This window comes from Antrihabitans spumae (genome assembly GCF_043944905.1).
Taxonomy (GTDB): domain Bacteria; phylum Actinomycetota; class Actinomycetes; order Mycobacteriales; family Mycobacteriaceae; genus Antrihabitans; species Antrihabitans spumae.
Genome location: NZ_JBIMSN010000126.1, coordinates 52,612 through 110,098, shown reverse-complemented (window position 1 = coordinate 110,098; position 57,487 = coordinate 52,612). Strand labels below are relative to the sequence as shown.

Sequence of the window (57,487 nt, the reverse complement as noted above, 5' to 3'; positions counted from 1 at the left end):
TCCGAGATTTTCCCGGTATTCAGCCGAAAGCCGATCTTCGGCTACACGACCCTGGTCTACGCGACGCTCGGTATCGCTGCGTTGTCCATCGCCGTGTGGGCGCACCACATGTACGCGACCGGCGCCGTGCTGCTGCCGTTCTTCTCCTTCATGACGTTCTTGATCGCCGTTCCTACGGGCGTCAAGTTCTTCAACTGGATCGGAACAATGTGGCGAGGGCAATTGACCTTCGAGTCACCGATGCTGTTCTCTGTCGGTTTCCTCGTGACCTTCCTCTTCGGTGGTCTGTCGGGCGTCATCCTCGCGAGCCCGCCGCTCGACTTCCACGTCACGGACTCGTACTTCGTGATCGCGCACTTCCACTACGTGCTCTTCGGCACCATCGTGTTCGCCACCTTCGCCGGAATCTACTTCTGGTTCCCGAAGATGACCGGTCGCATGATGGACGAACGCCTGGCCAAGTGGCACTTCTGGTTGACGATGGTCGGTTTCCATGCCACCTTCCTCGTGCAGCACTGGGTCGGTAACGAGGGCATGCCCCGCCGCTACGCCGACTACCTGCCGGGCGACGGTTTCACGTTCCTCAATACGTTCTCCACCGTCGGATCCTTCATCCTCGGCGCATCGACATTGCCGTTCGTCTGGAACGTCTTCAAGAGTTTCCGCTACGGCGAAGTTGTCACCGTCGACGACCCGTGGGGCTACGGCAACTCGCTCGAATGGGCAACGACCTGCCCGCCGCCGCGGCACAACTTCTACGAGTTGCCACGCATCCGGTCGGAGCGTCCGGCATTCGAGCTGCACTACCCGCACATGGTCGATCGAATGCGAGCTGAAGCTCATGTCGGCTGGGGCGCCGGTGGTCACGCCACCGAGGTCCAAGAGAAGAAACCTTCGCTGACCAAGTAGTCGCAACGCCGAGTCCCCGCCGGTTTCACCGGCGGGGACTTTGCTGTTGTGCCCAACCTCTGCTTTCTCGGGCTGCGCAACCACGGTCGGCGCACCATTGACACAATGGGTCCCGACTGGCTGCTAGCCCGGCCGCTTCGCGACGAACGGAGTTCATTCGGTGGGTTCATCCGTCACCACTGTGCTAATCACCGTGACCGGCCAGGACAAGCCTGGTGTCACATCGGTACTGCTAGCGGCGCTCTCGCGCCACGATGTGAGCCTCCTCGACGTCGAACAGGTCGTGATTCGCGGCCGCCTGACGCTTGGGGTTCTCGTCTCGTGTCCCAACGACCCCGAGGCACTGCAGGACGAGCTGGAAGAAGCGATGAACACGGTCGGCGTCGAAGTCGACGTGTCGATCGGCGCAGACCCCATCGGTCGAGCGGGTTTGTCGACCCATGCGGTCGTCGTGCTCGGCAGTCCGGTCACGGCCCGGGCGTTCAGTGAAATTTCGCGCAACCTCGCGAAACAAGGCACCAACATCGATTCCATTCGGGGAATTGCCGACTACCCGGTGACGGGCCTGGAACTGCTGGTGACGACGGTGGACACGGGTGCCGACGCCGACGCCAGGCTGCGGACCGGGTTGGCCGAGGTCGCGGTTCGCGAGAACGTCGACGTCGCGGTCGAGCGGGCCGGTCTCGCGCGGCGCAACAAGCGCCTGATCGTCTTCGATGTCGACTCCACTCTCATCCAGGGTGAAGTCATCGAGATGTTGGCTGCGCGCGCGGGTGTCGAGGACGAGGTTCGCGCGGTCACCGAGGCAGCGATGCGTGGCGAGATCGACTTCGGGGAATCGCTGCACCAGCGCGTTGCGACCTTGGCAGGGCTTGATGCAAGCGTCATCGACGAGGTCGGTGAGTCCATTCAGCTGACCCCGGGCGCACGCACCACCATCCGCACGCTGCGCAGGCTCGGGTTCCACTGTGGCGTCGTCTCGGGTGGCTTCCGTCAGGTGATCGACGGCTTGGCGCACGAACTCGAACTCGACTTCGTCGAGGCGAACACCCTGGAGATCATCGACGGCAAGCTGACCGGCCGGGTCGTCGGTGAGGTCATCGACCGCAAGGCGAAGGCGGTCGCGCTGCGAAAGTTCGCTGCCCAGGTCGGGGTCCCGATGGAGCAGACCGTCGCCGTCGGTGACGGCGCGAACGACATCGACATGCTCAACGCAGCCGGTCTCGGCGTCGCGTTCAACGCGAAGCCCGCGCTACGTGAAGTTGCCGACGCAGCGCTGTCGCATCCGTTCCTCGACGCGGTGCTCTTCATCCTCGGTGTCACGCGCCACGAGGTCGAGGCTGCCGACGCGTTCGATGGGTTGGTACGACGCGTTCCGCTCGGACCAGCGGTGTAGCGAGTGCGGAGATGAGCGATTTCGCGGCTCGCCACGCGGTCCTTGCGGCTGGCTACGGCGCACGCGACGAGCCGGACGATCCCGCGCTGATCCAGGCGATGCCGATCGTTCTGCACCTGCCGAAGCAGGATCCACCCAAGCGTTCGGCGGTGCTGGAAGCAGCTGCGGCGTCGGTTGTCGCGCTGTGCCTCGACGAGCGAGTCGGTGTGGACGGACCGTGGGAGACCGCATTTCGTAACTGGGTCGACGTGCGTATCCGCAAGGTTGCCCGACGCGCACGGGGAGCGCATTGGCTTGCAGCGCAAGAGATCGACGGGATCACCGTCGACATCGATGGTGCGCAAGCACGTGCGCTGGTGCCAGGTCCGGTCGGCGAGCTGGACCCTCGGATCAAGCGCCTGCAGGTGGGCGGCACTGATCTCGAACACGACGATCCCGCCGAACGCACCGGTGTCCCGGTGCTCTGGGTCAATTCCGCCCTCGACATGACACTCGGCAAGACGGCAGCCCAGGTCGGCCACGCCTCCATGCTCCTCGCTGCGGCGATGACCACCGACGACGCGTTCGAGTGGTCGGTGCGCGGATTCGATTGTGCTGTGCGGCAGGCGGATTCGCACAGGTGGGCGAAGCTTGCGCAGGAGGTCGCCCGCGGCGCGGCTGTCGGCGTGCGCGATGCCGGTTTCACCGAGGTTGCGCCCGGATCGATGACCGTCGTCGCGATGGTCTGACGCCCGATGGATCTCGAGACAGCGCGACAGCGGTTTGCCTCCGCGCGAGTCGCACGACTGGCGACAGCGAGCGACTCGGGTCAGCCGCACTTGGTTCCCCTTGTGTTTGCCGTCCGCAACGATCTCGGGCACGGCCACACTGTGTGTTTCGCGGTGGATCACAAACCCAAGCGCTCTCGACAGCTTCGTCGCCTCGACAATATTGCGGCCAATCCGGCTGTAAGCCTGCTGGTCGACCACTACGCCGACGACTGGTCGACGTTGTGGTGGGTCCGAGTCGACGGCACAGCGACCGTTCTTGATGCCGAGAGCGACGACGGTCGGTCGGCGATCGACGCCCTGGTGGCCAAGTATCGGCAGTACGACCAGGTGCGGCCGGCCGGACCTGTCGTCGTGGTGCGAGAACTGACCTGGCACGGGTGGTCAGCGGAAGTGGCCAGCGACTAGGCAGGCCAGAATCCCGCAACTGGCTCTTTGTTGGATGGCCAGTTGCCGTCACGCTGGTGTCATGCTTCTTCGTCGACTCGGTGCTCTCTACTTCGGTCTCTGGCTCTACGGGTTCTCCATGGCCGTGATGATTCGCGCCAATTTCGGGTTGGACCCCTGGGACGTCTTCCATCAGGGCGTCACCGAGCACGTTCCGCTCAGTTTCGGCACCGTCACCGCGCTGACCGGCCTCGTTGTGCTGCTGGCCTGGATTCCGCTTCGACAGCGCCCAGGTCTCGGGACGATCAGCAACGTCGTCGTCATCGCAGTATCCGTGGATGCGGGATTGGCGACACTGCCCGACATCGACGAGGTCTGGCTGCGGGTCACCGCAATGATCGCAGCGGTGGTACTCAATGCCATAGCCACCGTGCTCTACATCGGCGCCGGAATGGGTCCCGGACCGCGCGACGGATTGATGACTGGACTGGTCGCGCGGACCGGTCTCTCGGTCCGACTGGTCCGCACGGTCCTCGAAGTGACGGTGCTCTCGACCGGGTGGTTGCTCGGCGGCAGCGTCGGCGTCGGAACGGTCGTCTACGCCTTCGGGATCGGCCCGCTCATCCAACTGTTCATCCCAGCGGTACAGCGCTACCTGCCGGGATTTGCGGTGGCCGACACCGCCGAACCTCAGCGAGACACCGATGCGGTCGTCGATACCAACCGCTCGATCAGTTCGGTGCCCAACGTCAGCGCGTCGTAGCTGCCGTACTCCTCGCCCAGCGCTTGCGCTTTCGCGCGGTAGCCGGGCTTGTCGAGTATCGCGCGGACGGCGTCGCGTACCGCCTGCGGTTTGGGTGCGGCGGTCCGCAGATTGATTCCTGCACCGGACCATTCGACTCGCATCGCAACTTCGGGTTTGTCCTCCGTCGTGCCGGCAACGATCAGCGAAACCCCGTGCGAGAGAGCGAGTTGCACACCGCCGTAGCCGCCGTTGGTCACCACAACCGAGACTTTCGGTAGCAGGTGGGCGTAGGGGATGAACTCCTCGACACGAGTGTTGGCGGGCGGATTGTCCAGACCGAGCTCGGCTGCCGGTCGACCGCCGGTCGCGACGACAACGAGGACGTCCTCGTCGGCAAGGCCGGCAAGGGCAGGGGCGAACAGTTCAGGGGTCGCGTTGGCGATCGTGCCCTGTGTGATGTGAACGACCGGGCGGCCAGCGTCGAGTTCGTGCCACCACTGCGGCGGAGTCCAGGCAGCATCCGAGGATGCCGAGATGGGCCCGATGAAATGCACCTGAGGGGCCAGGTCGCTGCGCGGATACTCGATGCCAGGAACGGACGGATTCAAATACAACGCGGCGGTATCCGTTGCGTCCATCAACCAACCAGCAGGTTGAAGACCTGCGGCGACGCGAACGGCGTTCCAGCGCTGCTGCACATCACGAAAGACAACGTGCTGGACAACCCAGTTCAACGCACGGTTGCGAAGCCGACCGAGTGCCGAGGCACTCGGCGCCATACCGAGGCCGAACGGTGCGGTGTCGCGGCTCGTGAGAACAAGCGGTACGACGTTCAGCACGGCAAGCCGTATTGCAGCTGTGCTGCGAAGGTGGACGTCGTACTCCACCGGACCTCGTGACCCCGCGCAATCAGTCTCTGTGCCAGGGGAATCAGTGGGGTTACGTGGCCGTAGATGGGGACGGTCGCGATGAGGATGCGTGCTTTGGCTGCCATTGATCTGCCGTTCGTTGGGGGCTTTCCTCATTTGTAGAGACTCGTCGGGTTCGCGGAATCGGTACCTCATGCCTAAATCTGTGCCCGGACTCCAGGTGTTGTTTTCGGGCGGAATGGGTAATCGAACCGAATAAACGGGTAATCCGTTGACAGTCGTGAGTCCGACAGGAGTTACCGGAGAGGGGCAAGCATCGTGGATGTCAACGTAGTGCTGCTGGCGATCGTCGGTCTGTGGATCGCGGCGTCTATACCTGTTGCGATCATGCTCGGTCGGATGTTCGACGCAGACAGGCGGCTCGGGATCACCTCGTACGTGGACGGGCACGGTAGGCAAGAACAGTCGGACCGGTCGTTTCGACAACGGCGTCCGACTCGATCCCAAGCTTCTCACGAGGCCGACCCAGCGAATCGGACGAATCGAAGGCAGGCTCCAGCGTTCCGTCGAACCACTCCGGAGCGCCGAGGCTGATACTGGCGGCGGGTCCGGCATGGAGAACGAGGAGCCAACTGGTCTCGTCGAGATTTACCCTGTCGTCAGTCGACCGCACGTCGGAGACGTCGATCCACGCCTGCAGGGTGCGGCGCGAATCGTCGTGCCACGCATCGTTGTCCAGCTCGCGCCCATCGATGCCGAACCACACCAGATCGGGATGTCCGGTCGGTGTGTCGCGGCCTGAGAAGAACTCGGCCTGACGTAGTGCGGGCGCCGACCGGCGCAGCGCGCCCAGACGCGAAACATATTCGGCGAGTTCGTCGTTCCCGCCCGTCCAGACGATCGGCCACGAATCCTGCAGTGGCGCATCGGCTGCGACGCAGTAGGCATTGTTGTTGCCACCTTGGGTGTGCCCGATCTCGTCGCCTGCCAACAACATCGGAGTTCCCGTCGACAACAGCAGAGTTGCGAGCAGCGCTCGCATGTGCCGACTCCGTGCCGCGACGACGTCAGGATCGTCGCTAGGTCCCTCGACGCTGTGGTTGGTGGAGAAATTGTGTTCGGTGCCGTCGCGGCCGTACTCACCGTTCGCCTCGTTGTGCTTGTTCTCGTAGGAGACGAGGTCGGCGAGAGTGAACCCGTCGTGAGCGGTGACAAAATTGACCGACGCCCATGGCCGTCTGTTTCGGCCGTACAATTTCTCCGAACCCGCAAGGCGAGAAGCCAATTCGCGAACATTCTGGTCGCCGTTCCAGAATCGCCGGACGTCGTCGCGAAACTTGTCGTTCCACTCCGACCACTGCAGCCCGAAGTTGCCTGCCTGATATCCGGCTGCCGTCGCATCCCACGGTTCGGCAATCAACTTGGCGCGCTGCAACATCGGGTCGGCGACGATCGAACTCAGCAGGGGCGCACGCGAATCGAACGGTCCGCCAGCGGTTCGGCCCAGGGCTGACGCGAGATCGAACCGGAAGCCGTCGACACCGAGCCGACCGTAGAAGTAGCGCAGACTGTCGCAGATCATCGCGACGACCGCGGGGGAGTAGGCGTCGATCGTGTTGCCGCAGCCGGTGATGTCGATGTCGCGGCCGTCGGCGTCGAGTTGGTAGTAGCCGGGCGCGTCGAGGCCACGCCAACTCACGGTCGGACCTGCAATCGACGCTTCGCACGTGTGGTTGTAGACGACATCGAGAACGACCTCGATTCCTGCGGCGTGCAGCGCGGCGGTCATGGTCGCGAACTCGTCGATCTCGCGGCCAGGCGCTGTCGCGTAGCTGGGGTGCACTGCGAAATAGCTTGCGGTGGAGTAACCCCAGTGGTTTCGCAGCCCGCGTGACCGGACGGAAGGTTCGCTGAGAAAGGCGTGCACCGGCAACAGTTCGACGGCCGTGACACCGATTCGCCGGAGATGATCGAGGATCGGTTCCGCGGCGAGTCCCAGATATCGGCCACGATGTTCCGGCGGCACGTCGGGGTGCCTAGCCGTGAACGATCCGACATGCAGTTCGTAGATCACCGTGTCGGCCCACGGCGTTTCGAGATGGTCGGTCACCGAGCCCGGCTCGACACCGACCACCGACCGCGGCATATGGGCGAACGAATTGACCAGGGACGGATCGCCGAACGGGTCGTCGCCGGCGTAGCCGAGCAACGCGGTCGCATCGCCTAGTCTGCCGTCGATCCTGCGCGCAGCAGGGTCGAGGAGAAATTTCCGAGGATTCATCCTGCGGCCTCGTCGGGGATTCCACTCGCCGTACGCCCGGTACCCGTACTGCTGGCCTGCGAAGACGCCGTCGACGGTGCCGTGCCAGATTCCGTAGGTGTGGTGTGGCAGGTCGATTCGCGTCTCCGCGCCGTCGTCGACGAGACAAACCTGAACCCGTTCGGCATCGGGCGCGTGAACGGCGAAATGGGTGCCTGAGCGTGTGAGTGTCGCTCCGAGCGGATAGGGCGACCCAGCAGGCAGCGGATCGGTTGCATAGCGCTGCACAGGGGTCGTCGAAACAGAGGGGCTGAAATCCGGTTGCCGCGACACGATGTCGATACTGCCGTGAAGGTTCGCCCGATGTGGGCAAAGATGGGGGCCGTGCCCGAACCCGATCCAGATCTCCTCATCGATTTTGCCGACGTACTCATCCGCCGTTCGGGGGTGACGCTCGTCGGCCCGGTGACGTGGCAGGTCGAGCTCGACGAGAAGTGGGTCGTTCTCGGTCCGAACGGTGCGGGTAAGACCTCGCTGCTCCGAATGGCTGCAGCCGAAGTGCACCCGACGTCGGGGCGCGCTCATCTGCTCGGTGAAGTCCTCGGCCGCGTCGACGTGCAGGAACTGCGACCGCGAATCGGACTGTCGTCGTCGGCGCTGGCGAGTCGGGTACCACCCGACGAGAAAGTCAGCGACCTCGTCATCTCCGCCGGGTACGGCGTCCTCGGCCGTTGGCGGGAGAAGTACGAGAAGGTCGACGTCACTCGTGCTGTCGATACGTTGGAGAGCCTCGGAGCGGAGCACCTCGCCGACCGGACCTACGGAACGCTGTCGGAAGGCGAGCGCAAGCGGGTTCTGATCGCGCGAGCGTTGATGACCGACCCTGAGTTGCTGCTGCTCGACGAACCTGCCGCGGGCCTCGACCTCGGTGGGCGCGAGGAACTCGTTGCCCGGCTCACCGACCTCGCCGAGGATCCGGACTCACCGGCGACCGTGCTAGTCACCCACCACGTCGAAGAGATCCCGCCCGGCTTTACCCACGGCCTGCTGCTCAAAGAGGGTGAAGTGGTGGCCCAAGGCTTGCTGGAGGACGTGCTGACCAGCGAGAACCTCAGTGCTGCGTTCAGCCAGTCCATCAGCTTGGATCGTGTCGACGGACGTTATTTCGCGCGTCGCACGCGGGTTCCGGGTCGGCACAGATCGCGGTGATTCCGCCGCCGTAGGGTGCAGGGCATGAGCGAAGAGCCTGATCTCGTCCCGACACCCAAGGACGCGTCGACCGTCATTCTCGTCCGCGACGGCGATCCCGGACTCGAACTGTTCCTGCTGCGTCGCGTCGGCGGCATGGCGTTCGCCGGCGGCATGACCGTCTTTCCGGGCGGTGGTGTCGACCTTTCCGACGCCGACGCCAGTCTCGAGTGGGCTGGCCCGCCCGTCGAGTGGTGGGCCGAGCGTTTCGGTGTCGATCCAAGCCGCGCGAAAGCACTGGTCTGCGCCGCGGTCCGGGAGACGTTCGAGGAATGTGGCGTGCTGCTTGCAGGCGCGACGCACGACACCGTCGTCGCGGATACCTCGCAGTACCGCGCGGACCGCGAACGACTCGAAAAACGAGAGCTGACGTTCGGCGAGTTCCTCACCCGCGAGAATCTCGTCATCCGAGCCGATCTGCTGCGACCGTGGGCGAACTGGATCACGCCGATCGGTGAGAAGCGCCGTTACGACACCAGGTTCTTCGTCGCGGTCGTCCCAGCGGGCCAGCAGGCCGACGGAGAGACATCGGAAGCCGCCGCGGTGTCGTGGCATACACCCGAAGCTGCGATCGCACAGTGGCGGCGCGGCGAGTCGATATTGCTGCCGCCGACCTGGACCCAACTCGAGACGCTGTCCCGGTTCACCGACACAGCGAGCGTCTTGGCGGCCGAGCCCGAGATCGAGCCGATACTGCCGCTGCTGCATACGGTCGACGGCACGCTTCGGGTCGATTTTCCCGGCATGGACGGCTACTACGAAGCAGGCCCACATCCGTGGGCGGGCCCGTCGCGCGCGTAGCGTTTCCTGACATGGCTGAATTCGTGACGCTAGAGGTCGCCGACGGCATCGGCACCATCACCATCGCGAGGCCGCCGGTCAACGCGCTCAGTTTGCAGGTCCATCGCGAACTCGTCGCCTGTGCACGGCAAGCGAATTCGAACGCCGACATTCGCGCCGTGATCGTGTACGGCGGCGAAAAGGTGTTCGCGGCCGGTGACGATGTCAAAGAGATGGCCGAACTCAGCGCGGGGGAGATGGCGTTGCTCGCCGGCGATATTCAAGCCGCGCTCGGCGCTGTCGCCACGATCACCCAGCCGACTGTGGCGGCCATCAGCGGATACGCGCTCGGTGGTGGACTCGAGGTCGCGCTCGGTGCGGACCGAAGGATCATCGGCGACAACGTGAAGCTCGGCCTCCCCGAAATTCTGCTCGGAGTGATTCCTGGCGGTGGCGGCACCCAGCGACTTGCACGGCTGATCGGACCGAGCAAAGCGAAGGATCTGATCTTCACGGGTCGATTCGTCGACGCCGACGAAGCACTTGCGATCGGACTCGTCGACGAGGTCGTGGCGCCGGACGAGGTCTACAACGCGGCTCGTGCCTGGGCGCAGCAGTTCGTCGGCGGACCCGCAAAAGCGTTGGCGGCGGCGAAGTCCGCGATCGACGACGGACTGGCGACCGATCTGGAATCGGGCCTCGCCATCGAGCGCCGCGCCTTCGCGGACCTCTTCGCGACCAAGGATGTCGGGATCGGGCTGCAATCCTTCGTGGCGAACGGGCCGGGCCGGGCGGAATTTACCGGCGAGTAGCTAGGGATACTTCCGATAACGGGCGGGTCGAGGTCGGCAGCTTGGCCTAGACGCGGAGCTTGCGGAGCGTCCATCCAACGGGCTAAGCCGGGTCGCGAAGCATGAGTGACGCGGCCTAGTAGGCTGCCCTTCATGACTGCAAGTCCCAAAGAGCCAGGCCGACGTCTCGCGGCGGTGCCGGACCTCGACCCCGCGCCCAACCCGCATGCCACCCAGGCGGAGGTGGAGGCAGCGCTGAAGGACACCAAACTCGCGCAGGTCCTCTACCACGACTGGGAAGCGGAGACCTACGACGACAAGTGGCACATCTCCTACGACGAGCGCTGCATCGACTACGCCCGTGGTCGCTTCGACGCTGTCGCGGGCGAGCAGCCGTTGCCGTACGAACGCGCACTCGAACTGGGTTGCGGTACCGGTTTCTTCCTGCTGAACCTCATGCAGGGCGGCGTCGCGAAGACGGGTTCGGTCACCGACCTCTCGCCGGGCATGGTGAAGGTTGCGCTGCGCAACGCCGAGAGTCTCGCGTTGCCTGTCGACGGTCGCGTCGCCGATGCCGAGACGATTCCGTACGAGGACAACACCTTCGACCTGGTCGTCGGCCACGCTGTGCTCCACCACATTCCGGACGTCGAGCAGGCTCTGCGCGAGGTCTTGCGGGTACTCAAGCCGGGTGGCCGCTTCGTCTTCGCGGGCGAGCCGACCACCATCGGTGACTTCTACGCACGCTGGCTCGGCCGCATCACCTGGGAAACGACGACGCGAATCACGCGACTGTCGGCGTTCGCCGACTGGCGTCGTCCGCAGGCCGAACTCGACGAGTCATCCCGCGCGGCCGCTCTGGAAGCTGTCGTCGATCTGCACACGTTCGATCCGACCGACCTCGAGAAGATCGCGACCGCAGCCGGTGCTGTCGAGGTGCACGCGCACACCGAAGAGTTCTCGGCAGCCCTGCTCGGTTGGCCGCTGCGGACCATCGAGTACGCCGTACCCGCCGAGAAGCTCGGCTGGAACTGGGCACGGTTCGGGTTGACCAGCTGGAAGACCCTGACCTGGGTGGACGAGAAGGTTCTTCGCCACGTCGTGCCGCGGGGATTCTTCTACAACGCCCTGATCACAGGTGTGAAGCCGAGCTAGTTGAGCTACGCCTTCACGGCGGCCGATGTCGAGTTTCTGATCGGTTCGGCTGGCGTCGACGCGCTCGCCGAAGCCGACGCACTCGAATTGTCGCCGCGTACGCACCTGCACGATCTGGGTGTGGCGCGGCGACTTTTCGGTTCCAACGCCGCCGCAGTGGTCGAAACCGTGCTGCTGCGTCGGCGGTCTGCCGGCAAGATCGCGGACGGTCGGCAGTGGCTCTACACCGACGATTCCCTGCAGCAGGCAACGCCGACGGTCGTCGCGAGGCACCGCGCCCGTCGCCTCGCCGGACGTGCCGTCCACGACGTCACGTGCTCGATCGGCGCGGAACTCGCGGCTCTGGTCGAGACCTGCGGTCCGGTACTCGGTAGTGATATCGATCCGATCCGGTTGCAGATGGCCCGTCACAACGTGGCGCGTGCGGTGCTGCTACGTGCCGACGCCCTGACACCGACGACGCGCGACACGGTTGTCATCGCCGACCCCGGGCGACGGTCCGGCGGCAAACGCACACACGATCCCGCTCAGCTGCAGCCACCCCTGCCCGATCTGATCGACGCTTATCGTGGCCGAGACCTCGTCGTGAAATGCGCACCCGGACTCGCGTTCGATCGGCTCGGGTGGTCAGGCGAGGTCGAAATCGTCTCACTCGACGGCGGCGTCCGCGAGGCGTGCCTGTGGTCCGAGGGCTTAGCTGCTAGCCCGACACCTGTGACCCGTCGGGCCAGCGTTCTCGCCACAGACGGGACAGGCTGGGACATCACCGACGCCGATCCGGACGACATTCCCGTGCAGCCACCGGGTCGATGGATCGTCAATCCGGACGGTGCGGTCGTTCGGTCGGGTCTGGTTCGCCACTACGCGGCGAGGCACGGGCTGTGGCAACTCGATCCACAGATCGCCTATCTGACCGGCGACGAACTTCCCGCAGACGTACGCGGGTTCCGGATCCTCGAGCAGCTCAAGTACTCGGAGAAGGCCGTTCGACAAGAGTTGACCCGACGCAATTGCGGCACGCTCGAAATTCTCGTACGCGGTGTCGACGTCGATCCGGCCGTCCTTCGGCCGCGGCTCAAGCTGCGCGGTAGCGAGTCGTTGTCGCTGGTGATCTCGCGGGTCGGGCGGTCGGCGGTGGCGTACGTGTGCGAGGCGCCACCGCCTCGCGGTTAGTCGGAGTCGGACTCGAAGACGAACAGTTCGCCGAGCAGCGTCGGTGTCAGGACTTCGCCCTTCGGCCCGATCGACGTTCCGACCGTGATGCCCTTCGCATTCGGCAGCGCGTCCTCGTCGAGCGTCTCGCCGGTTTTCGTGTCGAAGGTCAGCAATGCCAGCTCGGCGTCGGGTCCGTCGCCCTTGCGAATCACGGTGTACCCGGTCGAGCCCGCGGCCTGGGCAGGTACGCCTGCCTGAACGAGTTCGGTTCGCTCCCAAGCCAATTCGGCACGATCGCCCGCGTCGCGCAGGGCAATCAGATGTCCGCCCTGACCGCCGGAGGGGATGATCAACCCGTCGTCGGAGGTCGATTGGCTACCGAGCGGGGTGAAGCCCAAGTCGTAGGTCCACTTCGTGGCGCCGGTTGCGGCGTCGACCGCGTAGAGCATGTTCTCGTTGTCGTTCACATACACCGTCGAGCGGTCGGCGGACAGGTCGGGCGTGGTGGCGGAACCGCCGGGCAGGATGTCCGATTTCCACTCGCGGGTGATCGTCGGTTTGTCACCGCCCGTGTAGCGCAAGGCGACCAGCGAGGCGACCGGAGCTCCCGGCTGCCACACCGTCACGAAGAAGCGGCCGGTGTCGAGGTCGATCGCAGGGGTGTTCGCGACAGGGCACTCGGCGGTGCCCGCGAAGCAGGCCTGCAGGCCGAGGTCGTCGAGGGGGACAGGCAGGTCGGGATTCTGGATCGGATCGGGTTGGGTCAGCAGATCGAACGGTGCGGCGACGCGAAGCCCGGTCTGACGTTCGAGCACGTTGACCTGACCGCGTTGCGTGACGGACAGGACGTTGCCGTCGCCAGTGAACTGCGCGGAGATCGGCGTTCCGACAACCGGCGTGCGCCACCGCGGCTGACCGTGGTCGTTGAACGAGCTGACGGCTCCGTTGTCGCCGACGTATATGTTGGTCTCTCGGTCGACGATCGGAGTCGACGCGATCACTCCAGGCCCGAGGATCGAGCAGAACCGCTTGCGGCCGCTCTCCATCTCGAAGGAGAAGAGGTTGCAGCCGCCATCCATCTTGGACGTGACGAAGATCTGGCCGTTTGCGGCGATCGACGCGTACGCGGCGACAGGTCCACCGATCGGGCGCGACCAACTCAGTGACAGGCTCCGCGAACCCTCGACCGTACTGGTGTCGCTGTTGCGGGCGTCGGCGTGGATCCCGGGCCATCCGCCTGCCGCGAAGATGTCGGACGGGGTGTCGTCCGCGCCGCAGCCGACCGATACCAGCGCCGTGACTGCAGCGAGTGCAACCAACGACGACCGAGCCACCCGCATTCTCTTCTCCTAGTCCGACCCGTCATAGGACCTGCGCTACGAATCCGCACGAGACTATCGCGACCACCCGACCCCTCGGGTACCGGACAACCCGTGGGTGGTGGCCGAAGGGGCGAAAGTAGGCTGGCCGACCATGACGAATATGTGGGGCGCCCCGCTGCGTACGAGATGGCGCGGTTCGCGCCGCAGCGATCCCGATCAGGCCAAATTCCTGACGATGGAGTCGTTGCGCTGGGTCAAGGCGAACAAGGCGTACACGCCCTGGTACCTCGTCCGCTACTACCGGCTCGCGAAGTTCAAGATGGCCAATCCGCACATCGTCCTGCGTGGCATGGTCTTCCTCGGCAAGAACGTCGAGATCCACGCGACGCCCGACCTGGCCAGGATGGAGATCGGGCGCTGGGTCCACATCGGCGACGGCAACGCGATCCGGTGCCACGAGGGTTCGTTGCGGATCGGCGACAAAGCCGTGTTCGGCAAGGACAACGTTGTCAACGCCTACCTCGACATCGAGATCGGGTCGTCGACGTTGGTCGCGGACTGGTGCTACATCTGCGACTTCGACCATCGTATGGACGACGTGACCGTTCCTATCAAGGATCAGGGCATCCTCAAGGGTCCCGTTCGGATCGGGCCGGACACCTGGGTCGCGGCGAAGGTCACGGTGCTGCGCGGTACGAGGGTCGGCCGCGGTTGTGTGCTCGGTTCGCACGCCGTTGTGAAGGGTGAGATCCCGGACTACAGCATCGCGGTCGGAGCACCCGCGAAGGTCGTCAAGAACCGCAAGGACGCGTGGGAGGCCGGCGCGGCCGATCGGGCGAAATATATTGCAGCGCTGGAAGATATCGCGCGGAAAAAGGCGGCGGGACTCAACGGCGAGCTCGACGCAACATCCTGACGCCGCAGCCGGTTACAGCAGCGGTGACGCGGGATCCCGGTCGGGGAGTGGACGTTTCACAACTTCCGGCCGGGTGAGCGGATGCCTGACCCGACGCTTGGCGCTCTGATACACCTGCGTGGTCTCGGCAGCGACGACGTGCCAGTCGAAATCCGACGTGAGTCGCTCTCGGGCGGCGGTTGCTCGAAGTTGTGCTGCGGCGGGGTCGTCGAGGGTTTCCCTGACCGCTGAGGTCAAGCCTGCGACGTCGCCGGGTTCGAACGACAAACCGGTGACGCCGTCGACGACGGCTTCGCCGAGTCCGCCTGCGGTCGAGGTGACCAAAGGTGTTCCAGCAGCGGCTGCTTCGAGTGCGATGATGCCGAAGGGTTCGTAGCGGCTCGGCAGGACGATCGCGTCCGCCGCGTGCAACCAGCTGAGCAGTTCGGTGTGCCCGAGGCTGCCGAGGAACGACACCGACCTCGCGACGCGGTGGGTACGCGCAAGCTCGTAGAGCCAATCGAACTGGGTACCCTCGCCGGCGATCGCAAGTGTGGTTCCGGGGTGACTACGCCGGATTCGGGGCAGTGCCGCAATGGCGTCCTGAATGCCCTTCTCGTATTCCAGCCGCCCGACGTAGAGCAGACGTGCCGGCCCCGACCTCGGCTGCCGTGGTCGGAAGCTCCAGGTCGTGACGTCGATACCGTTGCGAATCACGGTGATCGGCCCCAGCTTGCTGCCGTAGAGCCTGCTGACCTCGTCCCGCATCGACGACGAACAGGTGATCAGCGCATCGGAATCGTTGGCAAGCCACCATTCGACCGAGTGCACCTGACGGTTGATGACGCCAGACACCCAGCCGCTGTGCCTGCCTGCCTCGGTCGCATGCAGCGTCGAGACGAGCGGCACGTCGTAGAACTCGGCCAGCGCGATCGCAGGATGAGCGACCAGCCAGTCGTGTGCGTGGACGACATCGGGTTGCCAGCCGTCGCCGACGCCGGGCTTGCCGAGTGCAATACCGGCCCGGACCATCGCGTGGCCCATTGCGAGGGTCCAGGCGAGCATGTCTTCACCGAAGTTGAAGTGCGGCGGATCCTCGGCGACAGCGACGACGAGAACGCCCTCGGCGATGTGGGAGTGCGTGGGGTGGGTTGCAGCGTCGGAACCGGTCGGTCGTCGGGACAACACGACGACCTCGTGTCCCGCTGCGGCCAACTCGGTCGCAAGATGATGGACGTGGCGACCGAGCCCGCCGACGACGACGGGTGGGTACTCCCACGACACCATCAGAATCTTCATGCGGCTCCCTGGCAACTGCCTGTGTGACGACCCCTGTTGTGACCCGTGAAGTTGCTTCGTCGTCATGGTCGGACTCTCGTTGCCGATTCTCTATTCGGCAGTCTGCGCGCGTCGAGTCCGGGAAACAATCCGTCGGCCTGCGCCCATCCTGCCGCTAAACGGTGCGCTCGCGCGAGTTGACCCGATGATGCCGCCTCGGCGATCTCTCGAACGGCGTGTGCGTGCAGGTGCGCGCGATCGCGTGCGTAGCCGGCTGCAGAGTCCTTGCTCACCATGAACGCCCAGTCGCTCGACACGGTCAGCAGCGCCTCGCGGAGCAGTTGATCGTTGACAGGGTTGCGAAGTTCCAGGCCCGTGCTGCCCGACCTGTCCTTGTCGACGGTGTCGAGTGCCGTACGAACGACCTCGTCGTTGAGCGCAACGAGGTCCTTGACCTGATCGCCCGCCCACACTCGCCAATCCTTGCCGGACCCCCATGACGAGTCGTGCAGCTGCACCGGTTCGCCGACATACCCCCGCTCGCGTGCGCTCGCCAGTGTGCCGATGTCGATGCCGGCTTCGGGCAGCGCGCGTAAGACCTGGTCGAGCCATTGCGGACCCTCGTGCCACCAATGTCCGAACAACTCGGTGTCGAACGCTGCGACGACCAACGCGGGACGACCGATACGGTCTGCTTCCGAGCGCAGACGCTTGCGGACGACCTCGACGAAGTCGTCGACGTGCCGGGCAATCGCGGCGCCCGCAAGTTCGGGGTCGTACGGCGCTTTGTCTGCCCCTTCGACGGTCCGACCCGTCACACGTGACGCTTTGAGGCCTGTGTCGTGATCGTAGGTATGGAAGTCGCGGTACGCAGCGTGGCCGGGGTAGCCCGATTTGGGGGACCACACGCGGTAGCTGACCTGCAGATCGCGTCCGAATGCGACGACGTCGGCGTCGCGGACCGGACGCCCGAGGGAGGTGTCACCACGGAATGCGGGTCCGTCGACCATGAAGTGGCCGATGCCCGCGTCGTCGTAGTCGAGTTCCATGCCCGGGGTGTAGCCGCACTCCGGTGCCCAGATTCCGGTCGGTCGCGAACCCCAGCGTTCGTTCGCGTCGGCGAGACCTTCGGAGAGCGAGAAAGCGCGCAGTCGTTGGTCGAGCAACGGCTGGAACGGATGGGCGAGCGGTCCGCCGAGCAGTTCGATCGCACCGGAGTCGATCAGGCCACGCAGAAGTGGGGAACTGCCGTGGCGCCAATTGGTCTCGAAGTCGTCGAGTGCTGCCGCCGCGAGGCGGTGCTCGCGCGCGCCGAGTTCGCGGTGCGCGGCACTGTGCATCAGTGCGGCTTCGTTGGCGCGCAATTGCCAGTTGCCGAGCCAATGATGCATGCCGGCGAGTGAGTGCGGGTCGTCGAGTTGGGCCGCGAGAACAGGGGTTACGCCGAGGCTCAACAGTCCGGTTCGGCCTTCTGCGGCAAGCCTTTTCAGAACGCCAACGACGGGTAGGTAGGACGCCGCCCAGGACTGATACAGCCATTCCTCGCCGACAGGCCACCTACCGTGATTGGCGAGCCACGGGAGGTGGGAATGCAGGACCAGGGAAAACATTCCCGGTTCGCGGCGTGCGGTCGTCACCGATCGGTCGGTTTCACTGCGATGGCAAGCAGATCGAGGCTGGCATCGATGTTCGGATCGCTGATCTCGAAGTCGTCGGTGGTGACGGCGGCAACGTCGGCGGTGAGGTCGGCGGGCCATGCCTCGCCCGCGAGTGCACGCTCGATCTGAGCGTCGATGAACGAACCGCCGTGTTTGGCGTCGAGCGCCTTCAGGCTCGGTCCGTGATGCACGCCGGTGAGGATCGACACCGTGAAGCCGGCGTCTTCGAGAAGTTCGCGCAGTTCTCCTGCGTTGAGTTCGCGGGTGTGAAACGGGTTGAGGGGAGTGTCACGTCCCGGCGAGAACGTGATCCGGTTCGGTGTACTGATCAGCAGTTCGCCGCCCGGCTTGAGCACGCGGAAGCATTCGCGCAGGAATTGCAGTTGGTCCCACAGGTGTTCGATGACCTGGAAATTCACCACGACGTCGACCGATTCGTCGTCGATCGGCAGTGCCGCGAGGTTGCCGTGCCGCATGTCGACCCGCGGGTAGCGAGCGCGGACGTGTTCGACTGCGCTCACGTCGTAGTCGACGCCGATCACCGATTTCGCGACGTCGGCAATCATGTTGGCGCCGTAGCCTTCTCCGGATCCAGCTTCGAGTACCGCGCGGTCGGTGCAGCGACCGAGCAGGTCGCGGTAGACCACCTCGTGGCGACGGAACCAGTAGTTCTCCTCGGCAATGCCGGGCACGGTCCGCTCGCCGGTCAAAGGCAGCGGGTCGAGTGCCGTCTCGTGTGCCGGGGCCCCGGCACTGGAGGCGGCCGGGTTCGCCGTAGGTGCTTCGCTCATCGGATCGACGTTAGTGCCACGGGTGTCGGTGCAGGTGACGTGGTCGTGCACACCGTGTGATTTGTGCCATGTTACCGGTGAGTAGCATAGGATGGGGTAATCTCTCGCAGAGCAATTAGGCGCCGAGCGCGAAGGTCGTCACCAGTGCCGAACGGCGCTCACCAGAGTGCCGTGAACTGATGCAGCTACTACAGGAGGTCGACGCAGACCCATGCCGAACATCGTCGTACTGATCAAGCAGGTCCCCGATACCTGGTCCGAGCGCAAGCTGACCGACGGTGACTTCACGCTGGACCGCGAGGCTGCCGATGCAGTTCTCGACGAGATCAACGAGCGTGCAGTCGAGGAAGCGCTGCTGATCAAAGAAGCCCACGGCGGCGAGGTGACCGTGCTGACCGCCGGTCCCGATCGCGCCACCGACGCAATCCGCAAGGCTCTCTCGATGGGCGCAGACAAGGCGGTGCACGTCAACGATCCCGCACTGCACGGCTCCGACGCGGTACAGACCGCGTGGACGCTTGCCGGTGCACTCGGGCAGATCGAAGGCATCGAGCTGATCATCGCGGGCAACGAAGCAACCGACGGCCGGATCGGTGCGATCCCGGCCATCATCGCCGAGTACCTCGGCATCCCGCAGCTCACGCACCTCCGCAAGCTGGCAATCGACGGTGACACCATCACCGGCGAGCGCGAGACCGACGAAGGTGTGTTCAAGCTGGAAGCAACGCTTCCGGCGATCGTGAGCGTCAACGAGAAGATCAACGAGCCGCGCTTCCCGTCCTTCAAGGGCATCATGGCCGCGAAGAAGAAGGAAGTTCGCACCCTGACCCTGGCGGACATCGGCATCGATCCGGAGACGGTCGGCGTCGCGAACGCAGGTACCGCGGTCACGGCTTCCACGCCGAAGCCGCCGCGCACCGCAGGTGAGCGCATCGCGGACGAGGGTGAAGGCGGATCGCAGATCGCCAAGTACCTCGTGTCGAACAAGATCATCTGACGCACCCCACACGTAACCGAATTCCAGGAGAAGTAGCTATGGCAGAGGTTCTCGTGCTCATCGAGCACGCCGAAGGTGCCGTCAAGAAGGTCAGCACCGAACTCATCACCGCCGCCCGTGCACTGGGCGAGCCGTCCGCGGTCGTCACCGGCCCGGTCGGCACGGCGGACGCACTCGCCGAGGCACTTGCCGCGGCCGGTGCCGAGAAGATCTACGTCGCCGAAGGCGACAACATCACCAACTTCCTCGTCACCCCGAAGGTCGACGTTCTCGCGTCGCTCGTCGAGTCGGTGTCCCCGGCCGCCGTCATCACGGCAGCCAGCGCCGAAGGCAAAGAGGTCTCCGGACGTCTTGCCGCTCGTATCGGTTCGGGTCTGCTGTCCGACGTCGTCGAGGTCAAGGCGGACGGCAGCGCTGTCCACTCGATCTTCGGTGGCGCGTACACGGTCGACGCGAAGGCAACCGGGGACGTTCCAGTCATCTCGATCCGTCCGGGTGCCGTCGAGGCTGTGCCGCAGGCCGGCGCAGGCGAGAAGGTTGTCGTCGAGGTGCCCGCACAGGAAGACGGCGTCGTGAAGATCACGTCCGTCGATCCGATCGTCGGCGGCGACCGTCCCGAGCTCACCGAGGCGACGGTTGTCGTGTCCGGTGGCCGCGGTGTCGGTAGCGCGGACAAGTTCTCCGTCATCGAGGAGCTCGCCGATTCGCTCGGTGCAGCCGTCGGCGCTTCGCGCGCAGCGGTCGACTCGGGCTACTACCCGGGTCAGTTCCAGGTCGGTCAGACCGGTAAGACCGTTTCGCCGCAGCTCTACATCGCACTCGGCATCTCAGGCGCGATCCAGCACCGCGCAGGCATGCAGACGTCGAAGACGATCGTCGCCATCAACAAGGACGAAGAAGCTCCGATCTTCGAAATTGCGGACTACGGCATCGTCGGCGATCTGTTCAACGTTGCCCCGCAGCTGACCGAGGCAGTCAAGAAGCACAAGGGATAACACACCCGCTCACCGACCCCGACCACCTCACGGTGGCCGGGGTCGTTTGCGTTCACCTCTCTTGTTCGGCAATCAGGCTAGGTTGGTTTGCAGCAGTCGAATTCGACGAAGGGTCGCCATGACGCCGTTGCAGCAGTACGTCGCAGAAGAAATCGCCGTCGATCACGCAGACGGATTGATGTCGAGGCGGGAGGCGCTGCGGCGGCTCGGATTGCTCGGCGTCGGACTCACCGCAGCGACCGCGCTGCTCGCCGCGTGCTCGTCCGACAGCGACTCGAACACCGAAGCGTCAGCGACCTCTTCGCCCGACGGCTCTGCCGACGCCGCCCCGCCGGGACTCGATACCGCGCTACCGACCGAGGCCATCACCTTCGCAGGCCCGACGGCCGAGTTGCAGGCTGCGTGGGCAGCGGCAGCCGACCCGCGCGGCGCTGTGCTCGTCGTCCACGAGAACAAAGGCCTCACCGACCACATTCGTTCCGTAGCAGGCAGATTCGCAGGCGTGGGCTACTCGGCGCTCGCGATCGACATGCTGTCCGAGGAAGGGGGAACGGCAACATTTGCCGATCCCGCTGAAGCAACCGCAGCACTGACGAAGGCAACCCCGGAGCGGTTGGTCGCCGACATGAAGGCCGCGATCGACGAACTGCAGCGCCGGGTACCAGGCAAGAAGGTCGGCGCGATCGGCTTCTGCATGGGCGGCGCGCTCGTCTGGCGGCTCCTCGGGTCGGGGGAGCAGCGCCTGTCCGCAGCGGCACCGTTCTACGGTCCGATACCCGATGGATCGGATCTGACCGGCGCGAACGCCGCCGTGCTCGCGGTCTACGCCGACCTCGACGCCAGGGTGAATGCGAGCCGCGACGCCGCGACGGCAGCACTCGACAAGGCGGGTCTGACCAACGAGGTCGTAACCGTGGCCGGAGCAGACCACGCCTTCTTCAACGACACCGGCCAGCGGTACGACCCACAGGCAGCGGCACAAATCTGGCCGAAGGTGCTCGATTGGTTCGGAAGGTATTTGTAACTCTCGACCTCGCCTTCGCTCGGTCGGGGTTGCCGGGCCTTCAGGCGCGGCCTTCCCTCGTCGGCTCGCGCTTCGCGCATCGCTCCTCAGTCCAGGCCTCGCCGGCCCCGTAACTCTCGACCTCGCCTTCGCTCGGTCGGGGTTGCCGGGCCTTCAGGCGCGGCCTTCCCTCGTCGGCTCGCGCTTCGCGCATCGCTCCTCAGTCCAGGCCTCGCCGGCCCGGCAACCGTTCGTATCCGACTCGTGGGGAGTTCTCCCCATTTCCTGTAGCCGCCGGATCTCCCACTCTTTGAAGTACTGAGAAGAGTGCGAGAGGACCGGCAGGAACATGAGCAGAGCACAACAGCGATACATCGGAGTCTCGATCGCGGCCGGCGTTGCCGCGACCTCGGTGATCTTTCTCGTCGGCCTTCAAAAGGGTTCCGTCTCGGCACAGTCGGTCGAGATGGGCCGACTGGAACCCTTCTACAGCCAGCAACTCGACTGGGCGTCGTGTGCGAACCTCGGCTACGACGGCAAACTGATCGACGAGACGATCGACAACGTCGAGTGCACGAGAGTGACTGTCCCACTGGACTACTCGAAGCCCGACGGCAAGACCGCCCAGGTCGCCTTGTCGAGAGTGCTGGCAAGCGGGGACAAGATCGGCTCGCTGGTGATGAACCCCGGCGGACCCGGGGCATCCGGTCTGGACATGGTGACACTCGGCGACGGAACGCCTCTCGCCGAAAAGTTCGACCGAGTCGGCTTCGATCCGCGCGGCACAGGTTCGTCGCTGCCGGTCGTCCAGTGCTCGACTGCGGCCGAGTTCGACGCGGCTCGTCTGGAATTCGATCCCGACGTCACGCTGGAGGCAACAAACGACAAGATTCGCAAGGATGTGGCTCGCTGCGGTGAACTGTCCGGCCTCGATCTGCTGGCCAACGTCGGCACCCGGGACGTCGTTCGAGATCTGGACATCGTCCGGGCTGTGCTCGGCGACGACAAACTGACCTACCTCGGCGAGTCGTACGGCACCTCGATCGGGTCGCAGTACGCGGAGGCGTTCCCGGACCGCGTTCGAGCCATGGTTCTCGACGGGGCGGTCGACCCAACCAAGCCACTACTCGCAGGATTCGACGAGGGCTTTTCGACCGCGTTCGACGACTACGCGGCCGCATGCGCCACAAACGCCGACTGCCCACTGGGTACCGACCCCGCTGTCGCCCGCCAGGCTCTGGACGCATTGTTCGAGCCACTGATCACGAAGCCGGCCCGGACCTCCGACGGCCGCGGGCTGAGCTACACCGACGCCCAGCAGGGCTACGGGCTGTTTCTCTACAGCTCGGAGACGTGGGACGTGCTCACGCGGGCGTTGAAGCAGATCAGCAACGGCCGCGGCGACATCATGCTCGAGGCTGCGGACTTCGTCTACGCGCGTCGTCCCGACGGGACGTACGGCAATCGTCAGGAGATCATCCTCGCCGTGCGGTGCGTCGACTCGCCACCCGCGCCTGCGGCAGCGTCCGATGCGCCGATCGATCCCTGCGCGATCTGGCCGGTACCGCCGACGGGTGCGCCACACGAGATCACGGTGAAGGGCCTGCCCGAACTCGTTGTGGTCTCGACGACGAAGGATCCGGCGACGCCGCACGAGGGTGGCATCGAACTCGCCCGTCAGCTGGATGCGTCGTTGATCACCTACGAGGCCGAACAGCACGGTGTTGCGTTGCGCTACGGCGTCGATTGTGTCGACGAACCGGTGATCGACTATCTGACCGACCTGACCGCGCCCGCAGAGAACCTCGTATGTAGGTGATGCACGGCTCGTTCGCCGGGGGCGTTCGTCGATCGTCGGTTGCTCGTCAGCCACCTCGATGAACCCCCGGTGAACACGCGTACCTACTGCGACCTGCGTTAACCCAAGCTGCACCGACACGACACTCGAAAGATGCCGCGACGCATTTCTAGCTCGTTAGACATCGGGCATGACAACTTTGTCGGTTCTATCGCCACCCAGCCGGACCATCGGCGACACGACGTTGCGCCCGAGGTACTCCTTGGTCGTCACGTCGGATCGCGAGCATCGCTTGGCTGCGCAGCGATTGCGCTACGAGGTCTTCGCGACCGAACCCGGATTCAACATCCCCGACAATGCATTGGGCGTCGACGCCGATCGCTTCGACGAGCACTGCGATCATCTCCTCGTCCGCGACGAGATCTCCGGTGAGTTCGTCGGTTGCTACCGGATGTTGCCACCCGACGCCGCCAAGGCCGCAGGCGGTTATTACACGGCCACCGAGTTCGACCTGTCCGCGCTCGCGCCGCTGCGCCCGCAGGTCGTCGAGATGGGTCGCGCCTGCGTGCGTCCCGAACACCGCAACGGATCGGTGCTCAGCCTCATGTGGGCGGGCATCCTGCACTACATCCAGCTCACCGGTTACGAGTGGGTGATGGGCTGCGTCTCGGTCCCGATGCAGGAATCGGCAGACGAACCCGTAGGAGCCAATGTTCGCGGAGTGCGCGACATCCTGCTGAGCAAGCATGCGTCGCCGCACGTGGTACGTCCGTACAACCCGGTGATCGTCGACGGCCGGACGCTGGACGAGATCGCGGCGCCTGCCAAGACGAAGCTGCCGCCGCTGCTCAAGGGCTACCTGCGGCTCGGCGCGTCGGTCTGCGGCGAACCTGCCCACGACCCCGACTTCGCAGTTGCCGACTTCGTCGCACTCCTCGGGCTTCATCAGGTGAACCGCCGCTACCTCGATCGGCTGCAGCAGGCGGCTGCCAACCTCGAAGGTGGAGCTGGATGACCGTCGTCGAAGAATTGGCATTCGTCGAAACGCCGGAGACGACACAGCCGCAGCATTTCGCCCACGCATGGATGCCGGGCAGCCCGTGTGACGCGGCGTGCGTCGACACCGATTCGGTCGTCGTCGGTGACCTCGAGTTCGCAACGCGACTTGCAGGCGTCGCAACGGTGCTGCTGAGCTTCCCCGTCGTCAGCGTTGTGACGCCGACGGCGTTGAAGTCGACGATGCAACGGCGCTACGCACACGCACTGCTGCGCTGCTGCGGTATGCGGCTGCGGGTAATCGACGAGCGTGGAGACGCGTCGCCTGGCCGCATCTACGCGAGGCCCGACGAGGGTGTGCTGATCGTCAGCGGACACGTCGGGTGGACGGACATCATCGCCATTGCCGCCGTACAGCCCGTCAGCTTCGTCGCACGGGCAGATCTGATCGACTGGCCCGTTCTCGGCCTGCTTGCCAGGAAGATGCGCGTCGTCCCGATCGACCGGGCCAGGCTGCGGACCCTGCCCGACGTGATCCGGCAGATCGCCGACAGGATCACCGCTGGTGAACGCATCACCGCATTTCCGGAAGGCACCACCTGGTGCGGCCGCGCCTATGGCACGCTGCGGCCCGCGTTGTTCCAAGCCGCAATCGACACGAACACCGCTGTTCAACCGATCCGCCTGCAGTACCGCAACGAGGACGGGTCGTTGTCGACTACGCCGTCCTTCATCGGCGACGACTCGATGGTCGCGTCACTTCTACGCATGCTGCGTTCGCGCGGTATCACCGCCGAGATCGTCCTTGCACCTGTCGAGCACCCCGGAACGGATCGCCGTGATCTTGCGGCCCGGTGCGAGCGTGCGGTGCGAGGGCAGGTCGAACTCGATTTCGCCGCTCATGGAGTGCTCGAATCAGAAGAAGCACGCAACACGCACAAGACGCCTGTTCCGGCAGTCGAAACGGTCGCTGCAACGGCGCAGCCGGTCGCTCGTATCGCCTGAACGGGGCCGGGCGCCGGACGAGGTCAAACCGTCCGGCCGTCCGAGCTATCCTTGTTGGGTTATGAGTTCGGTCAGCAATGGCGTTGCCAGCGGCGCGTCCACCCCTGTTTACCTCGACCACGCGGCTACGACGCCGATGCTCCGTGTCGCGATCGAGGCGATGACCGCTGTCTTCCACACGTTCGGCAACGCGTCGTCGCTGCACGGTTCCGGTCGCGCGGCGCGCCGCCGGGTCGAAGAGGCACGCGAATCGATTGCGGCCAGCCTCGGCGCGCGGCCGTCGGAAGTCATCTTCACCTCGGGTGGCACCGAGAGCGACAACCTCGCGATCAAGGGCATCTTCTGGGCCCGCCGTGATGCCGATCCGCGTCGCGTCAGAATCTTTGCCAGCGCAGTCGAGCATCATGCGGTACTCGACGCAGTCGAATGGCTGGAGCAGCACGAGGGTGCTGTCGTGACCTGGCTGCCGGTCGACGAGAAGGGTTCGGTCGCCCCGGACACGCTACGTGCCGCTCTTGCCCTGCACGCGGACGAAGCCGCCTTGGTTTCGATCATGTGGGCAAACAACGAGGTCGGCACGATCATGCCGATCGAAGAGCTCGCGGCCATCGCGCGCGAGTTCGACGTGCCGATGCACAGCGACGCGATACAGGCTGCCGCACAGTTGCCGATCGACTTCGCCGCGAGCGGTCTGTCGGCCGCGAGCATCGCCGCGCACAAGTTCGGCGGACCGATGGGCGCGGGGGCACTGCTACTCGGACGTCAGGTGCCGTGTGTTCCGCTACTGCACGGCGGCGGTCACGAGCGCGATGTGCGCGCAGGTACACCCGACACGGCTGCGGTTGTGGGAATGGCCGCCGCGCTGCGAGAGACGGTCACCGACATCGATTCCCGCGCGGCCGAACTACGCGCGCTGCGCGACTATCTGGTCGACGAAATCCGGAGCATCGCACCCGATTCCGTGCTCAACGGTCCGATCGGCACCGACCGCCTGCCTGGCAACGCGCACTTCACCTTCCCAGGTTGTGAAGGTGATTCGCTGTTGATGCTGCTCGACGCCGCCGGGATCGAATGCTCGACCGGGTCGGCGTGTACGGCGGGCGTCGCCCGACCGAGCCATGTACTCATCGCAATGGGCGTCGACGCGGCGGATGCGCGCGGTTCGTTGCGATTCTCGCTTGGCCACAATTCGACTCGCGCCGACGTCGCCGCGCTGATTGCCGCACTGCCACAGATCGTGGAGCGCGCGAAAGCAGCCGGCCTTGCAGGTGCGGGTGCAAAGGGAGGGATTCGCTGATGCGAGTGCTCGCCGCCATGAGTGGTGGCGTCGATTCGGCAGTCGCGGCCGCACGTGCGGTCGCCGCCGGACACGACGTCGTCGGAGTACATCTAGCGTTGTCCGAGGCGCCGGGAACCCTGCGTACCGGATCCCGCGGATGCTGCTCGAAAGAGGACGCCGGTGACGCGCGTCGCGCCGCCGATGTGCTCGGAATTCCTTTCTACGTCTGGGATTTCGCCGAGCGCTTCAAGGACGACGTGATCGACGACTTCGTCGAGTCCTATGCCGCAGGTGAAACGCCCAACCCGTGCCTGCGCTGCAACGAGAAGATCAAGTTCTCCGCGCTTGCCGACCGGGCGATGGCGCTCGGCTTCGATGCCGTCGCCACCGGTCATTACGCCCGGCTGGAAGACGGTGTGCTTCGTCGAGCGGTCGACGCCGACAAGGATCAGTCCTACGTCCTTGCAGTCCTTACCGCAGAACAGCTTTCGCGAGCGATGTTCCCCATCGGTGACACCCCGAAGCCGCAGATCCGTGCCGAAGCCGCCGAACGTGGCCTAGCCGTTGCCGAAAAGCCCGACAGCCACGACATCTGCTTCATTCCGTCGGGCAACACCCGTGCGTTCCTCGGTGCGCGAATCGGGATCCGCCCCGGCAAGGTCGTCGATGCAGACTCCGGTGAGGTCCTCGCGGATCACGAAGGTGTGCACGGCTTCACGATCGGTCAGCGCAAGGGTCTCGGTGTGCAGGGACCGGCGGCCGACGGTCAGCCGCGGTACGTGACGTCCATCGAGCCCGATACCGGGACAGTGAAAGTCGGGTCCGCCGAGCGCCTACAGGTGTGGTCGATCGAGGCAAGCCGCGCAATTTGGACGTCCGGCGTCGCCCCCGAGGGTCCGATCGAGTGCGTCGTGCAGGTTCGTGCGCACGGTGGTTTGGCGGAGGCTGTCGCAGAAGCGGTTGGAGACTGCATCGAGGTACGTCTGCGCGAGCCGTTGACAGGTGTTGCGCGGGGTCAGGCGCTTGTGATGTACCGGCCCGACGCCGCTGGTGATCAGGTGTTGGGCAGCGGCACGATCTCGCGAACCAGCAACCAGCAGTGACGGATTCGTCCGGATCCGTGCCGTTGGGAGGCATTGCCACCGGTATCGGCTCGTGGCCGGGCACGGACCCACGCGAGGCCGCAACGATCGTCGTCGGCGAACTCGGCGATCTGCCGCACATCGTCGAACTGCCTGCGCGAGGTGTAGGCGCGGACATGATCGGCCGTGCGGGTGCGCTGTTGATCGATCTGCATTTCGACACGACGACCCGCGGCTACCGGCTGACCCCGCGGCAAGGTAACGCAGCGCGGCGGTCGTCGGTGTTTCTGCGTGACGACCTCGACGCGCTCGAAGAGGCATGGGGCACAGCTGGTTTCAATGGCCTCGGCAAGACGGTCAAGGTGCAGACGTGTGGACCACTGACGCTCGCCGCCGAGGTCGAGCTTGCCAACGGGCATCGCGTCATCACCGATTCCGGTGCGCTACGTGACTTTTCGGAATCCCTCGCCGAGGGACTGTCCCAACATGTCGCCGAAGTCGCGCGCCGGCTGGACGCGAAGGTGCTCGTGCAGATCGACGAGCCGCTGCTGTCGGACGTTCTCAACGGTTCGCTGCGCGGTGTGACGAGCATGGACAGTATCGGAGCGATGCCAGCACCCGATGCGCTGAACTTCCTCGACACGGTGATCGATGCGGCGAACGCGCCTGTGCTCGTGCACAACTGCGCGAGTTCGCCGCCGCTCGAACTGTTGCGACGTAGTCACGCGTCCTATGTCGGAATCGATGTGGCGCAGCTCGAACCTGCCGATCTGGACGGTATCGGTGAGTTGCTGGAGGCGGGCAAGGGCGTCGCGCTCGGTCTCGTTCCGTCGACGGATGCTCCTGCGGTTCGCAAGTGGCGCGACCTCGCCGAACCCGCGTTGCAACTCGTCGACCGGTTGGGTTTCCCGCGAGCGACGTTGGGATCGAAGGTCATCGTCACCCCTTCGTGCGGGTTGGCCGGTGCGTCCGATGCGTGGGCACGAAAAGCGTTGCGGTTGAGCACGGAAGTTGCGCGGGCATTCGCCGAGGAGCCGGAATCTTTGTAAGCGGGCGAGTTGTAGCAGAGGAGTAGTCGTGGACCGTGGCGATATCGAACAGCGGTTGGCGCCCTGGGAGGATGCTCTGGGCCCTGATCGAGCGGCGTACACGAATCACGTTCTGCGCGTGCTGGAATTCTGCGATGCACTCCATCTTCATGGTGGCGGGTCCGTAGAGACCAGGCCAAGCGACCGTGAGGAGTTCGTCGTTGCAGCGGTGTTCCACGATCTGGGAATCTGGAGTGACGGTACCTTCGACTACCTCGCACCGTCGATCGAGCGGGCGCGCGCCGACCTCGCTGCCACAGGGCACAAGAGCATCGAGCCGATGGTGAGCGAGATGATCGACGAGCACCACAAAGTGCGTGCCGCGGGGGAGGCGAGTTCTCCGGTCGAGATTTTCAGGCGCGCCGACACCATCGACGTGACGTTCGGTCTTCGTCGGTTCGGCTTGCCGCGTAGCGAGTATCGAAGGATCGCCGAGCAATACCCCGACGCGGGCTTCCATCTGCGCTTGGTCCAACTGTCCGGGAGAAGGCTGGTGACCAAACCGTTGTCACCCCTGCCGATGTTCAAATGGTGACGATGCGGCTCCGCCGCTCGTGATGCTCCTATGATTCGTCAACCCCGTTTTTGGGGTTGAGGACTTGGTAGATTTCGCGGGCGACGTAGCGTTTGAGGCAGCGCATGATCTCCTTTTTCGACTTGTTTTCCGCGGATCTGCGTTCGACATAGGCCTTGGTGCGAGGGTCGTGTTTGAGACGGCTGAGCACGATGGTGTGCAGTGCCCGGTTGCCTTGGCGATCCCCACCACGGTTGAGTCGATGCCGTTTGGTTTTGCCCGAGGACGCCAACATCGGGGCAACACCGCACAACCGCGCCAGGCTGGTTTCGGCGTGGATCCGGTCCCGGTTTTCGCCGACGGTGACCAGTAGTTGCGATGCAGTTTCGACCCCGACCCCGACCAACGCCAGCAGCTCCGGTGCCGCACGGCGAGTCAGCATCTTCAGATCGCGTTCGTGCTCTTTGATCTCGGCGGTGAGATCGACGATGCGTTTCGCGGTCCGACGCAGCGTTGTTTTGTTGGCGGCCAGCACACCGCCGGTGGTGATCGGGTCGGGCCGAAACCCGACGCAGGTACGGATCAGTTTCGCTTTGGTCAGGCCGCGGAGCTGGGTGCGCAACAAGTCCGGGCAGGTGACGATGACGGATTTGAGTTGCGTCATCGCCTCGGCACGGGACTTCACTGCACTGGCACGGGCGTTGTGCAGCAACCGAATTGACTCGACATCGCCGTCGCGGTCTTTCGGGATCGTCGTCGCCCGACCTGAATGCACCGCTGCGGCGGCGGCGTAGGCATCGAGGGGGTCGGACTTACCGAGACGGCGCCGGGATTGGCGGTCGGGGTGATCGACCTCCACAACGGTGACCCCGGCCTGGTGCAGATGCCGGGTCAGGCCGGCGCCGTAGCCGCCGGTGCCTTCGACACCGGCTGCGGTGACGACGCCGTGGCGGGCAGCCCAGGCGAGTAACTCGGTGCAGCCGGCGGCGTCGGTGCCGAACTCGTGATCGGTGAGGCGGCGCCCGTGCACGTCGACGAGTGCGGCGTGGTGGGTGTCTTTGTGGGTGTCGACGCCGAGGAACAGCGCGAGGCTGACATCGGCGGGAATTTCGGTCATGCTGGTCATCGGTCAACCCTTCGATCGGTGGGCCACGCACCGGCCGGAAGGACGGACAACTCAGTGACGGGACTTGGTTGCGTCAGGCTCCTATTAGGTCACTACCGTCCGACCGGTCGCGTGTGAAAATTTGTCGCCGATACGAGGTCGACACATCACGAGCAAGACAATCCACGGATGTCAGAGTCCTTTAGGGTCAGGCCCCGCATCGACGACCCATCAAGTATCACTGAGTCCTTTTGGTGGTCAGGCCCTCCGAAAAGACTCACGAGCGGCGTAGCCGCCTATGTCCTGCGATAACCTGCGTCGGTGACCGAGAACGTCGACGACGCCACTCCCGATTCGCCTCCCGCTGGTGACGCAACCGCGCCCGCGGCCGCCTCCGCGCAGGAGCGCGAGGAATGGCAGACGTTGGCCGACGAGGTCGCGAGCATCAGTTTCGGTACTACGTACGCGACTCGCCGATCGTCACCGATGGTGAGTTCGACGTACTCCTCAACAAGCTGATCGCACTCGAGGACGCCCGTCCCGACCTTCGGACGCCCGATTCGCCGACCCAGCTGGTCGGCGGCGGGTTCGCGACCGAATTCACCGCGGTAGACCATCTCGAACGAATGTTGAGTCTCGACAACGTATTCGACGAAGACTCGATGCGGACCTGGGTCAGGAAGGTCGAAGCTGATGCCGGAACCGATCTGCACTACCTGTGCGAGGTCAAGATCGACGGCGTTGCTCTGAATCTGGTCTACGAGCAGGGCAAGCTCGTCCGCGCGGCGACCCGCGGTGACGGTCGGACCGGCGAGGACGTGACCCTGAATGCGCGGACGATCAAGGAGATCCCGCATCAGCTCACGGGCACCGACGACTATCCGGTCCCAAGGCTGCTCGAAGTGCGTGGCGAGGTCTACTTCCGGGTCGAGGATTTCGACGAGCTCAACGCATCGATCGTCGCCGAAGGTAAACCGCCGTACGCGAATCCACGAAATACCGCTGCCGGGTCGTTGCGTCAGAAGAACCCTGCGGTAACAGCCAAACGCAAGTTGGGCATGATCTGCCACGGCCTCGGCCGATCCGAAGGTTTCTCGCCGACATCCCTGTACGACGCCTATGTCGCGCTCGCAGGCTGGGGTCTGCCTGTGTCGACTCACACGACGCGGGTCCAGGGTGCCGACGCCGTCGTCGACAAGGTCGCGTACTGGGGCGAGCATCGTCACGACGTCGAGCACGAGATCGACGGGCTCGTCGTCAAGGTCGACGAGGTCGCGTTGCAACGCCGCCTCGGAACCACGTCGCGGGCCCCGAGATGGGCGATCGCCTACAAGTACCCGCCCGAGGAAGTAACGACGAGGCTTCTCGATATCCTCGTCGGTGTCGGCCGGACCGGACGTGTGACGCCTTATGCGGCAGTCGAACCCGTCACGGTGGCTGGATCGACGGTGTCACGCGCGACGCTCCACAACGGGTCGGAGGTCAAGCGAAAAGGCGTGCTCATCGGAGACACGATCACCATCCGCAAGGCCGGTGACGTCATCCCCGAGGTTCTCGGACCTGTCGTCGATATGCGTACCGGCGACGAACGTGAATTCGTCATGCCGACCGAATGTCCCGAGTGCGGAACCACACTCGCGTTCGAGAAGGAAGGCGACGCCGACATTCGTTGCCCCAACGCGCAGACCTGCCCCGCGCAACTACGCGAGCGTGTCTTCCATGTAGCCGGCCGCGGCGCGTTCGACATCGAAGCGCTCGGCTACGAAGCCGCGGTCGATCTGCTCGAGAGCGACGTGATCGTCGACGAAGGTGATCTGTTCACGCTGACCGCCGACGACCTACTCCGGACGACGCTGTTCACCACGAAAGCGGGCGAGCTGTCCGCGAACGGCAAACGGTTGCTCGACAACCTGGACGCAGCCAAGGATCGACCGCTGTGGCGGGTTCTCGTCGCCTTGTCGATTCGCCACGTCGGACCGACTGCCGCGCGGGCATTGGCAGCGCACTTCGGCAGTCTCGAGCGGATCATGTCGGCTTCGACCGAAGAACTCGCCGCGGCCGAGGGGGTCGGTCCGACCATCGCGGTGTCGGCCACCGAATGGTTCACCGTCGACTGGCACCGCGACATCGTCGAAAAATGGAAAGCCGCTGGCGTGCGCATGGAAGACGAACGCGACGCCTCGATCGAGCGGAATCTCGAAGGTATGTCGATCGTCGTCACCGGGTCGCTGGAAAGCTTCTCCCGCGACGAAGCAAAAGAGGCGATCCTCGTTCGCGGTGGCAAGGCCGCTGGTTCGGTGTCGAAGAAGACCTCCTACGTTGTCGTCGGCGATTCCCCCGGCTCGAAAGCGGACAAGGCCGAATCCCTCGGAGTGCAGGTGCTCGACGAAGACGGCTTCCGGAAGTTGCTCGAAGGCGGTCCAGCCGCGCTAGCGCCGCCCGATTCCGATTGACTGCTTGACCTCAACAGCGCTTCAGGTTTCACGATGGACCTTGTTACCGAAACAAGGGAGATTCGATGTCGGAAACCAAGATTGCGCTCGTAACGGGCGCATCCGCAGGATTGGGTAGGGCGCTCACCGAAGCACTGGTCGTCGACGGCTGGGATGTCATCGCGACGGCGCGCGGAAGTGATCGGCTGGACCGACTGCGGCAGGAACTGGGTCCTGCCGTGCAACCGGTCCACGGTGACGTGTCCGATCCGGAACATCGCACGCGCATTGCCGACGTGCTGAAGACACGCGCCCGCCTCGACCTCATGGTCAACAATGCAAGCGAACTCGGGCCCTCGCCGCTGCCGAGGCTGCGGCGCTATCCACTCGACGAACTTGCTCGCATCTTCGCGACCAATGTGATTGCCCCACTGGCGATTCTGCAGACAGCGCTGCCCTATCTGCGCGCGTCGAACGGTGTCGCGATCAATATCAGCTCCGACGCGGCGGTCGCCGCCTACGAGGGGTGGGGCGGTTACGGATCGTCGAAGGCCGCCCTAGATCACGTAACGGCGATCCTCGCAGTCGAGAACTCCGACCTGAGGATCTACGCATTCGATCCCGGCGACATGCGAACGCAGATGCACCAAGCCGCGTTTCCTGGCGAAGATATTTCGGATCGGCCGGAGCCGGCCACGGTCGTCCCGGCGCTGCTTCGGCTCGTCGCCGAACGACCGTCGAGCGGCCGCTACACAACCGCCGAGTGGCTGGCGGGTGCGGCTCGATGACAGTCACCGTGCACGAACCGACGTTTGCGCTACCGCCGGACCGTGAGGCGAGCGGACCACCCGAATCGCGCGGCTTGGCGCGAGACGACGTCGCGCTGCTCGTTTCCGATCGAAACACGATCACCCACGCGCGCTTTCACGAGCTGGGAACATTCCTGGTGCCCGGAGACCTTGTCGTCGTCAACAATTCGGCGACGCTCTCTGCGGCGGTCGACGCACGACTCGGCACCCGGGACGTGGTCCTACACTTTTCGACCTGGCTGGACGACAATGATTCCCCTCGCTCCGCTCGACCGGCTATCGATTCCCCTCGCTCCGCTCGACCGGACCGCAGTTGGGTCGTCGAAATCCGTTCACCGGATCGAACTCCGGCGAGCGGCACCGATATCGGATCGGGCGCCCGCCTGCTCGGTCCCGGTGGCTTGGTCGTCACGCTCCGCAGACCATGGCTCGACGGTTCCGACCGACTCTGGGTCGCCGACATAGCCGGCACCGATTCCGTCGTCGACTATCTGGCGCGCTGGGGCAGGCCGATCACCTACGCGTACCTGCGTGACCGCTGGTCGGCGTCTTACTACCGGACCGCGTTCGGCCTCTTTCCTGGCAGCGCCGAGATGCCAAGCGCTGCAAGACCGTTCACCGACCGACTGGTCACCGAGCTTGCCTCGTCGGGTATTTCTTTCGCGCCCATCACATTGCATACCGGCGTCTCGTCACCCGAGGCAGGAGAGCCGCCGAGCCCGGAGCGGTTTGCCGTCTCTGCTGCGACCGCGCGCATTGTGAACGAGACTCGCGCGTCCGGCGGTCGGGTCGTTGCTGTTGGCACGACGGTGACGCGAGCACTGGAAAGCGTCGTCGATTCCGACGGCCGTGCGAATGCGGCCGCGGGATGGACCGATCTTGTTCTGGCACAGGATCGGCCGACCCGGCTGGTGGACGGCCTCATCACCGGATGGCATGCGCCGGGTGCGTCGCATCTGAATTTGCTCGAGGCCGTGGTCGGTGTCGAATCGGTACGGCGAGCCTATGATTCGGCGCTGGCAGGGGACTACCTGTGGCACGAATTCGGCGACAGCGCGTTACTGCTGCGAAGCTGAACGGCCGTCCTACTTCTTGACTCGCTGCGCGGCTGGATGCCAGTCGTGGGTCGCGTCGAAGACATCGAGCGCCATCGTGCCGAATGCAAGTACCAGGATCGGTACTGCGCCCAGTGCGACTGTCATGTAGCCGATCATTGTTCTTCCCTTGTCTCGAAGTCTTGTATGCAGTGCATCGCTCGCCGAGACGATTTCGTAACGCTTTATCCGATTCGATTTCGAACAACGTCGGATAGTTGTTGGGCAACGTCGTGTAGGGGAGTGACGTCGCGGGTGGCGCGATCGGGCAACTGTCCGCCCAGCCGCTCGCCTCGAGCACCGCACCTGCGAGCGTGCCCCATGCAGCTGTCATATTGTCGAGCCGACGAAGGGCAGAGATGAAGCGTCTACTTCTCGAAGGAACAGCGCATGTGACGTGGGAAGACGTCGCCGAGCCGCAGCTCGGCGGTCCGCAGACGGCGCTTGTGCGTCCGATTGCGGTCGCGACCTGCGACCTCGACGTCTTTGTGCTCAGAGGTGCCTACCCGCTCCCCGGGCCGTACCCGTTCGGCCACGAGGCCGTGGCAGAGGTCGTCGCCGTCGGCGACGAGGTCACCGCTGTATCGCCGGGTGATCGAGTGATCGTGCCGTTCCAAATATCGTGCGGAACCTGCGGGCCGTGCCTGCGCGGGCGAACTGGTAACTGCCGCAGTCATCCACGCATGTCGACCTACGGCCTCGGCACGATGGGCGGACTCGAATGGGGTGGCCTGCTCACCGATCTCGCTCTGGTTCCACACGCCGACGCGATGCTTGTGCCGTTGCCGCCAGGAATCGATCCGGCGATGGTGGCGAGTGCAAGTGACAACATTCCGGACGCGTGGCGGACCGTCGGACCTCAGCTGGCAGCCGAGCCGGGTGCGGAGGTGCTCGTCGTCGGCGGTGCCGCCGGACCCGCGTCGATCGGCTTGTACGCAGCGGGAATAGCGGTCGCCCTCGGGGCGGCTCGGGTCGTCTACCTCGATGACAACGACGAACGACTCGGCATCGCTGCCGCTCTCGGCGCCGAGCCGATGCAGGGACCCTATCCGCGCAAGGCGGGGGAGTTTCCGATCACCGTCGACGCGAGCGGCGCCGAGGCGGGATTACGTTGCGCGTTGAACAGCACAGCAGGCGACGGAACCTGCACGAGTCCGTCGCTGTACCTGTCGGATCCTGCGATGCCGCTGCTTGCGATGTATTCGCGGTGCTGCACGTTCCACACCGGACGTGCGCATGTTCGGCCGGCGATTCCACAGGTACTCGCTCTGGTCGAAGCCGGTTTCGATCCGTCGATCGTGACGTCGCAGGTCGTGCCGTGGGACAGCGCGGCGGAGGCACTCGAAGCGCCACCGATGAAACTTGTGGTCACGCGCTAGTCGACTCGCCGACCGCCCAGCGCTTCGCGATTGCGACAGCTTCGCGTCGGGTCGACACATTCAACTTCGCGAGAATGGCGGAGACGTGATGGTCCACCGTCCGAACGGAAAGCGTCAACCGTGACGCTATTTCAGTGTTGGTGAGCCCGTCGCGTAACTGGTCGAGCACCTCGACCTGCCGCTGCGTCAGGCCGGCGCGGTTGGTCGTCGTCGTCGGGCGTGGACCGTGGGGGAGGCGGTGGACACCCAAGTTGCGCAACCGTTTTCGTACGATATCTGCCGCGGCATCGGCGCCGAGTTGGACGAGTTTCTGCCATGCGGCCATCGTCGGGCCGACCTCACCGGAGTCGGCGAGTTCCAGGGCTTCCTCGTACGGATCGCCGATTCGGGCCCACTGCTCCGCGGCGTTGCGCCACTCGCCACGCAGACCGGCGGCCCATGGCTCCGGGCAGCCGTCGAACACCTCGGCCCGATGCCCGGCGCGTTGGGAATACCGAAGCAGCTCGCCGTACAGACCTGCGACGACGGGATGGGCAGAGTTTGCGGACCAGGTCGACGCCAATGCTGCAGACTGTTCCGAATGTCCTGTGAGCCAGGTCGATTCGACGAATGCCAAACCCGAGTACGCCAAGCCGAGTAGCCATTTGCCCGCGATAGCGCGGGTGAAGGTGTCGGTGACCATTTCGGCCGCACCCGCTGCGCCTCGACGTGTTCTGATTCGTGCAAGGTTCGCGCGGGCGAGCAGATCGAACATGCCGACGTCGGCAGATTCCAGCGCCTCCTGCAACCCTCGCTCGGCTGCCTCCCACTCGCCGCGACGCATCAGGTGTTGGCACCGCAGAATATCCAGCCGAACCGAGTACACACCGAGGTCGTGGTCGAAGGTGAACGCCGCCCCTTCGGCGAGGCACTCCTCCAGATCGTCGAGTTGACCGAAGCGCAGCAGCAACTCGGCGAGGATGGTGTAGCCGCGGCCGGCGCCTTCGTGGGCGCCGTGGCGGATTGCATCCGCAATTCCGATGCGCAGCATGGCAATTCGATCAGGAGGGTCGAGCACCGGATTGCACAGCGCGAGATAGATGGTGCACAACGCAACGAGGTCTCCTCGCTGTGCCTCCTGCGCCAGCGTCAGGGCTTCTTCGAGTACGGGTGCAGCAGGTCCGAGGGCTTCGGCCGTGAGCAGCAGCGTGCCGCGATAGGTGGCGGCGTAGGCCCGCGACGACGGCGTGCCCGATCGCCCGAGAACGGCGACAGCCTCCTCGATCGCCGCGTTCGCACCCTCGGGATCGCCGGCAAGCAACAGCTGATGCGACAGGGCGACCAGCGTCTCGCCCGCTGCTTCCTCCGCACCGCTGTCGCGATGCAGGGCAACCGCCCGCCGCGATGCGGCCACAGCGTCGGCGATGCGGTGGGCGTTGTACAGCTCCCAGGAATATTCCCCTTGCACCACAGCGTGTTCGGCGGGATCGAGTAGGCCTGTCGCGAGTGCGGCCTCGTAGTGAACGAGGGCTTGCCGGTGCGCACCCGCAGCCGCCGCATCGCGACCTGCCGTGGGTGCGAAGCGTACGACGGTGTCGTTGTCGCCTGCGCTCGTTGCATGGTGGACGACGCGAGCGATGTCGATCGGCGGGTCTGCGAGCAAAGCCTCGGTCATCGCACGGTGGGCAGCGCGACGGGCGATGGCAGATACGCCGTCTTCGATTGCGCGACGGGTCAATTCGTGCCGAAACGCAATTCCGGTCGACGTCGTCTCCAGAATCCGTCGTTCCTCTGCTTCGCCGAGCACATCGAGCGGACCGCCCAACAGTGTTTCCGCCAAAGAGAATTCGATGGTTCCGGTTGCGACGCAGATTTTTTCGAGTGCCGCGCGGCAGGACGGTTGCAGCCGGTGTACCCGCGCCAGGACTGTCGCGGCGACAGTGGGTGAGACGTCTTCCGGTGCCGCCGCAAGTGCTTCGACGACGTAGAAGGGGTTGCCGCCGGTGGTCGAATGCAGGGCAGCGACGTCGCGTCCGTCGGCACCGACCAACTCGGCGACCGCAGCTTCGGACAACGGCTCCAAGCGGATTCGCGTCGGGGACGACGAGGCGACGATGCCGAGCAAGCGGCGTAGGGGATGGGCGATCGGAAGTTCGTCGTCACGAAACGTCAGTACGAGCAGGCCGGACGATCCTTCGATGCGCCGTGACAGGTGACCGAGTAGGTCGAGCGTCGCGTCGTCGGCCCAATGCAGATCTTCGACGACGAGAACGGTCGGTGAGGGGCCTGCGAACTCCGCGACGGCGGCCGTCATGGCCGACTCGGTGGAACCCTCAGTCAATGCGTGTTCGAGTCGCCCATCGGTTCCGGACACCGCATCGCGGAGCGCGCCGAGGGTCCGCGGCGCGAGCAGGTCGTCGCACGACCCGATCAGTACCCTTGGCCCGCTGGACAACTCACCGGTGAACGCTCGGACCAGCGTCGTCTTGCCGATGCCTGCCTCGCCGCTGATGAGCACAATTCCGCCGCGCCCCGCCACAGCGTCGCCGACAGCTGCTACCAGGCTCGCGAGCGGCGCCTCGCGCTCGAGCGGCACCGTGGTGGTCATGCCGTCACCCCGAGGCAACGATTCGCACCCGACCGCGCGGTTGAACGCCCGGAATGTGTCATCCGTTCAGAATGCCATGAGCACTTATCGAGAGATCGGCTACATGATGGGAGATGTGGCGGACCTACAGCTCGACCCACACGACCGGATCGTCGTGCGCGCGGCAACCCCCGACGACTACGACGCAGTGGCAGACCTCACCGTCACTGTCTACGTCGGCGAGGGATACGTTCCTGCGACAAGCGAATACGCCGAAACGCTGGCTCGAACCGCGCAACGAGCCGCGGCCACCGACGTGCTTGTCGCCGTTGTCGGGGGATGTGTGGTCGGATCACTCACCGTCGCGCGCCCACCATCGCCTTTTGCGCCGATTGCGCGGGCCGACGAGATCGAGTTCCGAATGCTGGCCGTCCGGCGGTCGGCACGCGGCCTCGGAATCGGCACCCGGCTCGTGCGTCACGTGCTGGATCTTGCCGCGGAGGAGGGATACCGAGCGGTCGTCATATCCACCGACGACGCGATGGTCGACGCTCGGAGGATCTACCTCGAACTCGGCTTCGTCCATGTCCCGGAACGCGACTGGTCGCCCATGCCGGGGGTCCCGCTGACGGTGCTGGAATGTGTGGTCAGCCGAGAACGGTTGCGATGATTCCGGCGAGGTAGCCCAATCTGGCAACCTCCGACGGCCGGAAACGAGGTCCGCCGGGTCGTCCGAGCATCAATACCTTGCCGGTGGCGCCCAGCGGGGCGGCCGCGAGCTTGGTGTCCATGTCGCGCCAGATCTGCGGGACCCAATCGCCTTCGTCGTCCAGCGTCGTCGGGTGGTCCAACGGCATCCACGGGACGTCGCGGGCATGCGTCTCGGGTGCGCCGGAGCTACCGACGACGCGGTAGGCGCCTTGAGCGCCGAGTGCAACGACGGTGCTCCAGCCCACGCGCAGTACCCGTGGCGCACCGTCGACGAGCACCTGCAGCCGATCGTCGCGAGCGGTCGCAACCTGATCGATGAGTTCGAGTTCGCGATGGGTGTCGAGCATCCCCGCGTACGGCCGAATCGAATCGACGCGGACACCGTCGAGCGCCTCGGCGGCGGTCAGCAGCGTGTCGGGCAGCGATCCGGGGTCGACGTCGACAACGAGATCGTCGATCGCGTACCCCTCGCCGCGTTCCACGACATCGAGGGACAGTATGTCGGCCCCGACAGCGCCGAGAGCGAGAGCGAGGGAGCCGAGGCTGCCCGGTCGATCCGGCAACTGCACTCGGAGCAAGAAGGACAACGTGGTGCGCCTTTCGGTGTCGAAGTCGACGTCGGCATCGGGTGTAGCCGTCCGATAGCCAGACGAAGGGCAGCAGGAATGTTGCCGATCTCGCCAGCAATCCTTACACCTTTGCGCACATAGTTTCGACTCGAACGCACGCTCGTGACGGACGCGACACACCGCACGAGCGCGAACCAACCGCTCGTCTCGCTGGGGAAACACGGTCGAAAGATATGGCCGCGCCGTCGCTCGCTAGGCTGTCCGGGACCAGCCTCACGTGCGCATCCATACCTGAAAGGGGGCCTACGCGGTGCCTGCCATCTCCCGCGACGAGGTCGCCCACCTCGCCCGGCTCTCCCGGCTCGCGCTCAGCGACGCCGAGCTCGATCAGTTCGCCGGTCAGCTCGACTCGATTCTGAGCCACGTCAAAGCCGTGTCCGAGGTTGCTGCCGACGACGTTCCGCCCACCGCGAACCCCAATCCGGCCACCAACGTGACCCGCCCCGACGTGATCGTCCCAGGTTTGACCCCCGAGCAAGCCCTCTCCGGTGCTCCCGCCGTCGAAGAAGGCCGCTTCGCGGTTCCGCAGATCCTCGGGGAGGCCGAATAATGAGCGACCTCACTTCTCTGGACGCAGCCGAACTCGCCGCACGTATTCACAGTCGCGAACTGTCGAGCGTCGACGTGACGAAGGCACATCTCGACCGCATCGCCGAGGTCGACGGCGAATACCACGCGTTCCTGCACGTCGCGGGCGATCGGGCCCTTGCCGCCGCCGAGGACGTGGATCGGTCCATCGCCGCGGGCGACGCTCCGGCATCGGCGCTCGCCGGTGTTCCACTCGCACTCAAAGACGTGTTCACGACCACGGACATGCCGACGACGTGTGGCTCGAAAATTCTCGAAGGTTGGGTGTCGCCGTACGACGCGACGGTGAGCGCCAAACTGCGCGCGGCGGGCATCCCGATTCTCGGCAAGACCAACATGGACGAGTTCGCAATGGGCAGCTCGACCGAGAACTCGGCCTACGGACCCACGAAGAATCCCTGGGACACAACACGTATTCCTGGCGGGTCCGGCGGCGGTTCTGCGGCGGCGCTGGCATCGCATCAAGCACCACTCGCCATCGGCACCGATACCGGCGGGTCAATCCGCCAGCCCGCAGCGGTCACGGCCACGGTCGGTACCAAACCGACGTACGGAACGGTGTCACGCTTCGGTCTTGTCGCCTGTGCATCGTCGCTGGATCAGGGCGGGCCGTGCGGTCGAACCGTTCTGGACACGGCACTGCTGCACGAGGTGATCGCCGGCTACGACCCCCGCGACTCGACGTCCCTCGACGTCGCTGTGCCGCCCGTCGTCGCCGCCGCGCGTGAGGGCGCTCGTGGCAACCTCGCCGGTGTGAAGGTCGGTGTCGTCAAGGAATTGCATTCCGACAGTTACCAATCCGGCGTCATCTCGTCCTTCGATGCGGCCGTCGCCGTGTTGACCGAGCTCGGTGCCGAGGTCGTCGAGGTGTCGTGCCCGCACTTCGAGTACGCACTCGCTGCGTACTACCTCATCCTGCCGAGCGAGGTGTCGTCCAACCTCGCGCGTTTCGATGCCATGCGATACGGCATGCGGGTCGACGACGGAAACATGAGTGCCGAGCAGGTCATGGCCGCGACGCGCGCAGCGGGCTTCGGTCCGGAAGTCAAGCGTCGCATCATGATCGGCACCTACGCGTTGTCGTCGGGCTACTACGACGCCTACTACGGTCAGGCGCTGAAGGTACGGACCCTCATCGCTCGTGACTTCGACAAGGCCTACGAGCAGGCCGATGTGTTGATCTCTCCGACAAGTCCGTTCACGCCGTGGAAGCTCGGCGAGAAGGTCGACGATCCGCTGGCGATGTACCTGTCGGATCTGTGCACCCTGCCGACCAACCTGGCGGGGCACTGTGCGATGTCGGTGCCGTCCGGACTGTCGAAAGACGACGGGCTGCCCGTCGGATTGCAGATCATGGCACCGGCGCTCGCCGACGACCGGCTGTACCGAGTCGGAGCGGCATACGAAGTCGCGCGCGGGCCGGTGCAGTAGTCCGTTACTCGATTCGTGACGCGATGCGATCGCGGATGTAGCTGACGAATCCAGCTGCATCGGCGGTCGCGTCCGTGTCTCGAGTGTTTGTGTCTCCAGTGTCGTTGGCGCCCATCCGTTGTCGGACAGCACGACGGACAGTGGACGCGTGTTCGTCGGGTAGGTCCAGCTCGAGTGCCTGTTGGCCGGCTTCGGTTTTGCCGTGCCACCGGCCGGTTTCGACGCGGACGAGACTGCGGCAGGCGTTCAGCACGGCATTCTCGAATTCCGCACTGTCGAATTCTGCACTGCCGATGCCGCTGTGCGTGTGCCAGTTCAACGCTGCGGTGACTGCCGTTCGGAGGTCGGCGGCGGAGAGTGCGCCGAAGACCTCCGCGGCGGGTGGACCGATCAGCGCGACCCCACGCTGCGCAACGATGTCGCGGTCGAGTGTGTACCAGAAGAGTCCGTCGGCCGGGTCACGGTCGAGAGGTGAGGTGTTGACGCGGAACGGCATGGCAGGGCCGTCGTTGAGTTCGAGCTCGAAGGCTGGTTCCAACGATGGGGACCTGATCGTAGCTGCCTGATACACGACCAATTCCAGACCCCGAGCCGGGCATGGCAGGGAGTTGTGACGTAGTTCGCGCACCAATTCCGACTTCTCGTCCGTGGACAATTCGTTTTCCACGACAATCGCAACGTCGATGTCGCTGCGACCCTGGAGGTAGTTGTCCAGCGCGAGCGAACCTGTGAGGTAGAAGCCGAAAATATTGTGCCCCAGCACAGTTCGCGCAGCAGCCGCCAGATCGTCGAGGTAGGCGCCGACGACCGGGCCGTAGCCCTCGGTGCTGGTCACCGCGGATCGGTCGCTCATCTCCTCGACCCTACTCACACCCCGGCATTGCAGTGCCCTGCTGGATTCCGTAGCGGTGGCCGTGACCTGCGGGCGCATCGAGCGCAGACAACAGATCGACGGTTGTCTGCACGAAACTCACCACCGGCAGCCACGGCGGCGTCGGTGCATCCTCATGCGTCCCGGTTGGAGCCGGTCGATGGAACAACAGATCCGACGACCATCGGACGACCGGATCGGAACTGTTCGCCAGAATCGTCGCACCCTTGCGGTCGACCCCACCGGCGGGCGGACCCGCCCACAGTGCGCCACACGGTTCGACGGCATTGCCTGCCAATGCCGCGCTGCCGCCGATAGCTCCGAGGCTTTGGCCGTAGACGTAGAGCTTGGGACGATCGTGCAACGGCAGGTCAGCGATGCGATCGGCGACAGCTGTGTACAGCGTCCGCGCGGATTCTTCTGCGGCACTTCGGCCGAAGACGAATGTTGCCCAGCTCGGAGCATACGAATACTGCACACCGACGATGGCGACGTCACTACGGAAGCGGGTCTCGAAACCCTGGACCGCATTGTCGTCGATCCAGCCGCTGCCGGTGGGTATCGCCACGACGATGTTCGAGCGCTCGAAGCCCCCTGCTCGCTGCAACTCGCTGACCGCGACAGCCACACGATCCTGCAGGTCGGCAGCGGAATCGATACCCGCATAGACGCGGACGCTGTCGGTTCCGGGATTCGAAGCGGTCGCGACGAACTTGCGGCCTTCGGCACCCAACGCCTGCCAGGACGCGAGTGAATACGGACTTCCGGATCGGGTCGCCGAATCAGGTTGGTGGAGAGTCGAATCGATTTCGGCGTTGGCGGCGCGATAGGTGTCGGCCCGCCAATCGACCAGTGCGGGAACGCAGTACGTCACTGCGGCAGCTGTCCCGACGATAGCCAGCGTCACAACTCGGACGATGCCGAGCCGACGCGCGAGTGCGCCGAGTACGGCCGCAATCACATAGAGCAGCAGCATGATCAGTGCCGAACCTGCCGCAACCTGAATCCAGTAGCCTGCTCCGATCTGTTCGGCAGACATCGCCGACCGCAGTCGGTTCTGCCACTCGTTCGCACCGCGTGCCGATATCGCAACTGTTGCAATGCCTACACCCGTCACCACCCGCTGCGTTGTACCGGTTGCGGGACCCACCCGGAGTGTTCGCAGGGCAAACCCGAGCAGCGCGGCCAACCCCAGACCGAGCGCACCGAGCATTCCGGACAGCATCGCCTGCATCGCCGCCGCTCGCGGAAGTAGTCCTGGCGCAAGGGAAACCAACACCATCGCAGTGACGCCTACACTCATCTCGACACGCGGTATCGCGAGCGACCCCGCAAGCGTCTTCACATGATGCAGCGGTCGCACCGCTGCCGAGACAGTTGCAGTCATGCCGACACCGACCGGTATCCGAGCTGCTGCGTGCTCTGTCGAAGGACGCGGAAAGCCCTGGGCGACAACATAAGCAACATGGCGACGAGCAAGGCGATCAGGTAGGAGCCAAGTGGCTCCGGCCGCGGACTGACGTACCCCTGCCGCCAGGAGTTGCCGTCGACGAAGCCGGATGCGATGTCCGCCATTGCATAACACCCGAATCGACCTGTGGCCGACTCGCGTTCGCCGCAGGCGTCGTGCATCCGCCGACCGAGTTGTTCGTCGACCGCAATCCTCGCCCAGGTGCCGAGTTCCGCAGCGGACTTGTCGGCGTAGCGCAGTAGGTCGTAGCCCAGATCGTGTGCCTTGCAGGCGGTGTCGAACTCGACGGGCAACGTCACCGGTGACGAGCAGTCACCATTCGGGTCGGTCAGCATGCCGTCGATCACCACCGGTTGGTAGCCGAGCACAGCTGCGAAGTCCACCGGTATCGCTGCCGCCGCCGTCGAGGGATCGACATCGGGTGCGGTGACGGTGTCGATCGCTGCTGCAGCAATGGAGTTCTCGTGTGTCGGTGTCGCCGTGCTCGCCGCTCCCGCCACCGGGGTGAGTACAGCGGTGGTCACGGTGAGGATTGCCGCGGCAGCGGCCGCTCTGTTCATCCACGTCGTTTCGGCCATGACAGGAAAGATAGAAATGGCCTGCGCGCCTGCACATCACCCTGTGGGGCCGACCGCACTCGGCGTCGAGACCGGCTCGCCTGGTCCGGGTGATACCGCGGTGCCGAGTCGATATCACCCCTGGGTATGACGACAGGTGGGAACGGGACTTCCTAGTGTCGAGGTGTGAGAAGAAGCGGTCGAGCTGTCACGCGGGCAGCAGGTGGTGTTGCCAGAGCGGCTAAGCCGCACGTCAAGCGCATGGGCTGGAGTTTGTGGCTCGATGTGCTGATCGTGGCCGTGACGCTGATCCTGTATTCGGTCGCGTGGCCGACACTGCACATAACGCACAACGTGCCGGCGGCGGTACAGCCGATCATCGCTGCTCTTGCCGTTGCACCTTTTCTGCTGATCAGGGCGAATCCAGCACTGGGGTGGGCAATCTCGGCGCTGTCCGCGTTGATCGTGTCGATAGCCTTCGAGTCGCAGCCTTACAACACCATCCCGTGGCAGGTCGTCCACATCATCGTCATTCTGCCGCTGCTCTTTGCGGTGAGCTTGCGCGCAGCCTTCCCGATCGTCGGCGTCGCTTGGATCTCCACTGTCATCCTGTTCGTCGGCAACATGGGTGCCGACCAGCGCGCGGGCTGGACCGTCGCGCTGACGTCCTACGTCGTGATCGGGCTGTTGATCCGGTGGTTGGTGCTCTCGCGCCGCCAACTCGCCAAGCAGGAGGAGGTCAGCGACCTCGAACGCGCCAAGCGCACGATACTCGAGGAGAAGGCGCGCATCGCCCGCGATCTACACGACGTCGTCGCTCATCACATGTCACTCGTCGTGGTCCAGGCCCAAAGCGCGCCATATCGCGTCGCGGATGTGTCACCTGCGGCGCGCGCCGAATTCGAATCGATCGGTGCGACCGCACGCGAGGCGCTCAACGAGATTCGCGGCATGCTCGGTGTGCTCAGAAGTGACGGCGAACGTCGCGACTTGGCGCCGCAACCGGGAACGGATCAAATTCAGGAGTTGCTGGAAGGCAGTCGTCGCGCGGGTGTTCCGGTCGTATGGGCAATCTCCGGAGAACCCGAGAATGTCTCGGATGCAACGGGTCTCGCGGTCTATCGAATCCTGCAGGAGTCGTTGTCGAACGCGTCGCGGCACGCCGGTGGTGCACCGGTCGAGGTCGTCGTCGAGTACGGCATGTCGCTCGTCTCGGTCAGCGTCGTCAACGGCAAGCCGCTGACGACGGTCTCCACACGTGCCGGCGACACCGGTGGCAACGGCATCGGCGGAATGACGGACCGTGCACTGTCGGTCGGCGGTCTACTCACCGCGGCGCCACGCGGCGACGGTGGATTCGAGGTCAGAGCACAGCTTCCCGTTGCGACCTACACGGTCGCCGGGTTGGCGGGACGCACCGCCTAGGGTGGGGCGGTGACGATAACGGTGCTGATCGCAGACGACCAGGCGATGGTCCGCCAGGGTTTCGGAGCGCTCCTGTCGGCTCAGCCGGATATCAGTGTGATCGGCGATGCGCCGGACGGTAGGGTCGCGGTTGCCGAGGTCAAGCGGCTTCGACCCGACGTCGTCCTGATGGATGTGCGGATGCCGGAGATGAACGGTCTCGATGCAGCGAGGGCGATCCTGTCGTCGGGGCTCGAACCGCCGGTCCGGGTGCTGATGCTGACGACCTTCGACATCGACGACTACGTCTACGAGGCTCTTCGGATCGGTGCCAGCGGATTTATGCTCAAGGACGCACCCGCCGAAGAACTGATCAGGGCGGTTCGCGTCGTCGCAGACGGTCAGGCGCTGCTCGCGCCCACGGTCACGCGCAGGCTGATCGCCGACGTCACGCGGCGCCGATCGACGCCGAAGGTGGAATCTGCCGCACTCGGATCTCTCACACCGCGGGAACGCGAAGTGCTCGAGCTGATTGCGAAGGGGCTCTCCAATACCGAGATCGCGTCGAAACTCTTCGTCGCCGAGCAAACGGTCAAGACTCACGTCGGCAAGGTGCTCTCCAAGTTGAACCTGCGTGACCGCGCGCAGGCCGTCGTACTCGCCTACGAAACGGGCGTCGTCACGCCAGGCTGAGCATGTTGGGCACCGAGCGGGCAAGATAAGGGCCATGCGTATCGGAGTGCTCACCGGTGGTGGCGACTGTCCAGGACTCAACGCCGTGATTCGGGCGGTCGTGCGGACTGCGAACGGACGCTACGGCGACAGTATCGTCGGCTTCAACGACGGTTGGCGAGGTCTGCTCGAGGATCGAAAGGTCCAGTTGCAGAACGACGATCGCAACGACAGGCTGCTCACCAAGGGTGGCACCATGCTCGGAACGGCGCGTACCAACCCCGAGAAGCTGCGCGCCGGGATCGATCAGATCAAGCAGACGCTCGACGACAACGGCATCGACGTGCTGATTCCGATCGGCGGTGAGGGCACGCTGACGGCGGCCCACTGGCTGGCTGAGGAGGGCGTCGCCGTCGTCGGGGTTCCGAAGACGATCGACAACGACATCGACTGCACGGATGTCACGTTCGGATTCGATACGGCACTGACCATTGCGACCGAGGCGATCGATCGGTTGCACAGCACGGCAGAGTCTCATCAGCGGGTGATGTTGGTCGAGGTCATGGGCCGTCACGCCGGCTGGATCGCGTTGCATTCGGGGCTGGCGTCGGGCGCGCACATGACGTTGATTCCCGAGCAGCCGTTCGACGTCGACCAGGTCTGCGCGCTGGTCAAGAAGCGCTTTCAGAGTGGGATGTCGCACTTCATCTGCGTCGTTGCGGAGGGTGCACACCCCGCGCCGGAGTCGATGACGCTGCGCGAAGGTGGCATCGACGAATTCGGCCACGAACGATTCACCGGGGTCGCGCAGCAACTCGGAGTGGAGATCGAGCGGCGGATCAACAAAGAGGTCCGTACGACGGTGCTCGGGCATGTCCAGCGTGGTGGCACGCCGACCCCCTTCGATCGGGTGCTGGCGACCCGATTCGGCGTCAACGCAGTCGATGCCGCGCATGCGGGTGCGTTCGGCAACATGGTGTCGCTGCGGGGAACCGAGATCAGTCTGGTCCCGCTCGCGGATGCAACAAGGCAGCTCAAGCGGGTTCCGCAGTCCCGCTACGACGATGCGGCGGCATTTTTCGGGTGAGGCGGCTCCGCCGCTCGTGAGTCTTTTCGGAGGTGGGGCCCTCCGAAAGTGCTCACGAGCGTGTGGCCCCTGTGTATCTCCTGGCCAGGGTCCGGACGTGTTCGACCAGCTCCGGCGGACCATCGACCCGGAAGTCCATGCCGAGCATGCTCAGGTAGATCGCGATCGTTTCCAGCGTGTCTGCGCCCGTCACGAGGATGCTGGTCTCCGCGTCGACAGCTTCCACAACGCCGACCGCCGGATTGATGCGGTCGATCACTGTCTCCGCCGCCGCGAGCACCGTGACGCGAGCGTGCACCTTCCATCCGGTCGACGCGACCTCGCGCAGGACGAATGCGACAAGGTCGTCTTCCGGTAAACCACGCGGACCGAACCGTCTGCTGCCAACCGCCGCACGCTGCACCCGAGCCACCGGATAGGCGCGCCAACGATGGCTGCCGAGGTCGTAGGCGACCAGATACCAGCGTCGCTGCCAGTTGACGAGGCGATAGGGCTCGATGTCGGTCTCGGTGTTGTCGGCGCTGATCGTCACCGTTGCGTTGTCGCGTATCGCACCGGCGAGTGCAGTCAGGGTCGCGGCGGCAACGGGTGCGTCCGGCTCGCGTGAACCCGTCGTCGCCGGACCGATCGCGGTGGCACTGCGCAGCGCAGTCACTTTGCGCTGCAACCGCTTCGGCAGAATCTGCTCGAGTTTTGCCAGTGCTGTCGCCGAACTCTGCTCGATGTCAGCGACGCCTGTCGACCCGTCGCCGGCAAGTCCGATCACCACGGCGACGGCGACGGCCTCGTCGTCGTCGAGCAGTAGGGGTGGCATCTTCGTGCCGTGGCCGAGGCGGTACCCGCCGACCGACCCCCGACCGCCGTGGATTGGATAACCGAGGTCGCGCAGCCTGGCGATGTCGTTGCGCAGGGTGCGGTCGCTGACGCCGAGTCGCTCGGCGAGTTCGCGGCCGGTGAGCATGTGCTGGTCCTGCAGCAGCGACAGCAGTCGCAGGACCCGTATCGCCGTTTCCGCCATAAATTTCCTATCCACCGATGTATTAGGAACGAAACTAGCCTAATGGCAATTTAAGCTGTTTACAGAAGGAAGAACACGACGAAAGGGCTACGACATGACCGACACGACCGCAAACCTCGACTGGCGCACCGCTCTCGCCGCTTCTCATCGCGCACTGCAGACCACGGTCGACGCGATCGGCGACGACCAGTGGCAGCTCGCGACACCGTGCTCGGAGTGGACGGTCACCCAGGTCGTTCAGCACGCCGCGGCCGACCAACTCGCCTACGCGTCGGCGCTCGGCGTCGGCGACGGACCTACCTACGACCCGTTCTCGCCGTCGGGTGCGATCGACGGCAGTGCAACCGATCTGGTTCGCGACGCCATTGCCCCGACCGCCTCGGCGTGGGCCGATGTGGCCGACGATCGGGCAACCGCTCCGACTCCGCTCCCGCACGGCGAGTTGCCCGTCGAGATCGCCTCCGGCGCCTGCGCGTTGGACGCCGCCGTCCATGCCTGGGACATCGCCCGCGCGATCGGAGCGCCGTCACCGCTGGGTGACGAACTGTCCGCGCAGCTACTCGCGGTTGCTCGGGAAATCGTCGAGCCGCTGCGGAACTACGGCGTCTACGCGGCGGTCGTCGAGTCGGAGGGGGAAGCCGGCGCCGAGGACACGTTCCTCCGCTACCTCGGCCGCGATCCGCACTGGACCGCCTGAGGTCTGCGGGTCGGCTGACTGGCCGGGGGCATCCGCCCCCGGCCAGTCGTTCGTCCCCCGCCGCATAAACTGTCCTGCATGACTGCCGCAACGGTCGATCTCGTCGACTACGCCGATGTGCTCGCCACCTACGAACCCGTTCTCGGCATGGAAGTTCACGTCGAACTCGGTACTCAGACCAAGATGTTCTGCGCCTGCCCGACCGAGTTCGGTGCCGAGCCCAATACGCAGGTCTGCCCGGTGTGCCTCGGCCTGCCGGGGTCGCTGCCGGTCGTGAATGCGACTGCCGTCGAGTCGGCGATTCGTATCGGGTTGGCGCTCAATTGCTCGATCACGCCGTGGGGTCGCTTCGCGCGCAAGAACTACTTCTACCCGGACCAGCCGAAGAACTACCAGATCAGCCAGTACGACGAGCCGATCGCGACGGACGGCTACCTCGATGTCGTCCTCGACGACGGCAGCACCTTCCGCGTCGAGATCGAGCGCGCGCACATGGAAGAGGACACCGGCAAGTCGCTGCACGTCGGCGGCGCAACCGGACGCATCCACGGCGCCAGCCATTCGCTGCTCGATTACAACCGGGCTGGCGTCCCGTTGGTCGAGATCGTGACGAAGACGATCGAAGGCACCGGCGAGCGCGCTCCCGAGGTCGCCCGCGCCTACGTCACGGCGTTGCGTGACTTGCTCAAGGCTCTCGGCGTTTCCGACGTCAGGATGGACCAGGGTTCGCTGCGATGTGACGCGAACGTGTCGCTGATGAAGATCGGCGCCAAGGAGTTCGGTACGCGTACCGAGACGAAGAACGTCAACTCGCTGAAGAGCGTCGAAGTTGCTGTTCGCTACGAAATGCGCCGTCAGGCAGCGGTTTTGAACGCCGGCGCCGAAGTCGTCCAGGAGACACGGCATTTCCAGGAGGCCGACGGGACGACGTCCGCTGGGCGTCGCAAGGAGACCGCCGAGGACTACCGCTATTTCCCCGAGCCCGACCTGGAACCCGTTGCCCCCGATGCGGAGTGGATCGAGGAGCTCCGTACGACCATTCCCGAGCTGCCGTGGCTGCGTCGTGCGCGCATCCAGGAGGAGTGGGCGCTGTCCAACGAGGTCATGCGCGACCTCGTCAACGCTGGTGCCATCGATCTGATCATCGCCACCGTCGATGCCGGTGCTCCCGCTGCTGCTGCTCGTTCGTGGTGGGTCGCGTATCTGTCCGAGAAGGCGAACGAGCGTGGCGTCGAACTCGACGCGCTGCCCATCACACCCGAGCAGGTAGCGGCCGTGATCGCTCTCGTTGCGGCGGACAAGGTCAACAACAAGGGTGCACGTCAGGTCATCGACGGTCTACTCGCCGGTGAAGGCACTCCCGAGGAGATCATCGCCGCCCGCGGCCTCGGCGTCGTCCGCGACGACTCCGCACTCAAGGAAGCCGTCGACACCGCGCTAGCCGCCAACCCCGACATCGCTGAGAAGATCCGCAGCGGCAAGGTTGCAGCTGCGGGCAAGATCGTCGGCGACGTCATGAAGGCGACGCGCGGGCAAGCCGATGCAGCTCGGGTCCGCGAATTGGTCCTGGAGGCCTGCGCCTGAGGCCTGCGGCTCGTGAGTCCTTTCGGAGGTCGGAACCTCCGAAAGGACTCACGAGCGGCGTAGCCGCCTCGTCCTAATCCGGACCGCCGCCACCGTCTCCGGGTAGCGGTATCCGAACGACTCGATCGTCGTTCGGGCCGGGTTCGCCGCCTGTTTTGTTCACCGTTCCCACCCAGATCGCGCCGTCGGGTCCGGGAGTCGCTCCACCGAGTTGGCCGTACTGATTCTGGGCGAGCAAGGTCGGGGCCGCCGTTATGGAACCCGTGCCCTGGTCGACGGTCATCAGGGCGAGGGCCCTTGCGCCGGTCAATGCGACTGCGACAACGCCACTTCCGGCCGCACATCCCGCGACGCCGGGGCGGTCTGGCCACGTCCATGCCGACGAGACGGCGCCCTCCGGATTCACCTTCTGCAGACGATCTTCGACGCCTGTGCGGTCGGTGACCCAGATCGTTCCACCCGGTTCCAGGCATACGTCACCGGCAACGCCGATGCCAGACACGACAACTCGAGGTGTGGCGGGTTGGCCGACGTTGGGCCGATCGAGGCGTAACAGTTTGCCAGCGAGCGAGCCGGGATCGGCTGCGGCAGCTGGGTTTCCGGCGTCGCCCGTCAGCACGACAAGTTCGTTCTCGTTGACGAAGTCGAGCGCCCCAGCGTTGCCGGTCGCGCCGCGCGGAATGCCTTCGAGCACTGGCTTGGGTGTGTCGCCCGCGGCGATTCGAACGACACGATTGTCGCTGCCGGTTGTGATGTAGGCGTAGATCAAGCCGTCTTCGAGGAACGTCGGCGAGAGTGCCAAGTCCAGCAGTCCACCGTCGCTCGACCCGTCGACGTCGATGCGGGCGATTTCCGCGGCAGGCTGTTCGGGTGCGACGCGCAGGATGCGGCCGGTGCGCCGTTCGGCGATGAGCGCGCCCGAGCCGTCGGGCAGCACGACTATTCCGCCCGTCGTGTCCAGGCAGGTCGCGACGACGTTGGGGTCCGGATCGATGCACGGCCCGCTCGGACGTGGTGGGCGTGAGGTCGACGTCGGTGGTTTGTCGGTGCGTGGGCCGACCTCGGCGGGCCCCGCGGTCGGCTCTGGGCTGAACGGGCTGGACGCAGCGTCGTCGAAGCGTGCGCATCCCGTCAGGACGAGCAGGAGCAGGGCGGACACGGCGGTGACTCCGCGTCGCCTGCGTGCGGGCCGCATTCGCGCCCCCGGTGAAGCCAACGTCATGGCTTCACGTTACGGAAGCAACACTGCGCGTGCGTGAAAGGGGTCCGCCGAGAACATCGTGCGAGGAAACGTTCGCCAGAGATCGAATCGGCGCGTCGGCATGGTAAAGACGCTGAGACAACGGATGCGAGACCTAGTCTCGATGCGTGACCGAAACGCCACGGGATAAGTCGGATCTGCCTGCCGACGTGCCGCCGACCGGACGCGCCGCGGGGAGTCCGTACGACGAGCCGACCGAGAAAATACCGGTTGCGGGTCGCAACTTTCCGCAGACCGACGACGATCTCGACATCGATCCGACGCAACAGCTACCGACCTATCGGCCCGACTTCGACGACGAACCAAGTCGTAAGCAATACGCGTTCGAGGACTCGTCGCCCTCGATACCCATGCAGAAGCAGTACGCATTCGAACCCGACTCGAGCGCGGCCCCCGCCGCGGCCGTTGCGACGAAAACGCGCAGGCGCAACAGGCAGGTCGACGAGGACGAACTGCGCGGGAGGGGCACCCTCGATCTGGGACTGCTGCTGCTCCGCGTCGGTGTCGGCGCATTGTTCGTTTTTCATGGCCTGCAGAAACTGACCGGGTGGTGGGGTGGACCGGGTCTGGACGGCATGCGTGACGCACTCGACGCGATGGGCTGGGAGCAGCCGCGTCTGTGCGCGATTCTGCTCACAGTCGGGGAGTTGGCGGGCGGTTCGCTGCTGATCCTCGGGCTCGCAACACCGTTGGCCGCGGGCGCTGTGCTCGCCGTGATCATCGACGCGTGGTTGGCACGACAGAGCGCTGAGCACGGGCTGCAGTTCACGGCGCCGAACGGGCCCGAATACGAGACGCTGCTCATGATCGGCGCAGCGGCCATCATTCTGACCGGTCCAGGCAAGTACGCGGTGGACGGTGGCCGTGGCTGGGCGACGCGGCCCTACGTCGGGTCGCTTCTTGCCCTCTTCGCAGCCATTGCTGCCGCCGCGTGCACGTGGATCTTCCTGCGCGGGGGAAATCCCTTCGTCTGACCGCCGAGTGCATAGCTGTTCAGGGAAAACGACTCGAATCTGCCTGCACAGCTATGCGCTCGACGCATCACGGAATTCTGCGCACCGCACCCTTGTCCGCCGACGAGGCGAGCACTGCGTAGGCGCGTAATGCCGTCGTGACTGTTCGCTCCCGACCGACCGGCTGCCACGGCCGCTCCGAGGCCTCCATCTTGGCTCGTCGCTCGGCGAGCACCTCGTCGTCGACAAGGAGCTCCAACCGGCGGGTCACGACGTCGATCAACACCTGATCACCGTCTTGCACAAGGCCGATCGCACCGCCACCCGCAGCTTCGGGGGAGATGTGGCCGACCGAAATGCCCGACGAACCACCGGAGAAGCGGCCGTCGGTGATGAGGGCGCACTTGCGGCCGAGGCCCGAACCTTTGAGGAATGCGGTCGGGTGCAGCATCTCCTGCATGCCGGGCCCGCCCGCGGGTCCCTCGTATCTGACGACGAGCACGTCGCCAGGCTGGATCTTCTTGCCGAGGATCACCGAGACCGCTTCCTCCTGGGATTCGACGACGCGCGCCGGACCCTGGAAGTTCCACAGTTCTTCGTCGATGCCCGCGGTCTTGATGATCGCGCCGTCGGGTGCGAGGTTGCCGCGCAGCACGGCTAGTCCACCTTCGACGGTGTACTTGTGGTCGAAGTCGCGGATGCACCCACCGGCCGCGTCGAGGTCGAGCGAGGACCAGCGGTTGTCGGTCGAGAACGGCTCCACGGTACGGACCCCTCCCGGAGCCGCGTGGAACAGTTCGACCGCTTCGCCGGATGCCTTGCCGGAGCGGATGTCCCAGGTGTCGAGCCACTCGTCGAAACTGGCCGTATGCACGGTCGAGACGTCGGTCTCCAACAGTCCGGCACGGCGGAGTTCACCGAGGATCGCGGGGATTCCGCCGGCGCGGTGCACGTCCTCCATGTGGTAATCGGAGTTGGGCGAGACCTTCGACAGGCACGGAACACCGCGACTGATGGAGTCGATCTCGGCGAGGTCGAAGCCGTGCACCTCGCCCTCCTGCGCTGCCGCAAGGATGTGCAACACCGTGTTGGTCGACCCGCCCATTGCCACATCGAGCGCCATCGCATTGCGAAAAGCCTTGTGTGTAGCGATGTTTCGAGGCAGGACGCTCGCGTCGTCGTCGCGGTAGAACTTGAGCGCTGCCTCGACGACGGTGGTTCCCGCTCGTTCGAAGAGAGCGTGGCGTGCGACGTGGGTCGCAAGGGTGGAACCGTTGCCGGGCAATGCAAGTCCGAGTGCCTCGGTGAGGCAGTTCATCGAGTTGGCAGTGAACATGCCCGAGCACGAGCCACACGTCGGGCACGCGCTGCGCTCCACTTCCGACAACCCGTCTTCGGACACCGCATCGTTGGCGCTCGCGGAGATCGCGGTGATGAGGTCGGTAGGGGCCTGTGCGACGCCGCCGACGACCACTGCCTTGCCTGCCTCCATCGGTCCGCCCGAGACGAACACCGTCGGAACGTTCAGTCGCATAGCGGCATTGAGCATTCCGGGTGTGATCTTGTCGCAGTTGGAGATGCACACGAGTGCGTCGGCGGTGTGCGCGTTGACCATGTATTCGACCGAGTCGGCGATGATCTCGCGACTCGGCAGCGAGTAGAGCATGCCGCCGTGGCCCATCGCGATACCGTCGTCGACCGCGATGGTGTGGAACTCGCGAGGCACGCCACCCGCAGCGCGGACGGCGTCGGCGACGATCTCGCCGACGTTCTTCAGATGCACATGTCCGGGTACGAACTGCGTGTACGAGTTCGCGATCGCAACGATCGGCTTACCGAAATCGGAGTCGGTCATTCCTGTGGCACGCCACAGCGCGCGTGCGCCTGCTGCGTTGCGGCCGACCGTTGTCGTACGTGATCTGAGTGGAGGCATAGCGACCTTCTTCGGATAGAGCATGCACTGACGGAGCGCGCGCGGATGCCGAGGGCCCGATACCGGTTACTCGGATGAGCGCGGTGACTCCGAATTCTCTTCCGGGTCCGAATCATGGTTCGACTCGACGACGTCCGGGACTGCGGCATACGGATCGGGGATTCGCCCGCCCGAGGCCTCTGCCAATTCTTGCAGACGATCGAAACCTACGGCAGGCAGGACGCTTTCCTTGCCGCTGATCAGGTCCGCCCGTGCCCAGCCGCGTTTCGGGAATCGCACGCCCTTGATGTCGGTCCACGGGATCGATTTGGCAGCGAACACACTGCGGGTCTCGAGACCCGACGAGGTGACGGTGGTCTGGTTTCGCAAAATCCACACCGTCACGCTGATCGGCAACAGGAACAGCCAGCCGAGCGCAGCGGGCCAGCCGAGGGCGGGAAAGCTGACGCAGATCAGCAGCATGAACGCCGCGACCAGGGAAAGTCGGGTGATTCTTATGACATATGGTGCCTGCTCGACCGCAGCCCCGTCGACATTGTTGCCGTCGGCAGTGTGGGACGATGACTGTGGTGGCACGGACTTATGCGGTGATGACACACCACCATCTTCGCATTACAACGGATTGTTCCCACATAATGGGACGGCGTCGTCACAGGTTTGACTCTTCGGCGTACTCACGCCTACCGTCGAGCGCGTGAAAAGAAATGAGTTGCTCGTAATCGGCCGGCGCGTCTGCGCGTGAAGGCAACAGCCTGAGTCGATTATCAACTCGCACGCATGACGCGCCACCCTCGAACAGCATGGCTGTCGAGGGCTTTTTGCTGTTAAGGGCAATTTCCGGATCCGACCCGCCCAGAGCTCGAGACCTGATCAGTACAACGCGACGCACGAAGGAAGCACCAAAGTGAGCGCACCCACCGCACGACCGGGGCCGACAACCCGCAGGTCGACGCCATCGGCTCCCCAGTCGACCCCAGCGGCACCAGCCGCATCGCCGATCAACCGCCGTCAGCTTCCGCCCGAGCGTGTCACGGGCGCGCAGTCGGTCGTTCGCGCGCTCGAGGAACTCGACGTCGACGTGGTATTCGGCATTCCGGGTGGTGCGGTACTTCCTGTCTACGACCCCCTCTTCGATTCGAAGAAGGTCCGCCACGTGCTCGTTCGCCACGAGCAGGGTGCAGGCCACGCCGCAACCGGCTACGCGCAGTCCTCCGGAAAGGTCGGCGTCTGCATGGCGACGTCCGGGCCGGGAGCGACCAACCTCGTCACCCCGATCGCCGACGCCAACATGGATTCGGTCCCGATCGTTGCCATCACAGGTCAGGTCCCGCGGCCGATGATCGGCACCGACGCTTTCCAGGAAGCCGACATCTCCGGCATCACCATGCCGATCACGAAGCACAACTTCCTGATCACCGACGGCGTCGACATCCCGCGGATCATGGCCGAGGCGTTCTACCTGGCCTCGTCGGGTCGTCCGGGCCCGGTGCTCGTCGACATCCCGAAGGACGTGCTGCAGGCGCAGACCACGTTCACGTGGCCGCCCGAAATGCGGCTGCCCGGCTACCGTCCGGTCACCAAGCCCCACGGCAAGCAGGTTCGCGAAGCAGCACGGCTGATCATGGACGCGAAGGCACCGGTGCTCTACGTCGGTGGTGGCGTCATCAAGTCCGACTCCTCACCCGAGCTGTTGGAACTAGCCGAGTTGACCGGCATCCCAGTCGTCACCACGTTGATGGCGCGCGGTGCGTTCCCGGACAGCCACGATCTGAACTGCGGCATGCCAGGCATGCACGGAACGGTTGCCGCCGTCGCTGCGCTGCAGCGCAGCGACCTGCTGATCACGCTCGGTGCCCGCTTCGACGATCGGGTGACCGGTCGTCTCGACTCCTTCGCACCGGATGCGAAGGTCATCCACGCCGACATCGACCCGGCCGAGATCGGCAAGAATCGCCACGCGCACGTGCCGATCGTCGGTGACTGCCGCGAGGTGATCTCCGAGCTGATCGAGGCGATCCGCGCCGACCAGGCGACCGGTTCGAAGATCGAGATCAGCAAGTGGTGGGAGTACC

50 protein-coding genes and 1 pseudogene (2 of these 51 running past the window's edge) are annotated in these 57,487 nt (G+C 65.1%); 35 read left to right on the top strand and 16 right to left on the bottom strand.

The features are described from left to right. The 5 genes from ctaD to yczE all read left to right on the top strand — a co-directional run. Window positions 1-909, top strand: the 3' portion of a protein-coding gene (ctaD, locus tag ACHIRB_RS25975; RefSeq protein ID WP_199702929.1) for an aa3-type cytochrome oxidase subunit I. Its footprint begins 837 nt before the window's first position; 909 of the gene's 1,746 nt are visible here — the last part of the coding sequence; its start codon lies beyond the left edge, outside the window; its stop codon occupies window positions 907-909. Window positions 910-1,069: 160 nt separating this feature from the next. Next, window positions 1,070-2,305, top strand: a complete 1,236-nt coding sequence (gene serB, locus ACHIRB_RS25970; protein ID WP_199702928.1) for a phosphoserine phosphatase SerB — start codon at window positions 1,070-1,072, stop codon at window positions 2,303-2,305. 11 nt (window positions 2,306-2,316) lie between these two features. Beyond that, the gene (locus ACHIRB_RS25965; RefSeq protein WP_395115395.1) at window positions 2,317-3,033 is read left to right on the top strand and encodes an aminoacyl-tRNA hydrolase; all 717 of its coding nucleotides are present in this window, start codon (window positions 2,317-2,319) and stop codon (window positions 3,031-3,033) included. A 6-nt stretch (window positions 3,034-3,039) separates the two neighbouring features. Next, window positions 3,040-3,480, top strand: a complete 441-nt coding sequence (locus ACHIRB_RS25960) for a TIGR03668 family PPOX class F420-dependent oxidoreductase (protein ID WP_199702926.1) — start codon at window positions 3,040-3,042, stop codon at window positions 3,478-3,480. 61 nt (window positions 3,481-3,541) lie between these two features. After that, window positions 3,542-4,222 carry a membrane protein YczE gene (gene yczE / locus ACHIRB_RS25955; RefSeq protein ID WP_395124206.1) on the top strand — a complete coding sequence of 227 codons (681 nt, stop codon included), beginning with the start codon at window positions 3,542-3,544 and terminating at the stop codon, window positions 4,220-4,222. Here the strand turns inward: yczE and ACHIRB_RS25950 are convergent. Next, entirely contained in the window at window positions 4,150-5,091 is a 942-nt protein-coding gene (locus ACHIRB_RS25950) for a glycosyltransferase (RefSeq protein WP_395124207.1), read from the bottom strand. The two genes, yczE and ACHIRB_RS25950, sit on opposite strands and share 73 nt — an antisense overlap. Before the next feature lie 409 nt (window positions 5,092-5,500). Beyond that, on the bottom strand, window positions 5,501-7,621 hold the full coding sequence (gene glgX, locus ACHIRB_RS25945; protein WP_395124307.1) for a glycogen debranching protein GlgX: 2,121 nt from the start codon (window positions 7,619-7,621) through the stop codon (window positions 5,501-5,503). 87 nt (window positions 7,622-7,708) lie between these two features. Here glgX and ACHIRB_RS25940 point away from each other — a divergent pair, with 87 nt between their 5' ends. The 5 genes from ACHIRB_RS25940 (at window position 7,709) to ACHIRB_RS25920 (ending at window position 12,480) form a co-directional block, all read left to right on the top strand. After that, entirely contained in the window at window positions 7,709-8,542 is an 834-nt protein-coding gene (locus ACHIRB_RS25940; RefSeq protein ID WP_395124308.1) for an ABC transporter ATP-binding protein, read from the top strand. 24 nt (window positions 8,543-8,566) lie between these two features. Beyond that, window positions 8,567-9,382 carry an NUDIX hydrolase gene (locus tag ACHIRB_RS25935; RefSeq protein WP_395124208.1) on the top strand — a complete coding sequence of 272 codons (816 nt, stop codon included), beginning with the start codon at window positions 8,567-8,569 and terminating at the stop codon, window positions 9,380-9,382. Between the two features lie 11 nt (window positions 9,383-9,393). Then, window positions 9,394-10,173: an enoyl-CoA hydratase/isomerase family protein gene (locus tag ACHIRB_RS25930; protein WP_395124209.1), complete on the top strand. Its 780-nt coding sequence runs from the start codon at window positions 9,394-9,396 to the stop codon at window positions 10,171-10,173. Between the two features lie 132 nt (window positions 10,174-10,305). Then, window positions 10,306-11,307, top strand: coding sequence for a class I SAM-dependent methyltransferase (locus ACHIRB_RS25925; protein WP_395124210.1), 1,002 nt, complete (start codon window positions 10,306-10,308; stop codon window positions 11,305-11,307). Continuing rightward, the gene (locus ACHIRB_RS25920) at window positions 11,308-12,480 is read left to right on the top strand and encodes a THUMP-like domain-containing protein (protein ID WP_395124211.1); all 1,173 of its coding nucleotides are present in this window, start codon (window positions 11,308-11,310) and stop codon (window positions 12,478-12,480) included. On the opposite strand, the gene ACHIRB_RS25915 is transcribed toward ACHIRB_RS25920, so the two are convergent. Beyond that, window positions 12,477-13,802, bottom strand: coding sequence for an outer membrane protein assembly factor BamB family protein (locus ACHIRB_RS25915; protein ID WP_395124212.1), 1,326 nt, complete (start codon window positions 13,800-13,802; stop codon window positions 12,477-12,479). The genes ACHIRB_RS25920 and ACHIRB_RS25915 overlap by 4 nt on opposite strands. 133 nt (window positions 13,803-13,935) lie before the next feature. Between ACHIRB_RS25915 and ACHIRB_RS25910 the strand changes: the two genes are divergently transcribed. Further along, complete coding sequence (locus ACHIRB_RS25910) at window positions 13,936-14,700, top strand: acyltransferase (protein ID WP_395124213.1); 765 nt, start codon at window positions 13,936-13,938, stop codon at window positions 14,698-14,700. Window positions 14,701-14,712: 12 nt separating this feature from the next. Here ACHIRB_RS25910 and ACHIRB_RS25905 read toward each other — a convergent pair whose 3' ends face one another. The 3 genes from ACHIRB_RS25905 to ACHIRB_RS25895 form a co-directional block, all read right to left on the bottom strand. Further along, a complete protein-coding gene (locus tag ACHIRB_RS25905) occupies window positions 14,713-15,978 on the bottom strand; it encodes a glycosyltransferase family 4 protein (RefSeq protein ID WP_395115388.1) in 1,266 nt (421 codons plus the stop codon). Between the two features lie 62 nt (window positions 15,979-16,040). Then, window positions 16,041-17,567 (bottom strand): 1,4-alpha-glucan branching protein domain-containing protein, encoded by a 1,527-nt coding sequence (locus ACHIRB_RS25900; protein WP_395124309.1) that lies wholly within the window; start codon window positions 17,565-17,567, stop codon window positions 16,041-16,043. A gap of 23 nt (window positions 17,568-17,590) precedes the next feature. Beyond that, window positions 17,591-18,406 carry a class I SAM-dependent methyltransferase gene (locus ACHIRB_RS25895; RefSeq protein WP_395124214.1) on the bottom strand — a complete coding sequence of 272 codons (816 nt, stop codon included), beginning with the start codon at window positions 18,404-18,406 and terminating at the stop codon, window positions 17,591-17,593. A 211-nt stretch (window positions 18,407-18,617) separates the two neighbouring features. On the opposite strand from ACHIRB_RS25895, the gene ACHIRB_RS25890 reads away from it, so the two are divergent. The 10 genes from ACHIRB_RS25890 to ACHIRB_RS25845 all read left to right on the top strand — a co-directional run bounded on the left by ACHIRB_RS25890 (window position 18,618) and on the right by ACHIRB_RS25845 (window position 29,184). Continuing rightward, the gene (locus ACHIRB_RS25890; protein WP_199702915.1) at window positions 18,618-19,403 is read left to right on the top strand and encodes an electron transfer flavoprotein subunit beta/FixA family protein; all 786 of its coding nucleotides are present in this window, start codon (window positions 18,618-18,620) and stop codon (window positions 19,401-19,403) included. Window positions 19,404-19,441: 38 nt separating this feature from the next. Beyond that, complete coding sequence (locus ACHIRB_RS25885) at window positions 19,442-20,398, top strand: electron transfer flavoprotein subunit alpha/FixB family protein (RefSeq protein WP_395115386.1); 957 nt, start codon at window positions 19,442-19,444, stop codon at window positions 20,396-20,398. A 118-nt stretch (window positions 20,399-20,516) separates the two neighbouring features. Continuing rightward, complete coding sequence (locus ACHIRB_RS25880) at window positions 20,517-21,422, top strand: dienelactone hydrolase family protein (RefSeq protein ID WP_395124215.1); 906 nt, start codon at window positions 20,517-20,519, stop codon at window positions 21,420-21,422. Window positions 21,423-21,750: 328 nt separating this feature from the next. Next, window positions 21,751-23,220, top strand: coding sequence for an alpha/beta hydrolase (locus ACHIRB_RS25875; protein WP_395124216.1), 1,470 nt, complete (start codon window positions 21,751-21,753; stop codon window positions 23,218-23,220). Window positions 23,221-23,389: 169 nt separating this feature from the next. Then, window positions 23,390-24,214 carry a GNAT family N-acetyltransferase gene (locus ACHIRB_RS25870; protein ID WP_199702911.1) on the top strand — a complete coding sequence of 275 codons (825 nt, stop codon included), beginning with the start codon at window positions 23,390-23,392 and terminating at the stop codon, window positions 24,212-24,214. Next, on the top strand, window positions 24,211-25,200 hold the full coding sequence (locus ACHIRB_RS25865) for a lysophospholipid acyltransferase family protein (protein WP_395124217.1): 990 nt from the start codon (window positions 24,211-24,213) through the stop codon (window positions 25,198-25,200). Before ACHIRB_RS25870 ends, ACHIRB_RS25865 begins: the two co-directional genes overlap by 4 nt. Before the next feature lie 61 nt (window positions 25,201-25,261). After that, complete coding sequence (locus tag ACHIRB_RS25860) at window positions 25,262-26,497, top strand: cysteine desulfurase family protein (protein ID WP_395124218.1); 1,236 nt, start codon at window positions 25,262-25,264, stop codon at window positions 26,495-26,497. Beyond that, a complete protein-coding gene (mnmA, locus tag ACHIRB_RS25855; protein ID WP_395124219.1) occupies window positions 26,497-27,582 on the top strand; it encodes a tRNA 2-thiouridine(34) synthase MnmA in 1,086 nt (361 codons plus the stop codon). Before ACHIRB_RS25860 ends, mnmA begins: the two co-directional genes overlap by 1 nt. Then, window positions 27,579-28,610 (top strand): methionine synthase, encoded by a 1,032-nt coding sequence (locus tag ACHIRB_RS25850; protein ID WP_395124220.1) that lies wholly within the window; start codon window positions 27,579-27,581, stop codon window positions 28,608-28,610. Before mnmA ends, ACHIRB_RS25850 begins: the two co-directional genes overlap by 4 nt. A gap of 28 nt (window positions 28,611-28,638) precedes the next feature. Next, window positions 28,639-29,184: an HD domain-containing protein gene (locus tag ACHIRB_RS25845; protein ID WP_395124221.1), complete on the top strand. Its 546-nt coding sequence runs from the start codon at window positions 28,639-28,641 to the stop codon at window positions 29,182-29,184. Between the two features lie 28 nt (window positions 29,185-29,212). Here ACHIRB_RS25845 and ACHIRB_RS25840 read toward each other — a convergent pair whose 3' ends face one another. Continuing rightward, window positions 29,213-30,280, bottom strand: coding sequence for an IS110 family RNA-guided transposase (locus ACHIRB_RS25840; protein WP_465254672.1), 1,068 nt, complete (start codon window positions 30,278-30,280; stop codon window positions 29,213-29,215). Window positions 30,281-30,691: 411 nt separating this feature from the next. On the opposite strand from ACHIRB_RS25840, the pseudogene ligA reads away from it, so the two are divergent. From ligA to ACHIRB_RS25820, 4 genes and pseudogenes are all read left to right on the top strand, one after another. Further along, window positions 30,692-32,721, top strand: a pseudogene (gene ligA, locus ACHIRB_RS25835) (NAD-dependent DNA ligase LigA). A 65-nt stretch (window positions 32,722-32,786) separates the two neighbouring features. Next, window positions 32,787-33,488 carry an SDR family NAD(P)-dependent oxidoreductase gene (locus tag ACHIRB_RS25830; RefSeq protein ID WP_395124223.1) on the top strand — a complete coding sequence of 234 codons (702 nt, stop codon included), beginning with the start codon at window positions 32,787-32,789 and terminating at the stop codon, window positions 33,486-33,488. After that, complete coding sequence (locus tag ACHIRB_RS25825; protein ID WP_395124224.1) at window positions 33,485-34,585, top strand: S-adenosylmethionine:tRNA ribosyltransferase-isomerase; 1,101 nt, start codon at window positions 33,485-33,487, stop codon at window positions 34,583-34,585. The genes ACHIRB_RS25830 and ACHIRB_RS25825 overlap by 4 nt, the downstream gene beginning before the upstream one ends. 377 nt (window positions 34,586-34,962) lie before the next feature. Beyond that, a complete protein-coding gene (locus tag ACHIRB_RS25820) occupies window positions 34,963-35,982 on the top strand; it encodes a zinc-dependent alcohol dehydrogenase (protein WP_395127791.1) in 1,020 nt (339 codons plus the stop codon). Here ACHIRB_RS25820 and ACHIRB_RS25815 read toward each other — a convergent pair. Further along, a complete protein-coding gene (locus ACHIRB_RS25815; protein WP_395124226.1) occupies window positions 35,972-38,569 on the bottom strand; it encodes an ATP-binding protein in 2,598 nt (865 codons plus the stop codon). The two genes, ACHIRB_RS25820 and ACHIRB_RS25815, sit on opposite strands and share 11 nt — an antisense overlap. A 106-nt stretch (window positions 38,570-38,675) precedes the next feature. Between ACHIRB_RS25815 and ACHIRB_RS25810 the strand changes: the two genes are divergently transcribed. After that, window positions 38,676-39,218: a GNAT family N-acetyltransferase gene (locus ACHIRB_RS25810; protein WP_395124310.1), complete on the top strand. Its 543-nt coding sequence runs from the start codon at window positions 38,676-38,678 to the stop codon at window positions 39,216-39,218. On the opposite strand, the gene ACHIRB_RS25805 is transcribed toward ACHIRB_RS25810, so the two are convergent. Next, complete coding sequence (locus ACHIRB_RS25805) at window positions 39,196-39,846, bottom strand: ACT domain-containing protein (RefSeq protein ID WP_199702901.1); 651 nt, start codon at window positions 39,844-39,846, stop codon at window positions 39,196-39,198. The genes ACHIRB_RS25810 and ACHIRB_RS25805 overlap by 23 nt on opposite strands. A 292-nt stretch (window positions 39,847-40,138) precedes the next feature. On the opposite strand from ACHIRB_RS25805, the gene gatC reads away from it, so the two are divergent. Together gatC and gatA are read left to right on the top strand one after the other, a co-directional pair. Next, window positions 40,139-40,438, top strand: coding sequence for an Asp-tRNA(Asn)/Glu-tRNA(Gln) amidotransferase subunit GatC (gene gatC, locus ACHIRB_RS25800; RefSeq protein WP_199702900.1), 300 nt, complete (start codon window positions 40,139-40,141; stop codon window positions 40,436-40,438). Beyond that, on the top strand, window positions 40,438-41,907 hold the full coding sequence (gene gatA / locus ACHIRB_RS25795; protein WP_395115380.1) for an Asp-tRNA(Asn)/Glu-tRNA(Gln) amidotransferase subunit GatA: 1,470 nt from the start codon (window positions 40,438-40,440) through the stop codon (window positions 41,905-41,907). Before gatC ends, gatA begins: the two co-directional genes overlap by 1 nt. 4 nt (window positions 41,908-41,911) lie before the next feature. Here the strand turns inward: gatA and ACHIRB_RS25790 are convergent, their stop codons facing one another. From ACHIRB_RS25790 to ACHIRB_RS25780, 3 genes are read right to left on the bottom strand one after another with little or no spacing between them, the layout of a single operon-like run. After that, window positions 41,912-42,760 (bottom strand): aminoglycoside adenylyltransferase domain-containing protein, encoded by an 849-nt coding sequence (locus tag ACHIRB_RS25790; protein WP_395115379.1) that lies wholly within the window; start codon window positions 42,758-42,760, stop codon window positions 41,912-41,914. Window positions 42,761-42,770: 10 nt separating this feature from the next. After that, window positions 42,771-44,165, bottom strand: coding sequence for an alpha/beta-hydrolase family protein (locus tag ACHIRB_RS25785; protein WP_395115378.1), 1,395 nt, complete (start codon window positions 44,163-44,165; stop codon window positions 42,771-42,773). Next, window positions 44,162-44,827, bottom strand: a complete 666-nt coding sequence (locus tag ACHIRB_RS25780) for a hypothetical protein (protein WP_395124227.1) — start codon at window positions 44,825-44,827, stop codon at window positions 44,162-44,164. Before ACHIRB_RS25780 ends, ACHIRB_RS25785 begins: the two co-directional genes overlap by 4 nt. Before the next feature lie 240 nt (window positions 44,828-45,067). Between ACHIRB_RS25780 and ACHIRB_RS25775 the strand changes: the two genes are divergently transcribed. Genes ACHIRB_RS25775 through ACHIRB_RS25765 form a run of 3 tightly spaced genes read left to right on the top strand, consistent with a single transcriptional unit; the run spans window position 45,068 to window position 47,969 of the window. Further along, the gene (locus ACHIRB_RS25775) at window positions 45,068-46,231 is read left to right on the top strand and encodes a sensor histidine kinase (protein WP_395115435.1); all 1,164 of its coding nucleotides are present in this window, start codon (window positions 45,068-45,070) and stop codon (window positions 46,229-46,231) included. Window positions 46,232-46,240: 9 nt separating this feature from the next. Further along, complete coding sequence (locus ACHIRB_RS25770; protein ID WP_199702895.1) at window positions 46,241-46,903, top strand: response regulator; 663 nt, start codon at window positions 46,241-46,243, stop codon at window positions 46,901-46,903. A 34-nt stretch (window positions 46,904-46,937) separates the two neighbouring features. Beyond that, window positions 46,938-47,969, top strand: a complete 1,032-nt coding sequence (locus ACHIRB_RS25765; RefSeq protein WP_395115376.1) for an ATP-dependent 6-phosphofructokinase — start codon at window positions 46,938-46,940, stop codon at window positions 47,967-47,969. 52 nt (window positions 47,970-48,021) lie between these two features. Here the strand turns inward: ACHIRB_RS25765 and ACHIRB_RS25760 are convergent, their stop codons facing one another. Next, on the bottom strand, window positions 48,022-48,987 hold the full coding sequence (locus ACHIRB_RS25760; protein ID WP_395124228.1) for a helix-turn-helix transcriptional regulator: 966 nt from the start codon (window positions 48,985-48,987) through the stop codon (window positions 48,022-48,024). Window positions 48,988-49,081: 94 nt separating this feature from the next. Between ACHIRB_RS25760 and ACHIRB_RS25755 the strand changes: the two genes are divergently transcribed. Further along, a complete protein-coding gene (locus ACHIRB_RS25755) occupies window positions 49,082-49,684 on the top strand; it encodes a TIGR03086 family metal-binding protein (RefSeq protein ID WP_395124229.1) in 603 nt (200 codons plus the stop codon). A gap of 78 nt (window positions 49,685-49,762) precedes the next feature. Continuing rightward, complete coding sequence (gene gatB, locus ACHIRB_RS25750; protein WP_395124230.1) at window positions 49,763-51,268, top strand: Asp-tRNA(Asn)/Glu-tRNA(Gln) amidotransferase subunit GatB; 1,506 nt, start codon at window positions 49,763-49,765, stop codon at window positions 51,266-51,268. A gap of 73 nt (window positions 51,269-51,341) precedes the next feature. Here gatB and ACHIRB_RS25745 read toward each other — a convergent pair whose 3' ends face one another. Then, window positions 51,342-52,490, bottom strand: a complete 1,149-nt coding sequence (locus ACHIRB_RS25745; RefSeq protein WP_395124231.1) for a PQQ-dependent sugar dehydrogenase — start codon at window positions 52,488-52,490, stop codon at window positions 51,342-51,344. Between the two features lie 146 nt (window positions 52,491-52,636). Between ACHIRB_RS25745 and ACHIRB_RS25740 the strand changes: the two genes are divergently transcribed. Further along, window positions 52,637-53,503: a DoxX family protein gene (locus ACHIRB_RS25740; protein ID WP_395115372.1), complete on the top strand. Its 867-nt coding sequence runs from the start codon at window positions 52,637-52,639 to the stop codon at window positions 53,501-53,503. A gap of 67 nt (window positions 53,504-53,570) precedes the next feature. On the opposite strand, the gene ilvD is transcribed toward ACHIRB_RS25740, so the two are convergent. After that, window positions 53,571-55,415, bottom strand: a complete 1,845-nt coding sequence (gene ilvD / locus ACHIRB_RS25735; RefSeq protein WP_395124232.1) for a dihydroxy-acid dehydratase — start codon at window positions 55,413-55,415, stop codon at window positions 53,571-53,573. A 66-nt stretch (window positions 55,416-55,481) separates the two neighbouring features. Then, window positions 55,482-56,012: a PH domain-containing protein gene (locus tag ACHIRB_RS25730; RefSeq protein ID WP_395124233.1), complete on the bottom strand. Its 531-nt coding sequence runs from the start codon at window positions 56,010-56,012 to the stop codon at window positions 55,482-55,484. A gap of 307 nt (window positions 56,013-56,319) precedes the next feature. On the opposite strand from ACHIRB_RS25730, the gene ACHIRB_RS25725 reads away from it, so the two are divergent. After that, on the top strand, window positions 56,320-57,487 hold the 5' portion of the coding sequence (locus ACHIRB_RS25725; protein ID WP_199702886.1) for an acetolactate synthase large subunit. The gene runs 761 nt beyond the window's last position; the window shows 1,168 of its 1,929 coding nt (coding positions 1-1,168); it begins with the start codon at window positions 56,320-56,322; its stop codon lies off the right edge, out of view.

Bases quoted from the DNA above. Each gene is read 5' to 3' on its own strand.
- ACHIRB_RS25965 (WP_395115395.1), top strand. From the start codon at position 2,317: ATGAGCGATTTCGCGGCTCGCCACGCGGTCCTTGCGGCTGGCTACGGC.
- ACHIRB_RS25960 (WP_199702926.1), top strand. From the start codon at position 3,040: ATGGATCTCGAGACAGCGCGACAGCGGTTTGCCTCCGCGCGAGTCGCA.
- yczE (WP_395124206.1), top strand. From the start codon at position 3,542: ATGCTTCTTCGTCGACTCGGTGCTCTCTACTTCGGTCTCTGGCTCTAC.
- ACHIRB_RS25940 (WP_395124308.1), top strand. From the start codon at position 7,709: ATGGGGGCCGTGCCCGAACCCGATCCAGATCTCCTCATCGATTTTGCC.
- ACHIRB_RS25935 (WP_395124208.1), top strand. From the start codon at position 8,567: ATGAGCGAAGAGCCTGATCTCGTCCCGACACCCAAGGACGCGTCGACC.
- ACHIRB_RS25930 (WP_395124209.1), top strand. From the start codon at position 9,394: ATGGCTGAATTCGTGACGCTAGAGGTCGCCGACGGCATCGGCACCATC.
- ACHIRB_RS25925 (WP_395124210.1), top strand. From the start codon at position 10,306: ATGACTGCAAGTCCCAAAGAGCCAGGCCGACGTCTCGCGGCGGTGCCG.
- ACHIRB_RS25915 (WP_395124212.1), bottom strand. From the start codon at position 13,802: ATGCGGGTGGCTCGGTCGTCGTTGGTTGCACTCGCTGCAGTCACGGCG.
- ACHIRB_RS25910 (WP_395124213.1), top strand. From the start codon at position 13,936: ATGACGAATATGTGGGGCGCCCCGCTGCGTACGAGATGGCGCGGTTCG.
- ACHIRB_RS25905 (WP_395115388.1), bottom strand. From the start codon at position 15,978: ATGAAGATTCTGATGGTGTCGTGGGAGTACCCACCCGTCGTCGTCGGC.
- ACHIRB_RS25900 (WP_395124309.1), bottom strand. From the start codon at position 17,567: ATGTTTTCCCTGGTCCTGCATTCCCACCTCCCGTGGCTCGCCAATCAC.
- ACHIRB_RS25895 (WP_395124214.1), bottom strand. From the start codon at position 18,406: ATGAGCGAAGCACCTACGGCGAACCCGGCCGCCTCCAGTGCCGGGGCC.
- ACHIRB_RS25890 (WP_199702915.1), top strand. From the start codon at position 18,618: ATGCCGAACATCGTCGTACTGATCAAGCAGGTCCCCGATACCTGGTCC.
- ACHIRB_RS25885 (WP_395115386.1), top strand. From the start codon at position 19,442: ATGGCAGAGGTTCTCGTGCTCATCGAGCACGCCGAAGGTGCCGTCAAG.
- ACHIRB_RS25880 (WP_395124215.1), top strand. From the start codon at position 20,517: ATGACGCCGTTGCAGCAGTACGTCGCAGAAGAAATCGCCGTCGATCAC.
- ACHIRB_RS25875 (WP_395124216.1), top strand. From the start codon at position 21,751: ATGAGCAGAGCACAACAGCGATACATCGGAGTCTCGATCGCGGCCGGC.
- ACHIRB_RS25870 (WP_199702911.1), top strand. From the start codon at position 23,390: ATGACAACTTTGTCGGTTCTATCGCCACCCAGCCGGACCATCGGCGAC.
- ACHIRB_RS25865 (WP_395124217.1), top strand. From the start codon at position 24,211: ATGACCGTCGTCGAAGAATTGGCATTCGTCGAAACGCCGGAGACGACA.
- ACHIRB_RS25860 (WP_395124218.1), top strand. From the start codon at position 25,262: ATGAGTTCGGTCAGCAATGGCGTTGCCAGCGGCGCGTCCACCCCTGTT.
- mnmA (WP_395124219.1), top strand. From the start codon at position 26,497: ATGCGAGTGCTCGCCGCCATGAGTGGTGGCGTCGATTCGGCAGTCGCG.
- ACHIRB_RS25840 (WP_465254672.1), bottom strand. From the start codon at position 30,280: ATGACCGAAATTCCCGCCGATGTCAGCCTCGCGCTGTTCCTCGGCGTC.
- ACHIRB_RS25830 (WP_395124223.1), top strand. From the start codon at position 32,787: ATGTCGGAAACCAAGATTGCGCTCGTAACGGGCGCATCCGCAGGATTG.
- ACHIRB_RS25825 (WP_395124224.1), top strand. From the start codon at position 33,485: ATGACAGTCACCGTGCACGAACCGACGTTTGCGCTACCGCCGGACCGT.
- ACHIRB_RS25820 (WP_395127791.1), top strand. From the start codon at position 34,963: ATGAAGCGTCTACTTCTCGAAGGAACAGCGCATGTGACGTGGGAAGAC.
- ACHIRB_RS25815 (WP_395124226.1), bottom strand. From the start codon at position 38,569: ATGACCACCACGGTGCCGCTCGAGCGCGAGGCGCCGCTCGCGAGCCTG.
- ACHIRB_RS25810 (WP_395124310.1), top strand. From the start codon at position 38,676: ATGGGAGATGTGGCGGACCTACAGCTCGACCCACACGACCGGATCGTC.
- gatA (WP_395115380.1), top strand. From the start codon at position 40,438: ATGAGCGACCTCACTTCTCTGGACGCAGCCGAACTCGCCGCACGTATT.
- ACHIRB_RS25790 (WP_395115379.1), bottom strand. From the start codon at position 42,760: ATGAGCGACCGATCCGCGGTGACCAGCACCGAGGGCTACGGCCCGGTC.
- ACHIRB_RS25785 (WP_395115378.1), bottom strand. From the start codon at position 44,165: ATGACTGCAACTGTCTCGGCAGCGGTGCGACCGCTGCATCATGTGAAG.
- ACHIRB_RS25780 (WP_395124227.1), bottom strand. From the start codon at position 44,827: ATGGCCGAAACGACGTGGATGAACAGAGCGGCCGCTGCCGCGGCAATC.
- ACHIRB_RS25775 (WP_395115435.1), top strand. From the start codon at position 45,068: ATGGGCTGGAGTTTGTGGCTCGATGTGCTGATCGTGGCCGTGACGCTG.
- ACHIRB_RS25765 (WP_395115376.1), top strand. From the start codon at position 46,938: ATGCGTATCGGAGTGCTCACCGGTGGTGGCGACTGTCCAGGACTCAAC.
- ACHIRB_RS25760 (WP_395124228.1), bottom strand. From the start codon at position 48,987: ATGGCGGAAACGGCGATACGGGTCCTGCGACTGCTGTCGCTGCTGCAG.
- ACHIRB_RS25755 (WP_395124229.1), top strand. From the start codon at position 49,082: ATGACCGACACGACCGCAAACCTCGACTGGCGCACCGCTCTCGCCGCT.
- gatB (WP_395124230.1), top strand. From the start codon at position 49,763: ATGACTGCCGCAACGGTCGATCTCGTCGACTACGCCGATGTGCTCGCC.
- ACHIRB_RS25745 (WP_395124231.1), bottom strand. From the start codon at position 52,490: ATGACGTTGGCTTCACCGGGGGCGCGAATGCGGCCCGCACGCAGGCGA.
- ilvD (WP_395124232.1), bottom strand. From the start codon at position 55,415: ATGCCTCCACTCAGATCACGTACGACAACGGTCGGCCGCAACGCAGCA.